The sequence below is a fragment of the Paenibacillus phytorum genome (genome assembly GCF_013141715.1).
GTDB classification, from domain to species: Bacteria; Bacillota; Bacilli; order Paenibacillales; family NBRC-103111; genus Paenibacillus_E; species Paenibacillus_E phytorum.
Window position 1 is genome coordinate 57,672 of the sequence record NZ_WHOA01000257.1, and the last position, 57,671, is coordinate 115,342.

Annotated in this window: 54 protein-coding genes, 1 pseudogene and 2 riboswitches (2 of these 57 cut by a window edge); of the genes and pseudogenes, 33 read left to right on the forward strand and 22 right to left on the reverse strand. The window is 46.7% G+C overall.

All coding sequences use genetic code 11. The features are described 5' to 3' along the window. A protein-coding gene (locus tag GC098_RS38595; protein ID WP_246359218.1) for an ATP-binding protein crosses the window boundary here: on the reverse strand, positions 1 to 1,037 show its start. The gene continues 1,816 nt to the left of window position 1, outside the view; 1,037 of the gene's 2,853 nt are visible here — the first part of the coding sequence; it begins with the start codon at positions 1,035 to 1,037; its stop codon lies beyond the left edge, outside the window. Between the two features lie 235 nt (positions 1,038 to 1,272). On the opposite strand from GC098_RS38595, the gene GC098_RS41415 reads away from it, so the two are divergent. Then, positions 1,273 to 2,460 (forward strand): EAL domain-containing protein, encoded by a 1,188-nt coding sequence (locus tag GC098_RS41415; RefSeq protein WP_171649623.1) that lies wholly within the window; start codon positions 1,273 to 1,275, stop codon positions 2,458 to 2,460. A gap of 780 nt (positions 2,461 to 3,240) precedes the next feature. Here the strand turns inward: GC098_RS41415 and GC098_RS38605 are convergent. Next, a complete protein-coding gene (locus GC098_RS38605) occupies positions 3,241 to 6,117 on the reverse strand; it encodes a DEAD/DEAH box helicase (protein ID WP_171649624.1) in 2,877 nt (958 codons plus the stop codon). Next, the gene (locus GC098_RS38610; protein ID WP_171649625.1) at positions 6,105 to 7,703 is read right to left on the reverse strand and encodes an SWIM zinc finger family protein; all 1,599 of its coding nucleotides are present in this window, start codon (positions 7,701 to 7,703) and stop codon (positions 6,105 to 6,107) included. The genes GC098_RS38605 and GC098_RS38610 overlap by 13 nt, the downstream gene beginning before the upstream one ends. Before the next feature lie 212 nt (positions 7,704 to 7,915). On the opposite strand from GC098_RS38610, the gene GC098_RS38615 reads away from it, so the two are divergent. From GC098_RS38615 to GC098_RS38625, 3 genes are read left to right on the forward strand one after another with little or no spacing between them, the layout of a single operon-like run. Beyond that, a complete protein-coding gene (locus tag GC098_RS38615; protein ID WP_171649626.1) occupies positions 7,916 to 8,209 on the forward strand; it encodes a hypothetical protein in 294 nt (97 codons plus the stop codon). A gap of 39 nt (positions 8,210 to 8,248) precedes the next feature. Continuing rightward, positions 8,249 to 10,057 carry a DNA helicase RecQ gene (gene recQ, locus GC098_RS38620; protein WP_171649627.1) on the forward strand — a complete coding sequence of 603 codons (1,809 nt, stop codon included), beginning with the start codon at positions 8,249 to 8,251 and terminating at the stop codon, positions 10,055 to 10,057. Between the two features lie 20 nt (positions 10,058 to 10,077). Further along, positions 10,078 to 10,389 carry a 4a-hydroxytetrahydrobiopterin dehydratase gene (locus tag GC098_RS38625; RefSeq protein ID WP_171649628.1) on the forward strand — a complete coding sequence of 104 codons (312 nt, stop codon included), beginning with the start codon at positions 10,078 to 10,080 and terminating at the stop codon, positions 10,387 to 10,389. Here the strand turns inward: GC098_RS38625 and GC098_RS38630 are convergent. Continuing rightward, complete coding sequence (locus GC098_RS38630) at positions 10,378 to 10,881, reverse strand: GNAT family N-acetyltransferase (RefSeq protein ID WP_376774081.1); 504 nt, start codon at positions 10,879 to 10,881, stop codon at positions 10,378 to 10,380. The two genes, GC098_RS38625 and GC098_RS38630, sit on opposite strands and share 12 nt — an antisense overlap. Before the next feature lie 48 nt (positions 10,882 to 10,929). On the opposite strand from GC098_RS38630, the gene GC098_RS38635 reads away from it, so the two are divergent. From GC098_RS38635 to GC098_RS38670, 8 genes and pseudogenes are all read left to right on the forward strand, one after another. Then, entirely contained in the window at positions 10,930 to 11,589 is a 660-nt protein-coding gene (locus tag GC098_RS38635) for a hypothetical protein (RefSeq protein ID WP_171649629.1), read from the forward strand. Positions 11,590 to 11,670: 81 nt separating this feature from the next. Then, a complete protein-coding gene (locus GC098_RS38640; RefSeq protein ID WP_171649630.1) occupies positions 11,671 to 12,144 on the forward strand; it encodes a GNAT family N-acetyltransferase in 474 nt (157 codons plus the stop codon). Positions 12,145 to 12,174: 30 nt separating this feature from the next. Next, positions 12,175 to 13,011 carry a sulfurtransferase gene (locus GC098_RS38645; RefSeq protein WP_171649631.1) on the forward strand — a complete coding sequence of 279 codons (837 nt, stop codon included), beginning with the start codon at positions 12,175 to 12,177 and terminating at the stop codon, positions 13,009 to 13,011. Positions 13,012 to 13,282: 271 nt separating this feature from the next. After that, positions 13,283 to 13,954 carry an ArsR/SmtB family transcription factor gene (locus tag GC098_RS38650; RefSeq protein ID WP_171649633.1) on the forward strand — a complete coding sequence of 224 codons (672 nt, stop codon included), beginning with the start codon at positions 13,283 to 13,285 and terminating at the stop codon, positions 13,952 to 13,954. Next, positions 13,933 to 15,237 carry an MFS transporter gene (locus GC098_RS38655; RefSeq protein ID WP_171649635.1) on the forward strand — a complete coding sequence of 435 codons (1,305 nt, stop codon included), beginning with the start codon at positions 13,933 to 13,935 and terminating at the stop codon, positions 15,235 to 15,237. Before GC098_RS38650 ends, GC098_RS38655 begins: the two co-directional genes overlap by 22 nt. Positions 15,238 to 15,286: 49 nt before the next feature. Continuing rightward, on the forward strand, positions 15,287 to 16,858 hold the full coding sequence (locus tag GC098_RS38660; protein ID WP_171649636.1) for an ABC-F family ATP-binding cassette domain-containing protein: 1,572 nt from the start codon (positions 15,287 to 15,289) through the stop codon (positions 16,856 to 16,858). Positions 16,859 to 17,101: 243 nt separating this feature from the next. After that, entirely contained in the window at positions 17,102 to 17,674 is a 573-nt protein-coding gene (locus GC098_RS38665) for a helix-turn-helix transcriptional regulator (protein ID WP_171649637.1), read from the forward strand. Further along, positions 17,658 to 18,643, forward strand: a pseudogene (locus GC098_RS38670) (BtrH N-terminal domain-containing protein). Before GC098_RS38665 ends, GC098_RS38670 begins: the two are co-directional and overlap by 17 nt. Positions 18,644 to 18,732: 89 nt before the next feature. On the opposite strand, the gene GC098_RS38675 reads toward GC098_RS38670, so the two are convergent. Next, positions 18,733 to 19,389: a DUF2306 domain-containing protein gene (locus tag GC098_RS38675; protein WP_171649639.1), complete on the reverse strand. Its 657-nt coding sequence runs from the start codon at positions 19,387 to 19,389 to the stop codon at positions 18,733 to 18,735. Positions 19,390 to 19,619: 230 nt separating this feature from the next. Here GC098_RS38675 and GC098_RS38680 point away from each other — a divergent pair, with 230 nt between their 5' ends. From GC098_RS38680 to GC098_RS38695, 4 genes are all read left to right on the forward strand, one after another. Next, on the forward strand, positions 19,620 to 20,255 hold the full coding sequence (locus GC098_RS38680) for a TetR/AcrR family transcriptional regulator (RefSeq protein ID WP_171649640.1): 636 nt from the start codon (positions 19,620 to 19,622) through the stop codon (positions 20,253 to 20,255). Between the two features lie 16 nt (positions 20,256 to 20,271). Further along, positions 20,272 to 20,781, forward strand: a complete 510-nt coding sequence (locus tag GC098_RS38685) for a DUF4188 domain-containing protein (protein WP_171649641.1) — start codon at positions 20,272 to 20,274, stop codon at positions 20,779 to 20,781. Positions 20,782 to 21,025: 244 nt separating this feature from the next. Then, entirely contained in the window at positions 21,026 to 21,580 is a 555-nt protein-coding gene (locus GC098_RS38690) for a hypothetical protein (RefSeq protein ID WP_171649642.1), read from the forward strand. Between the two features lie 3 nt (positions 21,581 to 21,583). Beyond that, the gene (locus GC098_RS38695; RefSeq protein ID WP_171649643.1) at positions 21,584 to 22,717 is read left to right on the forward strand and encodes a hypothetical protein; all 1,134 of its coding nucleotides are present in this window, start codon (positions 21,584 to 21,586) and stop codon (positions 22,715 to 22,717) included. Positions 22,718 to 22,962: 245 nt separating this feature from the next. Here GC098_RS38695 and GC098_RS38700 read toward each other — a convergent pair whose 3' ends face one another. The 3 genes from GC098_RS38700 to GC098_RS38710 form a co-directional block, all read right to left on the reverse strand. Further along, entirely contained in the window at positions 22,963 to 23,337 is a 375-nt protein-coding gene (locus GC098_RS38700; RefSeq protein ID WP_171649644.1) for a DUF3817 domain-containing protein, read from the reverse strand. Positions 23,338 to 23,340: 3 nt separating this feature from the next. Then, the gene (locus tag GC098_RS38705; protein ID WP_171649645.1) at positions 23,341 to 24,099 is read right to left on the reverse strand and encodes an exodeoxyribonuclease III; all 759 of its coding nucleotides are present in this window, start codon (positions 24,097 to 24,099) and stop codon (positions 23,341 to 23,343) included. A 704-nt stretch (positions 24,100 to 24,803) separates the two neighbouring features. Beyond that, positions 24,804 to 25,478, reverse strand: coding sequence for a putative endonuclease domain-containing protein (locus GC098_RS38710; RefSeq protein ID WP_171649646.1), 675 nt, complete (start codon positions 25,476 to 25,478; stop codon positions 24,804 to 24,806). A 217-nt stretch (positions 25,479 to 25,695) separates the two neighbouring features. Here GC098_RS38710 and cysK point away from each other — a divergent pair, with 217 nt between their 5' ends. Continuing rightward, positions 25,696 to 26,628 (forward strand): cysteine synthase A, encoded by a 933-nt coding sequence (gene cysK / locus GC098_RS38715; RefSeq protein WP_171649647.1) that lies wholly within the window; start codon positions 25,696 to 25,698, stop codon positions 26,626 to 26,628. Between the two features lie 84 nt (positions 26,629 to 26,712). On the opposite strand, the gene GC098_RS38720 is transcribed toward cysK, so the two are convergent. The 4 genes from GC098_RS38720 to GC098_RS38735 form a co-directional block, all read right to left on the reverse strand. Then, positions 26,713 to 28,248 carry an MDR family MFS transporter gene (locus GC098_RS38720; RefSeq protein ID WP_171649648.1) on the reverse strand — a complete coding sequence of 512 codons (1,536 nt, stop codon included), beginning with the start codon at positions 28,246 to 28,248 and terminating at the stop codon, positions 26,713 to 26,715. Positions 28,249 to 28,366: 118 nt separating this feature from the next. Next, positions 28,367 to 28,873, reverse strand: a complete 507-nt coding sequence (locus GC098_RS38725; protein WP_171649649.1) for a hypothetical protein — start codon at positions 28,871 to 28,873, stop codon at positions 28,367 to 28,369. Further along, positions 28,870 to 29,340: a hypothetical protein gene (locus tag GC098_RS38730; protein WP_171649650.1), complete on the reverse strand. Its 471-nt coding sequence runs from the start codon at positions 29,338 to 29,340 to the stop codon at positions 28,870 to 28,872. The genes GC098_RS38725 and GC098_RS38730 overlap by 4 nt, the downstream gene beginning before the upstream one ends. Before the next feature lie 179 nt (positions 29,341 to 29,519). Then, positions 29,520 to 30,302 (reverse strand): lipase family protein, encoded by a 783-nt coding sequence (locus tag GC098_RS38735; protein ID WP_246359219.1) that lies wholly within the window; start codon positions 30,300 to 30,302, stop codon positions 29,520 to 29,522. 147 nt (positions 30,303 to 30,449) lie between these two features. Between GC098_RS38735 and GC098_RS38740 the strand changes: the two genes are divergently transcribed. The 3 genes from GC098_RS38740 to GC098_RS38750 all read left to right on the forward strand — a co-directional run bounded on the left by GC098_RS38740 (position 30,450) and on the right by GC098_RS38750 (position 34,340). After that, positions 30,450 to 32,165 carry an ABC transporter ATP-binding protein gene (locus GC098_RS38740; RefSeq protein WP_171649651.1) on the forward strand — a complete coding sequence of 572 codons (1,716 nt, stop codon included), beginning with the start codon at positions 30,450 to 30,452 and terminating at the stop codon, positions 32,163 to 32,165. 145 nt (positions 32,166 to 32,310) lie between these two features. Then, positions 32,311 to 33,381 (forward strand): ABC transporter permease subunit, encoded by a 1,071-nt coding sequence (locus tag GC098_RS38745; RefSeq protein ID WP_171649652.1) that lies wholly within the window; start codon positions 32,311 to 32,313, stop codon positions 33,379 to 33,381. Between the two features lie 2 nt (positions 33,382 to 33,383). Then, positions 33,384 to 34,340 carry a hypothetical protein gene (locus GC098_RS38750; RefSeq protein WP_171649653.1) on the forward strand — a complete coding sequence of 319 codons (957 nt, stop codon included), beginning with the start codon at positions 33,384 to 33,386 and terminating at the stop codon, positions 34,338 to 34,340. Between the two features lie 57 nt (positions 34,341 to 34,397). Here GC098_RS38750 and GC098_RS38755 read toward each other — a convergent pair whose 3' ends face one another. Next, positions 34,398 to 34,973 (reverse strand): hypothetical protein, encoded by a 576-nt coding sequence (locus GC098_RS38755; RefSeq protein WP_171649654.1) that lies wholly within the window; start codon positions 34,971 to 34,973, stop codon positions 34,398 to 34,400. A 195-nt stretch (positions 34,974 to 35,168) separates the two neighbouring features. Here GC098_RS38755 and GC098_RS41420 point away from each other — a divergent pair, with 195 nt between their 5' ends. The 3 genes from GC098_RS41420 (at position 35,169) to GC098_RS38770 (ending at position 37,391) form a co-directional block, all read left to right on the forward strand. Further along, a complete protein-coding gene (locus GC098_RS41420) occupies positions 35,169 to 36,062 on the forward strand; it encodes a methyltransferase domain-containing protein (RefSeq protein ID WP_171649655.1) in 894 nt (297 codons plus the stop codon). Positions 36,063 to 36,152: 90 nt separating this feature from the next. Further along, on the forward strand, positions 36,153 to 36,743 hold the full coding sequence (locus GC098_RS38765; RefSeq protein WP_171649656.1) for a hypothetical protein: 591 nt from the start codon (positions 36,153 to 36,155) through the stop codon (positions 36,741 to 36,743). A 9-nt stretch (positions 36,744 to 36,752) separates the two neighbouring features. Beyond that, positions 36,753 to 37,391: a TetR/AcrR family transcriptional regulator gene (locus tag GC098_RS38770; protein WP_171649657.1), complete on the forward strand. Its 639-nt coding sequence runs from the start codon at positions 36,753 to 36,755 to the stop codon at positions 37,389 to 37,391. A gap of 63 nt (positions 37,392 to 37,454) precedes the next feature. Here GC098_RS38770 and GC098_RS38775 read toward each other — a convergent pair whose 3' ends face one another. From GC098_RS38775 to GC098_RS38800, 6 genes are all read right to left on the reverse strand, one after another. After that, on the reverse strand, positions 37,455 to 37,649 hold the full coding sequence (locus GC098_RS38775; protein ID WP_171649658.1) for a hypothetical protein: 195 nt from the start codon (positions 37,647 to 37,649) through the stop codon (positions 37,455 to 37,457). 238 nt (positions 37,650 to 37,887) lie between these two features. Continuing rightward, positions 37,888 to 38,163 (reverse strand): hypothetical protein, encoded by a 276-nt coding sequence (locus tag GC098_RS38780; protein WP_216625590.1) that lies wholly within the window; start codon positions 38,161 to 38,163, stop codon positions 37,888 to 37,890. 93 nt (positions 38,164 to 38,256) lie between these two features. Continuing rightward, positions 38,257 to 38,577 (reverse strand): quaternary ammonium compound efflux SMR transporter SugE, encoded by a 321-nt coding sequence (gene sugE / locus GC098_RS38785; protein ID WP_171649659.1) that lies wholly within the window; start codon positions 38,575 to 38,577, stop codon positions 38,257 to 38,259. 90 nt (positions 38,578 to 38,667) lie between these two features. Further along, positions 38,668 to 38,770, reverse strand: a riboswitch (guanidine-I (ykkC/yxkD leader). A 123-nt stretch (positions 38,771 to 38,893) separates the two neighbouring features. Beyond that, entirely contained in the window at positions 38,894 to 39,370 is a 477-nt protein-coding gene (locus GC098_RS38790; protein ID WP_171649660.1) for a C40 family peptidase, read from the reverse strand. 3 nt (positions 39,371 to 39,373) lie between these two features. Beyond that, positions 39,374 to 39,512: riboswitch (cyclic di-AMP (ydaO/yuaA leader) on the reverse strand. Positions 39,513 to 39,679: 167 nt separating this feature from the next. Further along, positions 39,680 to 40,498 (reverse strand): hypothetical protein, encoded by an 819-nt coding sequence (locus GC098_RS38795; protein WP_171649661.1) that lies wholly within the window; start codon positions 40,496 to 40,498, stop codon positions 39,680 to 39,682. Between the two features lie 157 nt (positions 40,499 to 40,655). Further along, on the reverse strand, positions 40,656 to 42,656 hold the full coding sequence (locus tag GC098_RS38800; protein ID WP_171649662.1) for a M1 family metallopeptidase: 2,001 nt from the start codon (positions 42,654 to 42,656) through the stop codon (positions 40,656 to 40,658). 147 nt (positions 42,657 to 42,803) lie between these two features. Between GC098_RS38800 and GC098_RS38805 the strand changes: the two genes are divergently transcribed. Continuing rightward, positions 42,804 to 43,331: a DUF4871 domain-containing protein gene (locus GC098_RS38805; protein ID WP_171649663.1), complete on the forward strand. Its 528-nt coding sequence runs from the start codon at positions 42,804 to 42,806 to the stop codon at positions 43,329 to 43,331. Between the two features lie 126 nt (positions 43,332 to 43,457). After that, positions 43,458 to 43,949, forward strand: a complete 492-nt coding sequence (locus GC098_RS38810; protein ID WP_171649664.1) for a YwhD family protein — start codon at positions 43,458 to 43,460, stop codon at positions 43,947 to 43,949. 265 nt (positions 43,950 to 44,214) lie between these two features. Here the strand turns inward: GC098_RS38810 and GC098_RS38815 are convergent, their stop codons facing one another. Then, positions 44,215 to 46,317 carry a transglycosylase domain-containing protein gene (locus GC098_RS38815; RefSeq protein WP_376774082.1) on the reverse strand — a complete coding sequence of 701 codons (2,103 nt, stop codon included), beginning with the start codon at positions 46,315 to 46,317 and terminating at the stop codon, positions 44,215 to 44,217. A 284-nt stretch (positions 46,318 to 46,601) separates the two neighbouring features. On the opposite strand from GC098_RS38815, the gene speE reads away from it, so the two are divergent. The 3 genes from speE (at position 46,602) to argS (ending at position 49,744) form a co-directional block, all read left to right on the forward strand. After that, positions 46,602 to 47,429: a polyamine aminopropyltransferase gene (gene speE / locus GC098_RS38820; protein WP_171649665.1), complete on the forward strand. Its 828-nt coding sequence runs from the start codon at positions 46,602 to 46,604 to the stop codon at positions 47,427 to 47,429. Between the two features lie 225 nt (positions 47,430 to 47,654). After that, positions 47,655 to 48,065: a YwiB family protein gene (locus GC098_RS38825; RefSeq protein WP_047682791.1), complete on the forward strand. Its 411-nt coding sequence runs from the start codon at positions 47,655 to 47,657 to the stop codon at positions 48,063 to 48,065. Positions 48,066 to 48,070: 5 nt separating this feature from the next. Continuing rightward, positions 48,071 to 49,744 carry an arginine--tRNA ligase gene (gene argS, locus GC098_RS38830; protein WP_171649666.1) on the forward strand — a complete coding sequence of 558 codons (1,674 nt, stop codon included), beginning with the start codon at positions 48,071 to 48,073 and terminating at the stop codon, positions 49,742 to 49,744. A 325-nt stretch (positions 49,745 to 50,069) separates the two neighbouring features. Here argS and GC098_RS38835 read toward each other — a convergent pair whose 3' ends face one another. Further along, on the reverse strand, positions 50,070 to 50,444 hold the full coding sequence (locus GC098_RS38835) for a hypothetical protein (protein WP_171649667.1): 375 nt from the start codon (positions 50,442 to 50,444) through the stop codon (positions 50,070 to 50,072). A gap of 13 nt (positions 50,445 to 50,457) precedes the next feature. Then, positions 50,458 to 51,618 (reverse strand): S8 family peptidase, encoded by a 1,161-nt coding sequence (locus GC098_RS38840; protein WP_171649668.1) that lies wholly within the window; start codon positions 51,616 to 51,618, stop codon positions 50,458 to 50,460. A gap of 518 nt (positions 51,619 to 52,136) precedes the next feature. Here GC098_RS38840 and rpoE point away from each other — a divergent pair. The 5 genes from rpoE to murA all read left to right on the forward strand — a co-directional run. Then, positions 52,137 to 52,718 carry a DNA-directed RNA polymerase subunit delta gene (gene rpoE, locus GC098_RS38845; protein WP_171649669.1) on the forward strand — a complete coding sequence of 194 codons (582 nt, stop codon included), beginning with the start codon at positions 52,137 to 52,139 and terminating at the stop codon, positions 52,716 to 52,718. 286 nt (positions 52,719 to 53,004) lie between these two features. Then, the gene (gene pyrG / locus GC098_RS38850; RefSeq protein ID WP_171649670.1) at positions 53,005 to 54,606 is read left to right on the forward strand and encodes a CTP synthase; all 1,602 of its coding nucleotides are present in this window, start codon (positions 53,005 to 53,007) and stop codon (positions 54,604 to 54,606) included. 157 nt (positions 54,607 to 54,763) lie between these two features. After that, complete coding sequence (locus tag GC098_RS38855) at positions 54,764 to 55,156, forward strand: response regulator (protein ID WP_029197213.1); 393 nt, start codon at positions 54,764 to 54,766, stop codon at positions 55,154 to 55,156. 129 nt (positions 55,157 to 55,285) lie between these two features. Next, a complete protein-coding gene (gene fba / locus GC098_RS38860) occupies positions 55,286 to 56,140 on the forward strand; it encodes a class II fructose-1,6-bisphosphate aldolase (protein WP_047685406.1) in 855 nt (284 codons plus the stop codon). Positions 56,141 to 56,463: 323 nt separating this feature from the next. Beyond that, a protein-coding gene (gene murA / locus GC098_RS38865) for a UDP-N-acetylglucosamine 1-carboxyvinyltransferase (RefSeq protein WP_057304515.1) crosses the window boundary here: on the forward strand, positions 56,464 to 57,671 show its 5' portion. It continues 52 nt past the right edge of the window; the window shows 1,208 of its 1,260 coding nt (coding positions 1–1,208); it begins with the start codon at positions 56,464 to 56,466; its stop codon lies off the right edge, out of view.

A 57,671-nucleotide genomic window follows, 5' to 3' on the forward strand; every position in this document is an offset into this window, starting at 1 on the left:
CCATGGACACCTTGTTCATGACCGAATACATCTCGTGTATGCACAATAGGTGTCCCTTCATCGAAAACACGCCTAGCTGGTCCAAAAAGCTCTCTCTGACTCCAATTAATATGATCCTTCGGATAACCAATGGAATGAATGACTTCATAAGATGAAGCGTCCTCTGTGTAACGTTCCATGACGACCAGAGCCGCATCCTGCGATAACGAATTGAGCAGAGCTGGCAGCGTATGTTTCAAGAAATCTTTCAGCTTCACGTAGCCTGTAAGCTTCTCCTGATAGGACGAGATGAGTTCCAAATCCCTTTCTCGTTCGGATAGCTTCGCGAGTGTGATCTGCTGTTCCTCCTGCTGGGCCATAATCTCCTCATTCTGCGTCTCCAAGCTCTCAGCCATATAGCGATACGTTTCCTCGCTTCTACGAATCTCTTCTTCGGCAAGATAGGCTCGATAGGAAATGAAAATGGACATTCCACCTGCAATTAAGGCAATAATACTGCCGACCATTGTAATCGTACGGGAGGTTTTACCTGCATTAAGGGAAGCTGTATAGGCATCTGACGTGATTTGCTCTATGGACTTCTCGATGCTTACATGAACAACTCGGTAGCGATCCATCATCGTTTTGCCGGACGCAATGCGAGCTTTCGATTCTTCTGTTTTTCCAGCACGAACCAACTCCAATTGTGTGTCGAAGAACTTCTGTAAATTATTAATAGCTGGTATGGCTTGCGTGTCCATAATGAGCTGCAAAGTGGGATACTTTTTATCGTATTGGCTGATCATGTTCAGATCAAGTTCCAGCTGCTTTTTACCAGTCGTATAGGGCTCCAGGTATTGCTCATTCCCCGATAATTCAAAACCGCGGATACCCGTTTCTTGGTTAATCAAATCTTTAAGCAGGCTGTTCGTTGTGTTGGAAATCGGAATGGAATCGTGCACGAGCGCATTGCTTTCATTTTCCATATTACGAGAGGCGATAAAGTTGGATACACTCACAAATACTAGTAAAACAACGATTAAAATAACGTATAGCATGGAGATCCGAGATCTCGTGAATGACTTCATAGCAATCGGTCACCTAGATTCTAATAGGATGAAAGGATGTACTAAAAATTCGACATGTGTCTACAAACTCCTTTTAAAAACGATCATGTTATGTTTTCTTCCATCAATGCATTGCAAGATAGGGAAATGTCGTTTAAAATATGATTCATTACACGATTGATGTTAAGTTTTAAGATCATCGAAGTTTGCTTGAGGAGGGCGCACAGTGCAGGTAAAAGACAGCAGGATTCCGCCACTACACGAAGTACGTCCATTCTTCCAACCGATACTTTCACTTCAGAGCCAAGAAATCATCGGCTACGAAACACTGGGAAGACGAATTCGGGAGAGTAGTGTCGAAAGTTTGGGGCCTTTTTTCAAAAATCCTGACATTCCCGAAGACATGCAGCTTCATATTGATCGGCATTTGAGGGAGCGGGCGATTGAACAGCTAGCTTCGGCTCAAGATGAGAGTTCCTTATTCATCAACTTAAAACCTTCATGGATCTATCAAACCTATAAGCGCACAGGTGTACTGCCGACTATCGAGCTATTAAGGAAATATCAAATAGATCCAGCGCGTATCGTGATCGAAATTACCGAAGAAGAATTCACAGGCAAGCTTCACGAGCTGACGCAAATTGTAGAATTATATCGAGAATTCGGCTGTACGATTGCCATTGACGATGTGGGCAGCGGGTTTAGCAATTTCGACCGAATCGCCAGTCTGCAACCGAAGATATTGAAGATCGATCTTAATATTTTGAAAAAAAGCGCCGTCCACGCCGGCTACAAGGCGCTAATGCAATCCTTTTCCATTCTAGCGGCTCAAATGGGGGCTTCCCTGCTTGTCGAAGGGGTGGAAACAAAGCAAGAATTGCGCAGTGCTCTTCAGATCGGAGCCAGGTATGTACAGGGCTATCTCTTCTCCAAAGCTGAACCGCAGTTGCAGCGCCGGGATGCCTTCAAGTCAATGCTGAAAGAGGAAATGAAACTCTTTGGTCAAGAAGAACTTGGGCGCTATAGCCGCCTTTTGACTATTCATCAAAGTCTAGATTTGCTTATCCATTCTACAGTCTGTATATCAACATCTGAAGAGGCAGATCGTGTCATCGAAAATATCATTAGCAACGTGTCGGAAAACTGTATACGTATGTACATATGTCGGGAGGACGGCTACCAAATCTCGTCCAACTACAGCCGCAAAGACGAAACATGGAATAAAGATGAGAGTTATCGCGGGGCAAACTGGACATGGAGACCCTATTTCATCTCCAACATCATGATGATGAACCTGCAAAAACAAGGGATCCTATCGCAAGCATACACGGACTTAGACACCTCGCATGAGATTCAGACTTATTCCTGTGCATTGGGAGAGGGCTTTTATTTGTTTGGGGATTTGATGATTTGATTTGAGAGATTTATTAAGAGATTGAGAGATTGTTTTTGAGAGAGTACGTGGCAGAGAGCTCGAATGAGAAAGTGCGTGACAGAGAGTGCGTATGAGGTAGTGCGTGAAATCGAGTGTCTTGTGAGAGGTTACCCCGGGTGGCCTTTTTTGTGTTGGAGTAAGCTCTCGGTCGATCAGACAACAGACTTAGACCCAGACCCAGAGCCAACCCCAAAGGCAAAGCCAAAGCCAGAGCCAGAGCCAAAGTCAAGGCCAAGGCCAAAGCCAAAGCCAAAGCCAAAGCCAACCCCAACCCCAACCCCAACCCCAACCCCAACCCCAACCCCAACCCCAACCCCCGAGAAATTGCTATTCCGACTAATCTAAAAACTCCGCAAACGAGCTAATATTGGCTGATTTGGCGGCAACAGGATTCTATTAGAAACAACTAATCCAAAAGTGCATCAAATGATGGGGAATTTTCATTTTTGGATGAGATGATGCATTTTGTGCATCAAATATCCGTGTTTTGATTCAAAATGGGCGGTATGTGTCGAATTTGCAGCAGTTTTTGCAGCAATACCTCTGAAAATGTGGCTACCTGCTGAAAGAGATGCACGATTTGCATCAAAGTAGGCGGAGAAGCTTTTGGTGATTAGAGGTTTGATTCGTTCATTCGAGTGGAATTTAGGCGGAAAAAATCCTGCACAAAACTATGCAGGATTCTGTCAAACGAATATGATGCGTCGTAGCGTGCCTAACCTGAACTCCGGTCCAAGCCCGGTCCCAAACCCCAGACTCCTAAGCCTCGACCCACTCGCGGCGCAACGAGAACAAATCGCGAAGCTCGTCGGTCGACAGCTCGGTGATCCAGTTCTCGCCGGAGCCGACGATTTGCTGGCTGAGGCCTAGCTTGCGCTCGATCATCTCATCGATGCGCTCCTCAAGCGTGCCCAGCGTCACGAACTTGTGCACCTGCACATGGCGCGTCTGGCCGATACGGAAGGCGCGGTCCGTCGCTTGATTCTCGACGGCGGGGTTCCACCAGCGATCGTAGTGGAACACATGATTCGCCGCCGTCAGGTTGAGCCCGATGCCGCCGGCCTTCAGCGAAAGAATGAACACATTCCGCTGCTCGTCGACCGGCTGGCTGACGTCTTGGAAGTGCGCGATCATCTCATCGCGCCCATTCTTCGGTGTTCCGCCGTGCAGGAACAGCACTTTCTCGCCTAGCTCCTGCTGCAGCACATGCTGTAGCAGATTGCCCGTCTCCACAAACTGCGTGAAAATCAAGCATTTGTCGCCCTCTTGGCGCAGCTCCTGCACCATCTCGAGCAGGCGCTCCAGCTTGTTGGAGCGTCCGCTCCATGGCGCGTGAATGCCTTCTTTGAGCAGCAAAGCAGGGTGATTACACACCTGCTTCAGCTTTGTCAGAGCGGCGAGAATGAGACCTCGCCGCTCCATGGCGGAGAGCTTATCTAGACGATCGAACATGTCTTGGATGTAGTTCTCATACAGCGAGCCCTGCTCGGCGGTAAGCGAAATGAACGTCTTCGACTCGTTCTTCTCCGGCAGATCCAGCTGAATCGCGGGATCTTTCTTCTCGCGGCGCAGCAGGAAAGGGCGGATCAGCTTCTGCACCTTGCCGATCGTCTCACTATCACGCGTCTTCTCGATCGCATTCACATAGCGGTGCGTGAATTCGCGAACCATACCCAGGTAGCCCGGGTTCGCAAAATCAAAGATCGACCACAGCTCCGTGAGCCGATTCTCGATCGGTGTTCCCGTTAACGCTATGCGATGGTAACCATCGAGTCGGCGAATAGCGGAAGCTTGCTTCGTATAAGCATTTTTTATATTTTGGGCTTCGTCCAAACAGATGGAGTTCCAGGCAATTGAGCCTAGCTCAACTTCATCCAGATGGGAAAGCGTATAGGATGTCAAAACCAAATCGACCTTGCCAACGACTTGTTCATTAAAAGCTGGTCCCTTTAATCGTTGAGGGCCATAGTGAAGATGAACCTTCAGAGACGGCGCAAAACGCTTAAGCTCCATCTGCCAGTTCCCAAGCACGGACGTCGGACATACCAAAAGGGATGGTGTGTCAGGCTTCTCGTTCTCTTTCACCGTGAGTAAATACGTAATCCACTGGATCGTCTTCCCGAGACCCATGTCATCGGCCAAACAACCGCCTAGGCCGAAACGGCGCAGGAACAACAGCCATGAGATACCGTCCACTTGATAGTGGCGCAGCGAACCTTGAAAGCTAGGCGGTGGCTGTATCGTCGGAATCGACTCTACTTGCGTAAGCTGATCGACCATGTGGCGCAGCTGTTCGTTCAGCTCTACCTCCATCTCGATGTAGCGCATCGCTTCGGGGTCATCCTCAGCCGGCAGCAGACCGCCGGCATCGCCTGCGAAGTGCAGTTCAAGCACATCGCGGAAGGAGAGGCCCTGCTTCTTCTGCACCTGCTTCATAATCTGCTCGACCTGTGCCATGAACAGCGGGTCGAGCTGAATCCAGTTGCCGCGAATCTGGATCAGCTTGCGCTTCTCCTCCAGAAGCTGCCGGAATTCCTCTTCCGTCAGCTCCAAATCCCCCACAGCCAGCTTCCAGTCGAACTGCATCAGCTGGGTCAGCCCGAACATCGTCTCCCGTCCAGAACCGACGGAAGACTTGATCTTCGCGCGCAGCTTCGGCTTCATCTTGCGGATGCGTTCCCACCAGGCCGGCAGGAACACGCTCGTTCCGGCCTCAACAAGACGCACGCTTCCCTCTGCGAGGAAGCGCCAAGCCTCTTCCTCCGTCAACGTCTGACGGAGCCCGGCACCCTCACCCGCATCCAGCCACGGCAGGATACGTACCCATTTCGCCGCGTCACGTTCTACGCGGCTGAGCTCTGGCAGCCACGCTTCCGGCAGCGGCAGCTCACCAACGACCGGCTCGCCGCTGGGCGTCACCGTGCGCAGCACCTCTGGCGCAAGCCGGTCCTGCAGCAGCACGCGCAGCTGCCAGCCCGTGCTGTGCGCCAGGTCCGGCTCCACGAGCTGCAGACAGGTACGCATCGGCGACCGGTCTTGGCGCCAACCAATAGCGACGAGCCAATCCTCCTCGTCGAGCCAGAGATCAGCACCGATCTCTCCGCGGCGCATCAAAGGGTGCGCGGCTTCGAGCTTGCGCAGATTGTCTTTCATGAGGCCGTCGGCGTCCACCCACTCGGGAATCAACGCATGAATCCAGCGTGATACAGCAGGGGATTCCAAGGCTTGCAGTTCCTCAGGAAGCTGGAGCTTCCAGCCGATCTCGCCGACTTTCCACTTTTCGTAGTCCGGCATGAAACTACCGGACGCCAGCGCCTCTCGAACAGCCGGAGCAAGACGCATCAAATCCGCACAGTCCTTATGCCAGCTAAGCTGCAAATGCTGCACAGGCTGCGGATCGCTGAAATAATCGAGCGCATCGAGCGGTAGCAGCTCGATGCCTTCCCGATTTTGCCACTCGCTGGGCTCCATGAACGTGCCGAAAAAAGAGGCGCGATGCCAGGCAAACAGCATATTTTTCAAATCAAGAGCATCCCAAATACCGCCGTTCTCGCGGGTACCCCATAGAAACAAAGAACCATTAGGTATGGAGCTAACGTGAACTGTCAGCGCGCTGGTTTCGATCATCGAATCCATTTTCCTTTCTTGAGCTCTTCTTGGAAAGCACGCAAGCGTGAGAACTTATCCGCTAATCGATATACGTAGTGCTCCCAGCGGTCGTCCTGGCCTAATTGTTTATAGATGCCGTGCAGCTTCTTAAGCAGTCGAACAGCCGTCTTATAGGAAGCTCTATTTTTCTCCAGAACAGCCCGTTCGGCCGCTTGGTGATAGAGGGGGAGGAGTAAAGCCGAATCATGCTCTTCAATCGCTTTAAGTTCCATGCCGTATAAGCTCAGCGGTGATATGCGGTTAGCTAATTGCAAGTCAACCCACTGCCGATACCGTTTCGTTTGCAATAAATATGCCGTGTAATAATAATAGGAACGAGGCAGCAGAGACTCCATCACCTGTACCCATTCGCTATCGGATTCAAGATGCTTGGTCGTATCGAGCCAGTATTGGCAAAAGGTCCGGAAATCATCGTGATTTGCAGTCGCAATCGACGCGAACAGCCAACGCAGCCAAACAAGCATGTTGTTCCACTGTTTATTGTTGTAATAATAGTTCAGGTAAAGGAAGTAATCCTTCGCGTTGGGATGAGTGAGCTGCCCAAGACGCTCAAAGGCGCTTGTCGTATCCCCCTGCATAATATCAAAATGCGCTCTTGCCGCCAGAAGCGTATCCTTTTTCCGAGCTAAGAGGTCCTTCTTCGTGAGAAGGGCGTCGAGACGCTGAATTTCCTCTTTCTGTGCCGCAGAATGATTCGTCAGTTTCCACCAAATGAAGCGATACACAAACAGCCAATCAATCGGACTATCTTTGCCCTGTAGGGCGAATTCTCCGAGCATTTTCATGGTAGATAACCAGTGTTTGGGTTCCGCCTTGAAAGAGGTATTCACATCTGTGCGTTCCACGAATTCAACGAGTTTATCCTCACAATTTTTTGCGGCAATTTTGCAACCATTCTCGTGATAATAAGACAAGTAGGAACTTTTCGTTTCTTGATAAAATTGTTCGATTTTCCGCATCATGAACAGCACGATATGGAACATATAGAGCTCGCGAGTTGAACTTCTCCAATTTGCTGCATAGCCGGGCAAGGACTCCAGTGCTGAGTCGTAGAAAGTTTCTATCGAGTGTTGATGAGAAATGGAGAATCCATGGAATTTCCCTTCAAAAAAGCGATGCCAATCTACGGGCATAGCCTCTTCCAGAGGCACGTTGGCTTGTGCAGCCGCAGCAGCTTTGCGTTCCTGTATCAAAGTTGCCCCGCGTGCGGGCTTTTTCCGTGTGTGTATTTGTTGTTTTAACTGTTGAAGCAGCAGTTCCGGACGTCCATAAGGTGCATACAAGCTAAAGAAAGTGGCACCGATATGTTTGCAAAAGCCTTCATAGGAGCAGCTGCACTCACTAGTGGCGAAATTTTCTAAATTAAGCATGGTGCTCAGTATCTTTTTGCCTGCGACGGTCGCCTGAACGTTCATGCCTTTCAGATCGACTTCGGTCACACGACCTTTGTGGTAATACTCCCAGCCCTGCTCCAGAACGACGGCGTCGAAATGAAGCGGGATTTGCTTGATTAGGTAGTTCATTCGATTTTTGGGAATCTGCAGTTTCAGCATGTGTGCTTTCCTACCCTCCGAGCGGTACATTCCTTCTTCCATAGTAACAGATTTTTCCCGAAATTGCCCATTTCCACAGTTTATGCCAAAGGGGTTTTTTTTACACATCAGAAAATAAGTTCTCATCGGGTTAATAGGTGTTAACCCTGCATTCCTGCCTATAATATGATAAAGTGAAGCTATACGAAATGCTTTTGAAGGGAGACTGTGCGATGGGCATTAAATATGGCAGAGAATATAAGGACATTGTCACTGATTTCGTGCGTGGCATTGAGATGGTTGATGGATTTTATGAACTGTTGGAAATGAATGCGGACGACTGGCAGGAGCTTGAAAAGGACGAACAGGAAGAATGCCTGCGAACGCTGGCTGACGATATTTTTTACGGATTAGGAAACGCGCCTGTGATGCATGTAGGAGCCGGATCCGTCCGCCATGATCCGAATAATCACGTGCTGAAGGTTCATGACGGGGAGAAGTTGGTTTCCGTCATCTATTTGGTATAAATAAGGCAGAAGTGTGATATAGAAAGGTGTATGGAAGTTATGTTGGATGGAGCAAGGAAGGTTTTACAACAAGTTTATGGATACCCGGAATTTCGCGAGGGCCAGAAGAATATCATTACGAATCTGCTTGAAGGTCGAGATACGCTAGGCATTATGCCGACGGGCGGAGGTAAATCGATCTGTTATCAAGTTCCTGCCATGCTTATGGAGGGAGTGACGCTGGTTATTTCACCGCTGATCTCCTTGATGAAAGACCAAGTGGATGCGCTCCATGTGCTTGGTGTTCCGGCAACTTTCATTAATAGCACGCTGGAAGCTAAAGAAGTGGAACAGCGGATGCAAGGCGCCATGCAGGGCAAATATAAACTGCTGTATATCGCGCCCGAGCGGCTGGAGTCGGAACGATTTCGTGCTCGAATGTCTGCGCTGAACCTTCCGCTAGTGGCTATTGATGAAGCGCACTGCGTGTCGCAATGGGGGCATGATTTTCGCCCGAGCTATGTGTCGATTGCTCCGTTCATTCGTGAGCTGCCTAATCGCCCGATTGTCGCAGCCTTCACAGCTACGGCTACTGCCGAAGTAACAGCCGATATTGCGAGACTGCTTGATTTGGATCAAGCGGGCATATTCGTCAATGGTTTTTCACGGGATAATCTGGAATTGACGATTCTGCGCGGTGAGAATAAGCGGGATTACATTCAGAATTATGTGAAAGAACATACGCATCAACCTGGTATTATTTATGCAGCTACGCGTAAGGATGTTGAAGAGCTATATGAAACCTTACGCAAAAAAGGCTTCGCCGCAGGGAAGTACCACGCCGGTCTAACCGATGAAGAACGCTCCTACATGCAGGAGGCGTTTCTATACGATGATATTCGCGTAATGATCGCGACGAACGCTTTCGGGATGGGTATCGATAAGTCCAACGTCCGTTATGTCATTCACTACAATATGCCGAAAAATATGGAGGCTTACTATCAGGAAGCCGGTCGCGCTGGTCGTGATGGAGAGCCGAGTGAGTGCATTCTACTGTTTAGCGCGCAGGATATTATGACACAGAAGTTTTTGATCGAGCAGAATCAGCTCTCACCGGATCGTAAAGCGAACGAGTACAAGAAGCTGCAGACCATGATCGACTTTTGCTATTCGCCAAGATGCTTGCGCAACGTCATTCTGCACTATTTTGATGAAACGAATATTAAAGATACTTGCGGCAATTGCAGTTCGTGCAAAGATGATCGCGATACGGTGGATATCACCGTCGAAGCGCAGAAGATTTTCTCCTGCATTCGAAGGATGGGAGAACGCTTCGGCATCTCGATGGTCGCCTCCGTGCTCAAAGGCTCGAAGGCGAAGAAGATTGTTGACTATCGCTTCGATCGTCTGCCGACTCATGGCATTATGCGAGATCTTCCGGAGAAGGAGATTTCTGATCTGATCAACGTGTTGATTTCAGAAGGGTTTTTGCAGCTATCGGATGGTCAATATCCGGTTGTGAGGCTGATGCAGCCCGCAGCAGAAGTGCTTCAAGGGAAGCTGCAGGTGAACCAGAAGGTACGCAAGCAGCAGGTTAAGGTTGCCGCTATTGATAACACCTTGTTCGAGCAGCTTCGCCTGCTTCGTCGGGAAATTGCCGCACGTGAGAAGGTGCCGCCATATATTATTTTCTCGGATAGCACGCTGCGTGAAATGAGTGAGATTTGTCCGACATCGGAATCCGCCATGCTGCGAATCAAAGGTGTCGGCGAAGTGAAATACCGAAACTACGGGAAGCCGTTCCTGGACCTTCTTCGCACGTATGCAGGAGAGAGCGAATTGGGTGCGGTCGCCTATGATTTTGAATAAAATCAGAGGAGTGGTGATAGGTGAAGCTTGGGAACACTGACATTGATCAGAAGCTTGAGGAGGTGACTGGCTGGACGACAGACGATCACAAATGGATTGTGCGTAAATATCGATTTACGGCATTTATGCAGGGCATAAACTTCGTGAATGAAGTCGCCAGCATAGCGGAAGACGTTAACCATCACCCCATGATCGCAATCGATTATAAGATGGTCACGCTGCGACTTACGTCCTGGCATGCAGGCGGCTTAACTGATTTGGATTTCGAATCCGCTGCTAAATTTGATCAGGCTTTTGCTTACATTATTACTGGCAGTGGATCAGCTGATTAAGTTCGGTCCGTAATATACCATGCAGTGAAAGGCAGCCATCCCTGTGGGAGTCAACTTTTCATACGTGTCTGTAATCGTAAAACCAGCTCTCTCGTACGTCCGGATCGCACGTTCGTTCCAGACGAGAACTTCTAGATCAATCTCCTGCAGGGGCGCCCGGCGCCCAGCTTCTTGAACAAGAAGCTGGACGAATTGGGTACCGATTCCGTTCCCTTTCCCGCAGAGATCCGGTCGAAGTCCTAGTCCTAAACGTGTCACCCCAACAATGGGGAAAAATTGAACGAACCCAGACAATATTCCGTTTTCATCCACCACAGCTCGATACTGCTCGGCTCGAATTTGAGGGTCAGCGAATTCTGCTTGTTCATGAAGCATAGTCTCCCAAGGAGACCAATTGTATAAATCGTATGGAGGCGAATACTTCCAAGTGCAGAGCTCCTGGCAATTCGCTTCATTTAGGGGTAAGACGCGCCATGGTAAGCTTGCATTCACCGTCATGTAATCAGTTAGCACCCTTTCTTCTATTGGCTGGAGGTTTAAATGGTTTGGTATGTTGATATACCCATTAGCACAATTACAATATTGTCCATGCTCATATTGGGATTAACCCTATTTCGAATCTCTTTGAGAACAAAATGGCCACTTGTGCTGCTTGTTTCCTTCTTTACTTCTAGTTTATTTAGTTTATTTCTTTCCCAGAAGTGGGCGGAGAGCTTGCAACCTATGCTCATTATTGTAATAGAAGCGGTCTATATTCACTATATATTTCGCTTGCGAAAGCTGCATGCGCTTATGGTTGCCTTTCTCGGATCGCTTGGCTATACGATTTATTTGGCCATTGTTCTATTTATTATGCCGCTCGTTACGCATATTTCTCTGGTTACTTATTTAGAGGGGCTTGATTCCTCTTATCGTGTTTTGAAAATGGTGGCCGCATCGCTTACGTACCTCACGGCTTTGGTTCTGGTTAAGAAACGCTTAGGATTTACCGTTCGAATCGAGTTAAGCTCGAAAAGTGCTTGGCTTCCACAGAAAAATGTCCTGCTGCATGTGTTTCTCTTGGCATTTGTACTGTTCTCACTGACTTATTATGGGGTTACGTTGAAAATAACGTCCATATTCTATTTCACAGCAGGCTTATGCCTACTATTAGGGTGGATCATTTATCTCCTGTATCGGAAGGAAATGGAAGACATTTAACCGAGGATACCTTTCATCATAAAGGCAAGATTTGGGGTACAATGAGTATATAGACTTAATAGGAATAGGAGGTCATCCTAAATGACCCAAGTTACGATTCGTGAAGCGGTAATGCAAGATATTCCGCAGTTGAAAACGTTAATGCTCGCTTATATTGTGGACTTCTATCAGTATCGACAACCCGAGGATGAGAAGTTGAACGGATTGATTCACCAACTGCTTGAGCAGAAGGAAGGTATTCAATTCGTAGCGGAGACGGAAGAGGGGACGCTGGTTGGCTTTGCGACCTTATATTTTACCTTCAGCACTTTACGTGCGTCCAAGATAGCGATTATGAACGACCTATTCGTCATCGAGGCTGAACGTGGTCAGGGTGCTGCAGCCAAACTATTTGCTGCTTGCAAAGGCTACGCCGCGAGAAATGGATATGCCAATTTAACGTGGACAACGGCCAAAGATAACTTCCGCGCCCAAGCATTTTACGATAAAATGGGTGGAGATCGCAGTGATTGGCAGACATACTCCGCTAATCCGACAAGTGGAATGGGCGATTAATCGAATGACGAAAGATGGTGGCATGAAACTGTGGAAAATATCGTAAGTCAAACTTGGCTGCTAGATCAGCTTGGCGATGCGAACATCGTGATTGCGGATTGCCGCTTTGCGCTAGGACAACCAGAATCAGGCAGACAGAATTATGAGAAAGACCATATAACAGGAGCTGTGTATGTAGACTTGGAGAAAGACCTCTCCGGTGCCAAAATGGCGCACGGTGGTCGGCATCCGCTCCCTGATCTAGGAGCCTTCTCTATCCTCGTGGGCAACCTCGGGATCGATGGTACGAAGACCGTCGTGGCTTACGACGATCAAGGCGGAGCCATGGCTTCGCGGCTATGGTGGATGCTGAAATTCCTCGGTCACTCCGAGGTATACGTATTAGATCAAGGGTATTCAGCGTGGAAAACTGCTGGCTACCCGGTTACCGATGAAGTGTCCACGGTGTTCCCGCGGACCTTCTCACCGAAGGTGCATCGCGCCATGCTTGCGAGCATGGATGAGGTCAAGGATAAGCTCGGCCGTCCAGGCACCGTGCTCGTTGACTCGCGCGAGGAGCGCCGCTACCTCGGCTTGGAAGAGCCGATCGATGCGGTGGCTGGCCACATCCCGGGCGCGCGCAGCTTCTTCTGGAAAGGCGTTCTCGGTGAGAACGGCGCTTGGTTGTCAGCTGCGGAGCAGGAACAGCACTTTGCCGCGCTGCGCGATGCCGATGAAATCATCGTCTATTGCGGCTCCGGCGTGACGGCTTGCCCGAACGTGCTGGGACTTAGTGAAGCGGGCTTTGATAATGTGAAGCTCTACAGCGGAAGCTGGAGCGATTGGATCTCGTATGAGGACAATCCGATTGCGAAGGGCGAAGAGTAAGAACTGGGAAGCCGCGTCGCACGCGGGTTTGAGGGCTGTGACAGGTTGCCGAGAGGTGGGCTGTTGCGGCCCTCTTTGCGTTTGTGGAGTAATATTCTTGATCAGAGAGCGATAATGCATCCTCTTCTGCGTTCGAGCGCACGCTTGAAACTATGTGCCGTGTGCCTGTATCTGAGTCAATGCCATATGACGATGATATTATTTCTTGACGAACAGCCTGCTCACATTTTAATATTCAATTAATGAATTGAATGTGAAAGGATGAACGATCATGGAATTTGTACCCGAGGCAACCCCTTCCGCAAAAGAATTTAAAAATGAACTGTTTCAGCAGTTAGCTCGGGTGGGGAAGTGTCTATCCAGCGACAAGCGGCTTGAAATCTTGAGCTTGCTTGCTCAGGGGCCTAAGTCGGTAGAGAAGCTGGCCCAAGTCACGGAGATGAGCGTGGCTAACGTATCCCGCCATCTGCAGGTTTTGCTCGATGCCAGGCTAGTGAAGTTCAGCAAGAAAGGTACATATGTCATCTATTCGTTGGCTGACCCTTCCATTGCCGCGTTTTTGTTTGCTTTGTGGAACATTGGCGAGAGTCAGCTTGCGGACGTCGCGCGGATTAGACAGGAATTTTTACACGAGTACGAGGATGTGCGGACGCTATCTTTGGAGGAAGCAAGGACGAAAATGGAAGCCGGAGCGATCATCCTGCTTGATGTACGACCGAGAGACGAATATGAGGCTGGCCATCTCGCGGGAGCCATCTCCATACCGATGGAGGAGTTGGAACCGTATCTTCACAATCTGCCTAGGCCCGTTGAAGTTGTGGTGTATTGCAGAGGCCCCTACTGCATCAGTTCGACGCAGGCCGTTGCCAAGTTGCAGCGTGAGGGAATCACGGCATACAAGCTGGAGGGGGGAGAGCATGAATGGCTGAAGGAAGTGAATTAATTAGAGAATACATTCATTCTCCTGAGAAACAGCAGCAGTTGTATCGGAAATCGTTGATGATCGTGATCATCGCCCAGTTATTCGGCGGAGCGGGACTCGCGGCCGGCGTCACGGTCGGAGCGCTTCTTGCTCAGGATATGCTCGGGACGGATAGCTTAGCTGGGGTTCCTGCGGCGCTATTGACGCTGGGCGCGGCCTCGTCGGCACTGTTTGTCGGACGGCTTTCTGGGCGTCTCGGCCGTCGGGTAGGCTTAACCGCAGGTTTTCTTGCAGGGGGTGTCGGCGCGATCGGAGTCGTATTCGCAGCCATTGCTAATAGCCTTCCACTGTTGTTCGTTTCGATGCTGATCTATGGAGCCGGTACGTCGACCAACCTGCAGGCGCGTTATGCGGGAACCGACTTAGCTCAGCCTAAGCAGCGTGCGAGAGCCATCAGCTTAGCCATGGTATTCACGACGTTTGGTGCGGTTGCGGGGCCGAACCTGGTGGGGGTCATGGGACGATTCGCGACTTCTGTCGGCGCCCCTGCTCTGTCGGGCCCGTTTATGCTCGCGGCGGCCGCTTTTATTCTTGCGGGTCTGGTGATGTGGGCTTTGCTCCGTCCAGATCCGTATCTCGTTGCTAAAGCGATCGCCGAAGCGCAAGAAGCGAATCCATCCAAAGCGACGGTTAATGCGAATCTCATGGCGCCAGCTGTCCGTAACCGGGGAATCATCATCGGGACGACCGTGATGGTCTTGACGCAGGTCGTGATGGTCGCCATCATGACGATGACGCCGATACATATGAAGCATCACGGACATGGGTTGAGCGCTGTTGGCATGGTGATCGGTATACATGTCGCGGCGATGTTTCTGCCTTCCTTGATAACAGGAGTTCTCGTAGACAAGGTCGGGCGAACGTTCATGTCCTGCGCAGCGGGGTTCACGCTGCTGTTGGCGGGACTGTTTGCCGCATGGGCTCCGGCCGATTCGATGGTCTGGCTCATCGTCGCTCTGGCACTGCTTGGACTCGGCTGGAACTTCGGCCTGATCAGCGGCACCGCGCAGATCATCGATGCGACTTCCCCGGCCACACGTGCCAAGACACAGGGAACCGTGGATGTCATGGTATCATTGGCGGGTGCATCGGGTGGAGCGTTGTCGGGTATGGTCGTCGCCAATTCCAGCTTCGCCGTCCTCTCTCTGGCGGGCGGGTTCCTGTCTCTGCTGCTGATCCCGGTTATGATCTGGTTGCGTAGGGATCGGTCGATAGATCAAAACGAGAAGAGATTAGCACAGTGATCTAGTGTTATAATCACGCTAGACTGACAGAGTTAGAAGGGTGATAGACATGAGTGTAATTCGTTTGGAGAACGTCACTAAGAAATATGAAGATTCCCTGATCTTTCGCGATATCTATTTTCGCGTGACCCAAGGAGAGCGTATCGGCCTAATCGGGCGGAACGGTGCCGGTAAGTCGACGGTTTTTAAGCTGATTATGGGTAAAGAAGAGCCGACGTCCGGAAAAGTGGAAATAGATCCGCAAGTTAAAGTAGGGTACTTCTCCCAATTCTCGGAAATGCGAGGAAGCCTGTCCGTTCAGCAAGAGCTGGAAATGTGCTTCGAGCAGGTTGTTCTTATCGAACGGGAGCTGCTGGAAGTTGGAGAAAAGCTGGGATTGGTCACCGAAGACGGTGAAATGGATCGGCTGTTGACGCGGCAGGCGGAGCTATTCGAACAAATGGAGCATTTGGACGGCTGGAACGTATCTGTCGAGATTAACACAGTTCTTACGAAGCTGGGATTCAATGAGAGGTCGCGCAATCAGCCTATCGATGAGTTGTCCGGAGGTTGGAGAAACCGTGCTGCGCTTGCCAAGATGCTAATCGAGCTGCCTGATGTTGTCTTGCTCGACGAACCGACGAATTACTTGGATATGGAAGGTATTACGTGGTTGGAGCAGTGGTTGTATCGCTTCAAAGGCGCTATGATTCTGGTGTCACATGACCGGCAATTTATTGACAAAGTAGTCACGCGAACGATCGAGATCGAGAACTATCATTTTCAGGAATATGAAGGGAATTACACCGACTATATCCGCAAAAAGAAGATGCGCAAGAAGGAATTGGACCGCCAGTTCGAGTGGGAGGAAGAGCTTCTTCTCATGGAGTCAGAAGCCATTGACAGCCGTGCAAGCAAGAAATCTTCAAAAGACCGTCTGTCCCGCCAATTGGCGGATAACAAAAAGCGGATAGAGCCGCACCCCGTAAATGTTCTAATCACTGATATTTATGAGAAACTGCGCTTTCCGGACAAGCTATGCGAAGTCAAGAAAATAGGGCAGACCTACGATGATCGGCTGATCTTTCAGAACGTCAGCTTCGACATTCAGAAGGAAGACCGCTTAGTCATCGTTGGTCCAAACGGAAGCGGGAAGTCCACGCTCATTAAGGTGCTTACGGGTCAGGAGAAGCCAGAATCCGGCGAGGTAATCTGGGAGAAGGGCGTAAGCTACGCTTACTTCAACCGGATGTGGGAGGAGCTCAATCCTAAGGATACCGTTAGCCACGCAGTGAATACGTACGGTTTGGGATTGGATGCCCCACGGAAAAAGGTGAACAAATTTCTAGCCATGCTGCAATTCTCGGAGATGGATCTAAGCAAATTCATCGGTAACCTATCCGGCGGACAGAAGGCCAGGGTCGCGCTAGCGAAATGCCTTCTCTCCGGTGCCGCGGTCATTATATTGGATGAGCCAACCAACCATCTGGATTTAACGAGCATTCAGGTTATGGAGCAGGCGTTGATCCATTTCCCCGGTGCCGTAATTACGGTAAGCCATGATCGGTTCTTTATTGACAAAATCGGGACGAAAATGCTGACCTTCGACCCGGAATTGGGGATAAGCGAACAGAATTTGTAGGAAAGAGATTTCTCATTTGGAAGGTGAGAAGTAAAAGATGAAAGACCGCGTCGGACGCGGGGTTAAGGGCTGTGACAGGTTGCGATGAGCGCCTGTTGCGGCCCTCTTGTGCGCTTAGCAGCGCAACCGACTAAGGAGTGAAGGTCTCCAGCATACCGAGAGGTGGGAGAAGTGCATAGCCTTGATCTTATATTACACTAGTGTTATATTACATATATGTAATATATAAAGAGGAGGTAATTAATGAGTCGTCTTTCCAACGTGGAATTTATGCTGCTGCAGATTATTTCGGAATCCAAACAAGCGTCGGGGTACCAAATCAATAAGTTGATAGAGCTTAGAGGCTACAGGGAATGGGCGAATATAGGTACTACTTCTATTTACGCCGGTTTGCAGAAGCTGAAAGACAAACAATTGATCCGATCCGAAGATTCCGGCCATAAGTCCGGCAAAGGACCTTTGCCGTCCACGTATGTCATGATGGAGGCCGGTATAGAAGCATTGAAAAATGAAATCATCATAAGCCTAACTTCCGCGCGGGAACGGGATAACCGTTTCGATCTCGGGCTCGCTGGTCTCCCTTTTATAGGGAAAAATGAAGCCGTGGAAGCTCTGCGGAAACGGCAGAGCTTTCTTGATGAGACATTGAGGAACCTAGGGCAGAAATATGAAGCGCAAGGCGGCTATCGATTGCCGTTGCATGTTAGAGCTCTTTTTCTTCACCCGATGAGCCTCATCGAGAATGAACAGACATTTGTCGCAAATCTGATCAACGAATTAACAGAGGAACTGGAGGGACATGCCCATGATGATTGAAGGTTTTACTCTTTTTCAGGGAGAACACTGCGAGACGACAGCGATGGGCAATCTCCTTCAACATGAAGGTGTTCGTCTATCCGAGCCGATGTTATTCGGTATTGGGCAAGGTTTGGGATTCATTTATTGGGATTCGAAGGGAATGGATTTCCCTTTTATTGGGGGTAGGTCGAAACCTGATGAAATGTCTGCTTGCATAGCATCTCGGCTCAATTTGAATATCAGGGCGCAAGAGACCTCATCTGTTACAAAAGCATGGCAGAACGTACAAAACTACATAGATCGGGGAATTCCTGTTGGCCTTAAATTGGATTCGTATTATTTAGATTACTTTACGAACAAAATACACTTTGCAGCCCACTATGCGGTGATATATGGCATGGATGACGAATATGCCTATATGGCAGACACAAGCCAACAAGGCGGACTAGTGACAACGAGATTGTCGAATTTGACCTTGGCAAGAAACGCAAAGGGGCCCATGAGCTCCAAAAATCGCTCCTTTACGATCGAGCAAACGGATACTCTTCCTCCGCTTGTACCCGCCATTCGTTCATCCCTTATCAACAATGCTCATGACTATTTGAATCCGCCCATCCGTAATATGGGGAATAAAGGAATCAAAAAAATGAGCAATGAAATCCTGAAGTGGCCTTCTAGAAGCAAGGATTTAGAGAAAGATTTTTGTTTGACTGCTTTATTGATGGAAAGAGCGGGGACTGGCGGCGCCTTATTTCGAAACCTGTATAGAGATTTTCTAAAAGAATGCGTTGATTTGTTCGGTGATCTAAATTAGAGCAGGCATACTTTCTGTTTGCGGAAATCGCGCCGATGTGGAGTGGTGTTTCGGCGTCCATCGACAATGCGGGAAGAACCGGAAATCAACAGGAGCTAAGACTTGCATCCGAGCTTTTGGGCGACATTGCTGAGAGAGAACGAGTAGCCATGGAGTTTTTATTGGCAATTTAACTTTACAATTGGATTCGCAACTCAGAATGAAGCAAGATGACTCCTATTCAAAGGGGTCATCTTTTTCAGGTTTATTCATGTATCCTCTACTACCGTACAAACGTCCTACTGTTCGTACGTTTCTTTTCACCAATGATAAGCTCTGCGAACAACAAATTGGGTATCCAACAAATCCAGGCGATAACGAAGAAAGTATCGTTCGTATCGGTCAGTCCCAGAAATACCGCAGCCAGCGCGGTATATATCCGTAGGGTGATTGCTGCGCAGCTAAGTGCGTAATTTCGTACCATCCAGCGGCCATGATCAGCCGTATCGCGATCGACGATGATGCTCTTTAGACTGCGGAAGAGAGTGTAAAGCCATAGAACTGACAGCGATCCAAAGCCAAGTTGCGCGAACCAACCGCCATTCGCATAAAAAGCTAAGTACAGACCGGTTATGCCCCCGATTGTAATCATTGTCGAGTACAAATAGCCAATCAAACGATGAATGTTCGGTGCATGATGGCGAAGCTTCTTGATAAACTGAAGCCAGCCTATAGCAAGTGCTATTCCAGCCGAGATGGCATGCGCCCAGAGGATGTTGTACCACAAATCGGGCAAACTGCCTTTTCCCGTTACGAGCGGCTGCTTATGGAGATGGTCAGGCGTTCCATACATGACCAAAGCATAAGCTCCAATTGCCAAAGCTAAAAAAGCCAATAGTCCAAATGCCCAAGCGCGAATCGTACTTCGTCGTACTCCCATTATTCATCCCTCACATTCGGTCTTTTTTATCGTTGAGTTGATTCTATCATCAAGGCGACCACTTCCAAAAGCGACTTCAGACGGAGTGATGACCCCACCCAAAGTCGGGGATGGAGCTGCCGTGAAGACCTTCTTAGGGAGCATTTGTATAAACCGCTTCACCTTGACAAAATAACTTAACGCGTGTTAAGTTATTTACTAAAGTTAACTATGGTTATGGGAGATAACTCATGGATCGGTCAGCTATTTCTTTAAGGGAATTAAAAAAGGCAAGAACCAAGGTGGCATTGTATGAAGCCAGTTTGTCACTAATAGGTGACAAGATGTTTCGAGACATGATGCTCGATGATATTTGCCGGAAAGCGGAAATATCCCGGGTTACGTTCTTTAAGTTTTTTCAAAAAAAGGAAGATTTGCTCATTTATTTTATGCGTGTTTGGTTAACGGAACGTATCATTGAGATCGAAACGGAGGGTAAACGCGGCTTCTCGGTTATCCAGCATGTGCTCCATAAAGTGGCGGAAGAGGCCGAGGAAAGAGCGGGATTGATGCCAAGTTTGATATCTTTTCTGGCAGAAATGAACATGCATCCTTGCATGCCGGAACTCAGCGAAGCGGAGGTTCATTTGCTGTTCCCTGGTCATGAAGAAGTTGGCGCGCAGACACCTGACATGTATAAACTGTTTCATCGTTGCATGACCGAGGCGGATACGGATGGAAAGCTAAGAAAAGAATTTACGGTGGAAACAGCGGTAAAGGTGTTGTTTACGGTGTTTTACGGAGCATTTTTGACCGCTCAACTATATGGTTCTAAGGATATTAAGGGCTTTTATAACACCCATCTACAATTGCTTGAAAATAGGTAAAAGGAGCGATGAATGCATGAGTAAAGTAATTCCGGGCAGGTTTACGGCGCAGATGGATGGTTCTTTCGTTGTCTTTATCATTGGTATGAGAGTGAATAAATTATGGGCTCTACATAAGTGGCTGCCTGTGGCCAAGGCCATGAATCCGATGCTTCAGGAATTGTATCGCAACCCTGAATTAGGTTTTGTAGATGCCAGTTTTCATCTCTCTTGGCGAGGCGTGACCCTTATCCAGTATTGGAAAACTTTCGAGCAATTAGAACACTATGCTAGACATGGTGCAACCCATTTAGAAGCGTGGCGTAATTTTAATAAAAAGGTTGGTACGGGCGGCGTGGTTGGGATCTACCATGAAACCTATCTGATTCCTGAAGGAAATTACGAATGTGTGTATAACAACATGCCTATCTCTGGACTTGCAAAGGCTGGACGTCACGTCCCTGCTGTCGGTAAACGAGAAACGGCAAGCAGAAGGCTGGGGCGGGATGGAGAGCCTGCTGTTCCAACGCCTTCTAATCCGGCATAAGTGATTGCAGTGTGGATGAGTGGAGGCCGCGATAATCCCAATAGGTAATTTTTAAGGACTGAAATAGGTTGCCTTCGGGTAGGCTGTTGCAGTTCTTTTTGTTATGGAGGAATGCTTCATATGTTGTAGTCAGGGGATATTCCCCTCTCTAGTAAAATTTTGTAGAATCTTGACCTAATTTGTCATCCAAATATGCTAGAATAATAGAAATGCATGGAAATAATAGACAGAGGGGCTTCATTTTATGAAAAGCAAAAGTGGTATATTTGTTATTGGTTGTCTAGGCTTTATCGGGATATTCGTATTAATTGCAATTATTAGTGCAGCTATGATTTGGAGTCATCGAAATACGGCTATTGCTCTTGATGAGCAAATTAAATCGCAGCATGTCGCGAACAAATCGAATTACGATAATATGTGGAAACGATTTAAAGAAATGGCACAAGTGACAGATATGCAAGCGGATGATATCAAAAAAGTGTATACCGATCTGATTGCCGGTCGTTACAATGATACGCAGGTGCTTTTCAAAATTGTTCAGGAACAAAATCCTCAAATGAGTAAAGACGTGTACAACAAGCTCCAGAACGAAATTTCCGCCGGACGCACGGAGTTTGACCGTAATCAGAAGAAAATTGCAGATCTGGTCCGTGAATATAATACGCATATTCGAAAACATATCGTTATGAATGCTATATTCCATTTTCAAACGATGGATGCAGAAAAGTTCATCATTACGTCCGATCGAACGACCGATGCTTATCAAACAGGCAAAGATAATGAAGTGAAGTTGAGGTAGCGGATGGTTTATTGGGCAGCGTTCTTTCTTGTTCTGATTGTCGGATTCGCAATAGAGCTCATGATGGGCCGAAGGTGGGGACGGTTCGTGGGTGTCACGATTATCGCTGTGATCCTATTCGGCGGCGTGATTGGCATAGACTACTACTTCCGCACCATGGATAGAGAGGTTTGGTCGGGTACAGTTACCGGGTGGGAACATAAAGAGGAATGGGATGAGTGGATTCCGGGCAAGGAAGAATGCACAACGGATAGCAACGGTCGTAAGAACTGCACCAAGGAGCGCGGGCATTGGGAGCACCACGAGGCGAAAAACAAAATTAAAACCTCAGACGATGGTTGGATACCTGTGAGCGAATCCCTGGATAGGAAAACTCGCTTTAACGACCGGTATCCGAACACAACGACGGAGCTTTCCAAACATTTTCCGCTCGGTACGCCCTCGGCCTCTAAGCATACTTACACCAATAAGGTGAAAGGATCCTATAGTCTTTTTAAGCATAGCGAGATTGATCCGAAAGATTACCCAGATCTACCAAGCTATCCGGGTTATGTGACGAATTATATCAAGGTTGATCGAATTGTCGGTCATGTTCCGAATCAAGACAATGCATTGGATGTTCTTGCTGCTTGGAATTCAAAGCTGAATAAAGATGTGCCAGATCCAGACCAACCTGGGAAGACCAAGTCATGGAAACAAGTAAACCTCATCTTTGTTAACGTCGGCGTAGATAAGCCAAAAGAATACGGCTATGCTCTTCAAGATAATTGGCAAAACGGCAATAAGAACGATTTCATTGTTAGCTTCAGCCCAGCACCGGATGGAACCATGAAGTGGGCTTATGCATTCTCTTGGAGCGAGGTCGATATACTGAAGCTTGAGGTTCAAGATTATATGGGGGAGCAGAGCCTAACTAAGGATTTTGTCCCGATTATTGATCATGTCGCTCAAATGGTGGCTGATAAGTTTGAGCGCAAGCACTTCGCGGAATTTAATTATTTGCAGTACGAACTAAGTAATATTTCGACCATCATTATTTGGGTTCTCGAGCTGCTCCTGCTTAGCATATATGGCTATAAATCCGTTAGATCTTACATTCGCAGTCGAAATTCACATCATAATACTTATGAGTATTAGCTACATCGTGTACAAGTGGATTTAGTACGAGGATAACCCAGGTGCGAATCGTGAGGAGAAAAGGCCGTCAGCCATTATGGGGCGCGGGTTTGCGGGCTGTGAGAGTTTGCCTTTGGGCAGGCTGCTGCAGCCTTTTTTTGTTTTGCAAGAGCGTCGAATATCAAGGCTTTCTGAATAGAAAAAGAACCCCATAGAGGGGTTCAAAGAAGTGCTGTGATGAATAAAGCGGCTTGAACATCGTCCGTCTAAGTCCTCTTTTTCGGGTTGATGGGGCGACCCTTCTTTAGCTCTAACTCCTCGTTATGGATCATACGATCTTGCTTGATGAAGAGGAACGGGATGAAAATACAGCCAATAATTAGGAGTGCTCGGTTCATGTTCCAACGTCTATTCACAAAAGCGTGAACCGCCGTTAAGATGTAAAGTACGAACATCACGCCGTGAAACATACCACCGACAGAAACGAGTTGAGGCTGGTCCAAGAAGTATTTAAACGGCATGGCTATAAATAGTAGGAAAAGATAGGATATACCTTCAATATAGCTTGTTAGACGCAAACGCCCTAAGGTAGAGGTTAGTATAATAATCGCTCCAATCTCGTTTTCAACGTTTGAATTCATTTATCAGGTCAAATCGAGCTCCAATACGACAGGACAATGATCGCTGCCCAATATATCGCAGTCGATTTTTGCATCAGTGATCTTAGGACCTAGTCTCGTAGAAGCAAGGAAATAGTCGATTCTCCATCCCACATTCCGCGCTCTTACGCCTGGCATATTAGACCACCACGAGTAGACATCTGTCCGATCTGGGTAGAGATGTCGGAACGTATCAATAAATCCTGCATCCAACAATTCCGTCATTTTGCCGCGTTCCTGAGGGGTAAAACCCGAATTATTGAGATTCCCTTTCGCATTCTTGATATCAATTTCATGGTGAGCAACATTCAAATCGCCGCAAACGATAACTGGCTTTTGGGCGTCCAATTGCAAGAGGTAGCTTCGAAAGCGATCTTCCCACTCCACACGGTAATCCAGTCTAGAGAGATCACGTTTCGCATTGGGTGTATAGACGGTCACAAGGTAGAAATTGTCGAACTCCAACGTGAGTATCCGACCCTCAGGCTCTTCGTTCTCCTCCATACCATATCTCACCGAGAGAGGTTGAATTCTTGTAAAAACGGCGGTGCCGGAATACCCTTTTTTAACCGCATAATTCCAATATTGTGTATAGGCTTCGCCCAGTTCTAGGTTAATTTGCCCTTCCTGCAGCTTCGTCTCTTGAAGACAGAATATATCTGCCTCCGTTTGCCCGAAATAATCAACAAACCCTTTATTTACACATGCTCTCAACCCATTAACGTTCCAGGATACAAGTTTCATCTTCATCTTTTCCCCTTGCTGCTTACAGTCATATATAATTCAGTGTACCATAAGTTCGTCCTTGTCGGCGATTTATGAAGATATGGGGGATTTTCTATTCTCACTACTCACTACATACTCATACTCATACCCAAACTCATACCCAAACTCATACCCAAACTCATACCCATACCCATACCCATACCCATACACACTCACGCTTATATACTCTTGCACACTATTACTTACAACTCTTACTATCTCAAATCAACTCCCACATCTCCCACATCTCCTTCCATTCGCTCCTCCACTTCCACCATTGGATTAAATACAACAGAAATTTGATTCCTATACGAAATCAGCCATTTGATTGGACAAAATCCAATCAAATGCTCAGAAATCGAGGTTTTGAGTCAAGTTCAGACGATTCCATTGGAAATATCCAATGTAGCAGCCCATCCCGCTCTCAATTTTGGAAAAACACTGTATTTAATCCAATGGAATGAGGACTGGGAAGAAGATTTGTATGAGGAAGCGTAGGATGAAGATGTGTTTGAAGAAGTGAGAAATCTAGATGTGTAAGAGAAAATGGGGATATAGGTTGGTATGAGAATCATTGAAATCAGAAAGCAGGGAATGGGCGAGAAGCAGGACTATGAGAATGTAAAGAATGAAAGTGGGAGATGAAATGGTATCTGAAATCGGATATGCCAAGTCACTCCTCCCTATATGTGCTCCAACGAACCCTCTTTCAGTTCATAAAAACGAATGTCCTTCCCTCTAGCGATAGGAGACAGGCATCCCTTCTCCACCAGGGAGCGCAGCCACTTGCGAGCTGTTCGAAAATCAACGTCCAGATGGTCGGTGACATCTTTTGGACGAATCCACCTTTTTAGCCTCCAAGCTAAACGCAGCACTTCTTTTTCCATAACAGCGGCTGAAATAGCGGCTGAATTCGTTGTTCCATTTCGGATCATGCAAGGTCCGATGACCATTTGCAGGAGCATCCGGCATACCTCGGGACGATTCTGTATATCATCGAAGGAGAAATGCATCATTTTCCACCCCATTGCGGTTAGAAACGTTTCTCGGTTCAGCGAGTAACTAAACTTCTCGCGATCCATATCTTTGACATGACTCTGGAAACCGTCACATTCAATACCAAAACGACCAAAGGGAGTTATGTAAGCGAAATCGATAAATTGGGACTTGCGATTCCAATCATAGATTTCATACTCCGGATGCAAGTGGTCGAGATGACCAAACAGAGGATACCAGACATTCTGGAGAAAAAGCTTTTCTGCGTATAAATGTCCCCTAATGAGACGCCCCTTTCTTTCACCACTTCTGAGAGCAGCATGATGATCAATGAATGCTTGATATGCAGTTTCAAATTCCAAATGCTCAAACCTCCCATGAAAAAAAAAACGCCCTTCGCCAAAAGGCTAAAGGACGTTCTTCGTCTACGATTATTATACCAAATAAGCATAATATAAGAAAATAGCATACCTATCTATCAGCATTATTGATTTATTTTTTCACTCGCATGCATGATATACTGTATTTATCCGATTAAGTTCATAGGTTTAATATTTAAATAGAAGGCGAGGTTTTCTTATGACGAAAATTTATAGCAATTTGACAGAGTTAATCGGTAATACGCCGCTGCTTGAGCTCTGGAATTATAATAATCGGCATGGACTTGATGCCAAGGTTGTCGCGAAGTTGGAGTATTTTAACCCGGCTGGTAGTGTAAAAGATCGTATCGGATTCGCTATGATTAAAGAGGCTGAAAAATCCGGTAAGATCAATAAAGAAACTGTCATTATTGAGCCCACCAGCGGAAACACAGGAATCGCTCTTGCTTTTGCGGCGGCTGCACTAGGGTATCGGTTAATCATTATTTTGCCTGATTCTTTTAGTATTGAACGTAGGAAATTATTAAAGGCCCTGGGTGCAGAACTCGTTCTCACGCCATCCTCTGAAGGCATGTTAGGCGCAATTAAAAAAGCAGAGGAATTAGCTGCAAAGATGCCAAACTCATTTATACCGCAGCAATTTAGCAATCCAGCGAATCCGGAGATTCACAGAAACACCACTGCCGAAGAAATATGGAAGGATACAGACGGTAAAGTCGATATTTTCATTGCGGGAGTTGGTACGGGAGGGACAATCACGGGTGTAGGTGAGATACTGAAACAGAGAAATCCATCTGTCCAAGTGATAGCCGTGGAGCCATCCGATTCACCCGTTTTGTCAGGTGGCAGTCGTGGCGTTCATCATATTCAGGGTATCGGTGCCGGGTTTGTTCCAGATAATTTCCACAGTTCAATTGTAGATGAAATATTTACTGTGACCAATGAAGATGCTGTAACGACGGCACGTGAACTGGCCAAAACAGAAGGTCTGCTGGTCGGCGTTTCATCCGGCGCGGCAGCTTACGCAGCAAGAGAAATTGCTAAACGACCTGAGAATAAAGGGAAGACCATCGTTGTTATCCTGCCAGATACCGGTGAGCGGTATTTGTCTACGAATCTATTTGATGAGTGATAGGTTAAAACGCAAAAGAAAGACCAGGAATCCGCGGTGGATCTCTGGTCTTTCTGTGTTACACGGTTTATACGGAAACTGCCCTTAATGCGTTGCGGCAACGAACGTTTCTTTATCCGTTTCTATCACGAGCTTCTCTTTGCTCATGGCAAAAGCGGCAGCTAAAGCGAGTACGGCAGGGATAAGTCCCCATGCAAATGTGGCCACGATGGAGGAGGAGAGTCCTTCTGATATTTTCCCAAGTACTTGCTCCGGAATTTGAGTGCGAGTCGCCGGATCAAGCAGAGCATGCGGATCCTTAAAGTCTAGACCCTGCGGCATCGCGGATTGGCCGCTCCCCGTGAAGGCATCCGATAAATGCCGGGTTAACGAATGGCTTTGAATAATACCGAAGATGGTGATTCCGATCGTCATGCCGAGTGAGCGAAGGAAATTCAGTGTAGAGCTCGCTGCCCCTCGTTGACTGGCAGGTACGGAATGTATAGCAGCGTTACTTAGCACAGAGAATGAAGCGCCGATTCCTAAGCCGACTAATATCATATAGGCAGTGATAAGCAAACGCGATGAATCTGGCGTCAACGTAGTCAGCAGTGCCATACCTGCCACAAGCATAATGAGGGTGGAGATCAGGATGGCTCGATATGAAAATTTACTAATGAGGAAACCGCCTGCGGTAGCTGTAACAACAGTGCCGAGCATCATAGGCAAAAGTACGAGCCCTGAGTTCGTTGCGCTTCCTCCGAGAACACCTTGAATGAAGATCGGAATATAGACAGACGCCGTAATGAAGGCTGCTCCACTTAACATCGCGATCGCATTGCTTGCCGAATAGAGGCGATTCCGAAACATCCGGAAGGAGATTATAGGTTCCTCTGCCCGCGTCTCCACATAGAGGAAAAAAACAGTAAGAAGAGCAAATCCAGTAAATAAGCTAATGATCTGAGCGGAGTTCCACGCGAATTGTTTACCGCCAAGCTCCATGGCGAACATTAGGCAGACGATGGCACCTACAAGCGAGAATGCGCCGGCCCAGTCGATACGCTGCTTAGTATGCTGGAGGGATTCCTTATAGAAGATGGCAATCATCAGGAAGGCAATCAGTCCAAGTGGTAAGTTAATATAGAAAATCCATTCCCATTTAATATAGTCGGTCATGTAAGCGCCAAGGAGCGGCCCGAAGATGCTGGACATACCGAAAACTGCTCCAAACAATCCCATTAGCTTGCCTCTGCTTTCCGGTTTAACCGCATCGAACATGATTGTGAAAGCGATGGGTACCAAAGCACCGCCGCCAATGCCTTGTATGGCCCGGTATAAGCTTAACTGCACGATCGAGGTGGCTGTTCCACAAAGAGCGGATCCAAGCATAAACACCAGGATACCAAAGATGAAAAACCGCTTGCGCCCATACATATCCGATAGTTTACCGAAAATTGGCATCCCTGCCATTTCAGCGACCATGTAAGCCGAAGTTACCCAAACGAATTTATCGAGTCCTCCGAGGTCTGCGATAATGGAGCCCATAGCTGTCGCGACGATGGTATTGTCCATCGAGGCCATTAGAATGGCTAGCAGTAATCCGGCTAAAACAATACCGGTTTGATTGGTTGATTTCGTCATATGATCATTTCCCTTCTTCAATCATTGATTTGTATAAACCGATTATAAACAAACAACCCTGACAAGAGTCTGTCAGGGTTGAAACCATATGAGGAAAAGAATTTCCTCTAGAAGTCGTCTATGAAATCGTCTTACGCTCCGGAAAGAAAATTCGGTAAAGCAGTAAATGAATAGTTTGCAAAAATAAATAGATTGGTATGGAATAAGTGAGCTGATACCCATGTTTGTAATGAAAAATACCAACGAGTACGCTAAGCCACTCGACACCTATGCCCATAGACGTCCAAAGTAAGATGTAGGGTATCGTGTAAAAATCACGCACACCCCATTTTTTGTAAAAATAAATAAATATATAACCAAATGGTGCATACATCGTATAGGAGAAAATATCAAACAGCTGATAACGGGATTCGTCACCTACATCGTACAAATCAAAGGGGGGGACAGCGATGGTGTGATCAAACATGAGACCAAAAACGACCCCAATCAATAAATTAAACAAGCTCTGTGTTAAGGTAAACATTTTTGGCAATATCCAAATCGCGAGGGTCCCTACGACAATCATCGCAATGACGAACCATTCATTTCCGTTAAATCGATTATCGTAAATGGTTATGTCGTTCATAGAGTCTTCTCCCTTTGCATCAGATGAATTAATAAGCGGCCAAACCAATAAGTTATAATCATTAGTGAGATGATTAGTAGGCACTCATAGAAGATATTCCATCTCTCATAGGTTACCGCACCATTCAATCTTAGGAATTGGCCTGTGCATAAGATAAAAGAGAACGTATACAGAGAAATGCCTATTTTTGTACTGCGTTTCACTGTGGTCAGGTAGACATTGGCAAAAGTGAGAAGTGTTAATGAAAAGGTGAAGTCCCTATGTAAAATCATCGAAAGGAATTCCGGAACCTTTTTGCTGAGATGGAAAACTTCTAAAGTGTCACTTAAAATCGTTAATTTGTTAATGTCCACGATAGCTAAGAGCATGTAAAGCAGCACGTTCGTAATGACAGACAACTTATTGGGCAGGAAGGCGAATATGTGGATACTAAACCAAACAAAAATCAGGCAAATGACGAGTATCAAGGCAGGGCTCCTTTGCGACAAAATAATCGAATAGCGTAAGTAGATGCAAATAAGTATCGTCTCCTATTTTTACCTTTATTGAGTTGTTTAAACCCTCCTCTCAGACAACTGATCTCTAAGTAACAAAATAAAGATTGCCTCCTACCCGGCCTTTCTGGTCAGGTGGTTGGCAATCTTTTTCAGTTTGGACAAAATCCCGGAGTCTGGGCGTATAACTGTTGCGTGAAGCGGGGATCCAGCTTGGCAAGTTCAGCGAAATAGTTGCTTATAGCGTGATTAGCGGAGACGGAGCCCCCTTGAAAAGTTAATTCAACCCCCTTTTTCACATGTATATAGTGGTAAACCTTATCTGTTCGAGGAGATGTATAGATGAAGGGCGGAAGTAAGGGGACTAAGTCGTAGGTATTATAAATCCGATAGTGAGGCCCGGTCCTGCGGTTGAAAAGACTAGCGAATGCCTGATTTCCAACACGAGGTGAGGCATAAGTATACACGGAAGGATTTCTAAATTTAGTGTTTGTGGAAATATCGGCGGCGCATAAAGCAGCGAGTGCTCCACCAAGACTGTGTCCTGTGATGTACAGCGTTTTCTCCGTTGAAAGTTTGTTTAGCGCTGTCACAATCGATTTGCGGGCTGAACGGTAGATGTCAAGAAACCCTTCGTGTACGAGGCACTGCTCTTTTGTGTAAGGAAACTGGATTTGCCTGGCAATGGCATCGGAGATCCAATCGGATGTCGTATGCGTGCCTCGAAATACGATGACAATTTGAGCGTCGGATTCGGCAATAAAGCCGAAAAACTCTTTTTCACTCAGGATGGAAGTTGCCTTAAAGGAAGAAACCATCCGGTAATTGTTTGGCATAATAACGCTTTCGGGACCATTTTCAAGTAGGATATAGCTTTGGCTGCACATAGCTGCTAGGAAGATTGCCGTCCGTGTATCTAATGAGTTGCTGAGCATAGTCCATTCCTCCATACACACAGGATGCCTTCTCCTATATATATGAAAATAGTGGACAGCTGTCCTCCGACAATCGCCTATTTTCTAGGAGACTTCCAGCTCGCAGATCCTATCAGGTATAATAGGCGAAGGAAGGTGGAGATAAATGTGTTAAAACGCTTTTTTTCGTATTATCGGCCTTATAAGCACTTATTTATTTTGGATTTTACCTGTGCGGTCGTGGCTGGACTTCTAGAACTAGGTTTCCCACTTGCTGTTAATCAGGTCGTCGATAAATTGCTTCCTGCCGGGAATTGGACTTGGATTCTTTGGGCTTGCGCCGGTTTGCTTGCAGTCTATGGACTCAACACGGTGCTGAATTTCATAGTCACATATTGGGGACATAAGCTAGGGATTAATATCGAAACGGATATGCGGAAAAAGATGTTCGATCATCTGCAGAAGCTCTCATTTCGGTTTTATGACAATAACAAAACGGGTCAATTGATGTCTCGTATGGCAAACGATTTACTAGAAATTGGTGAAGTTGCGCATCATGGCCCAGAGGACTTGTTCATTGCGGTAATGACGCTGATCGGTGCACTCCTGCTTATGCTTCATATTAATATGAAGTTGGCGCTCCTCACCTTCGTTATTGTCCCATTTCTGCTATGGATAGCAGTGTATTTTAATCAAAAAATGACGAAGACGTTCCGTCGAATGATGGGCGACCTTGCCGATATTAACGCAAGAGTAGAAGACAATATTGGTGGGATTCGTGTTGTTCAAGCTTTCGCAAATGAGTCCTATGAGAAGAAGCTGTTTGAGGATAACAATGGACGGTTCCGGTTGACGAAGCTGCTTTCCTATAAAATCATGGCGTGGAATGTTTCGCTGAGTTACATTTTGATGCGTCTGGTAACGGTTTTCGTCCTTATTTGCGGCACATGGTTCGTGATTGATAAGCAGATTTCTTATGGAGAATTTATTGCTTTCGTTCTCTTAACGAACGTTTTTCTAGGGCCCATTCAGAAAATCAATAATGTCATTGAGAGCTACCCCAAGGGAATTGCCGGCTTTAAACGGTATGTTGAAGTCATTGATACGGAGCCTGAGGTAGCTGATCTGCCGAATGCCGTGAAGGTTAGTCATCTCGATGGTCAAATTACGTTCGACTCGGTGTCATTCGGCTACGGGGAAGAAGCCCGTGTATTGAATGATATCAGCTTATCTATTCGAGCTGGAGAAACCGTTGCTTTCGTAGGTCCATCGGGCGCAGGGAAGACCACGATCTGCAGCTTGCTGCCCCGATTCTACGATGTGAGTGCGGGCAGCATTTCCATTGATGGCCTCGATATTCGCAGCATCCAGCTGGAGTCGCTGCGCCGTCAGATCGGCATCGTGCAGCAGGATGTGTTCCTGTTCTCCGGCACCTTGCGGGAGAACATCGCGTACGGCAAACTTGGCGCGACGGATGAGGAGATCTGGGAAGCTGCGCGGCGCGCGCAGCTGGTGGGTTATATCCAGACGCAGCCGAAGGGGCTGGATACGGTTGTTGGTGAGCGCGGCGTCAAGCTCTCGGGCGGACAGAAGCAGCGCCTCGCGATCGCGCGGATGTTCTTGAAGAATCCGCCGATTCTCATCCTCGATGAGGCGACGTCGGCACTCGACACGGAGACAGAGGCGGCGATTCAGCAGTCATTGGCCGAGCTGTCGCGTGGCCGTACGACGCTAGTCATTGCCCACCGGCTGGCGACGATCAAGAATGCCGATCGTATCGTCGTCGTGACGGAGCAAGGCATTACCGAGCAGGGCGGACATGAGGAGCTCATTGCTGTGGGCGGTGTGTACAGCCGCTTACACCAAGCGCAGTTCAGCTCTTGATCCCGGGCTGCAGCAAGCTAGCTTAGGCTAGTTCGCTGCATCCTCTTTTTATTCCCAAAGATAGGATAGAACTTCCAAATGAATCGTGATAAACTATGAAAATGGTTATCTACCAACGGTGAATAATAGAACGAGGTGACGATAGTTGAAATCGATATTTCGGTGGTTGTTGCTTGGGTTGTTTACACTCGTGTGCATCTTCTTTCTGAGCAATATCCGTAACGCCTTCTTATCTATGCAGCCGGATCAGATTCGGGTCGCAATAGGTCCAGACACAAGCATCCAGAAAATAAGTGAGCAGTTGCCTGGCAGTCAAGTACTAAATGAAAAAGCAGGCTTATTGTCTGTTCCTTATGGAAAGTCTTGGGACTATATCGGAAAGACACTGTCGATCAAAGGCATATTTCGTGCGACCGCTGTTCCACTGGAGCATCCCATTATTTCCTGGCGTTATTACGGCTTTTCGATAAAAGAGCAAATTAAAGGTTTCGCGCATGGTGATTTTGGCAAATTCCGCAGTCCTTTCAATAGGAAAGAGGTGGCTGTTGTTGGGGAGCTCCCCAACATGCTTCTTCGGACATGCACTTATTTCATTCCTGGTTTACTGCTCGCGATTGTGCTAAGTGTGCTATTTGCGATGACAGCATCCATGTTCCGCCGATTAGGTGCCTTGATGGATGGAATGCATGGCTTGCTTGTTGGCTTGCCTGATTTTTTCTTAATCGTTCTCATCCAATTGGGGGCGGTCTATGCGACGAAATATTTGGGACACTTTGTACTGCTCATTGTTCAAGTCGGTGATAAGACGCCTTTCCTCATTCCGTTTCTCACGATCGCGCTGATTCCCTCGGTCACCATTTACGGCACACTTCGCATCGCGATCGCGCGTGAGCTGGGACAGGATTATGTCGTTACCGCACTAGCAAAAGGGTTAACCCGCAGAGAGGTGCTCATCTCTCACGTTATGCGAAATGTAATGGCTGATTTGCTGGCGATCTTGCCCAAAGCGACCACACTGGCACTGGCCAGTATGGCTGTTGCAGAAGCCATCTGCGGAATCTCCGGTTTGGGTGGATTTATCGTCTCCCCAGCATTACAGAGTGTCTCCTCCATGTCGGCTATCTGTATGGCACTTGCGCTAGTTGCTATGGCTTTTCATGTATTCTACGCATTGCTTCGCAAGAAGTTTATTGTTCGGACAGGGGAGGTGGTTTAACGATGATGAAACGCTCATCAACTGCTTACTACTGTTCGATTGCACTCATTGTGCTCATCCTGCTTGTGATGATATTCGGCACATGGCTGAAACCACACGGGATTACACCGGATGATAAGATTAATATGATCCAATATCAAGAAGACGGTAAAACCAGATACAGCATTCCGCCATACGCGCCGAACAGCACCTTCCTGCTGGGCACCGATCATAGGGGCTTTGATGTGCTGAGTTTATTGTTGAATGGGTTGAAGTATACATTAGGCACGGCGCTAGCGTTGACCTTGTTTCGCTTTGTTTTTGCCCTCCCATGGGGATTTTGGAGCGGGAGCACGGGCAAAGGAGGGGGCATTCTTCGCTCCATGCAGTGGGTCGTTTCCTCTATGCCTGCGTTTGTATTCTTGTTCCCGCCTTTAGCAGGCATGTACTTTGGGCTGCGGCTTGATCAGGGGTTGAAGGCAGACCCGCATTACCAGCTGTTGTTCTCGGTTACTTTTGTTAGTCTAGTCACATTCATTGGGATATTCCCATTAGCCCATCAGATAGCAGATCGGACACGTTATTATAATGAACGACTATTTATTGAAGCATCACGTTTGATGGGTGGATCTGTGTTCCATCGAACGATGCGACATTTGGTTCCCTGTATGAGAAATGAAATGTTGTTCATCTTCCTTAGCGAGTTCATGCAGGTGCTCTTCTTGTTAGGGCAGTTGGCTGTATTTAATATTGTACTTGGCGGGGTTGAGACAATTGGTGATAGCGATGCGGGCTATTCCATCGCCATCACAACATCGGGTGAATGGTTATCGCTAATCGCCTATGGCTCAAGGTACATTAGACTGCATCCATGGATTATACTGAGTGCAGGAACCAGCTTCGCAGGACTATTCCTAGCGCTGCAGTTTTTCTTGAATCAGCTCAAACGCCGCTACGGCAGTGAACGTCAATTAATGTGAAGTAAAAAAAAGGTCGAGGTTCCATCCCGAGGATGGCTCCCGACCTTTTTCTATGAATTATCTTAAAGAGCTGAGTTGGATGTCCAATCTAGCAGCCACGCCTGCAGGCGCTGCATCACTACGAGGTCCTCCAAAGTTAAAAGCGATGATGACGATGTCATTACGGCCCTGTCTCAAAAACCGACGTATGTTGAAGGTACGACCAGTGTTGTAGAAGGGAGGGGTGTTCTGAGGCGCATCATAGACCAGCGGCACACCGTTGATGATCACAACAGCGTAATTGTCGACCGACAAGAAGAGGGATGCGGCGAGAATAGCTCTCCGCTGCGAGAGCGAGAATCGTGTCGAAATGACGGCATTCTCAGCGCTCAGATTGCCGGAGTACCACACATAGTTGGCGTTAGTAACCGGTACCCATGCTGGATTACGAGGAATGATCTGGGCATTGAACCAAGAGTTATCGGTTCCGATCGAGATGATACGCTGGCTCAGGAAGCGGCCTGCTCCCAATCTGTTGTGTTTCTTCAATTGGGCATGGTACATCAGCAGCGCTTTCGTTTTTGGTAAGCCTGAACATCTAGGTAGTCTAACAATTTTAGTTGGTCTCCCTGCGATACGTTGTTTCTTAATCATCTAACCATCTCCTATCAAGTTATGAATATACTTACAAAGTATTTTATGTTTGATAGAGAGATTTGCGAGGGTTAATAGCTGATAGAGTTCTAAAAAGGTAGCTTAATTTCCACTTACCATATAAAACGTAAATTAAATGTTACAGTGACATATAATATATGTTAAAATGATGAAAATCATGAGGGGGATACCTACGTGGATGACAAAAATGATAAAACCAAAAGACTCTCTGTTTACTTACCGGAGAAAGTAAAGTCGGATCTGGAGCAAATGGCCGACGAAACGGGTCTGTCGATGACACAGTTAATTGTGATGGCCACGCATGGCTTGCTAGCCAACTACTCCGCACAGGGTGGCGCTATTTTCGCTGATTTATTGGCAGCCAGACAACGAATTCTCCACGAAGTGAAGGATAAGCATCAGCTTTTAAACGAAGAAAAAGTGAAAATGCAAGAATACTACGGTGCCCGAGCGGAGGAGTATGAACGGATTTACCATCGGGAGGACGCTGAGTTCCAACAAGAGCTTGGTCTCTTAAGCGAAATGGTGAAGAAGCAGGTGGAAGGTCGCAACGTTCTTGAGGTAGCCTGTGGGACCGGGTACTGGACCGAAATTGCTGCGAGTACGGCTAAGCACATTGTAGGTGTTGATATTCGTCCTGAAGTGCTGCAAATTGCTAAGTCGAAGCCTTTGCCAGCCTCAAATGCAGCATTTGTTCAGGGGGATGCGTACCAGCTCTCCGAAGTGACAGGGGCTTTCGACTTTGGTCTTGCTAACTTCTGGTTTTCGCATATTCCGAAGAATCGGATCGAGCCATTTCTGCAGAGTTTCCACCAACGTTTAGGCACAGGTGCTCGCGTCTTTATCGCCGATAATGTTTACGTACCCGGGAGAGGCGGAGAGCTGATAACAAATGAACATAGTGAGGATACCTACAAAAGACGCGAGTTGGCTGACGGATCCATGCATGAAATTATCAAAAACTACTACTCATATGAGGAACTGAACGACATTTTTAAGCCTTTATCTCAGCATTTGCGAATATTTGTGGGAAGCAGCTTCTGGTATGTCAGTTACACAGTTGCTTGAAATAGAAATGGATAGGTAAAATATCCCTTGACCAAATATGTTACTTAAGTTACATTTGTTATTAGAGTAACGTATTTGGAGGGGTTAACAATGAACATTTTTTCGAAAATATGCAATTGGTTTATGGCAACATCAACTTGGATTCAAGCATTAACATGGTTTGTTGCCTCACAAATCGTGTATTTTACTATGTTGTTTGTGACCATTCCAGCCATTCAGAATAAGGCAAATGGCATGAAAATATTTGACTTAATGACTACGGGTTATTCGCCGCAATACGTTACTTCTTTCCTTGAGGCCATTGGGGAGACGGGGCGGAAGTTATACTTAACGAATCAAATGCCATTGGATCTTATCTATCCAAGTTTAATGGCCATTACTGGCGCACTGTTCATTGCTTTATTTTCAAAAAAAATCAACCATCGTTTAGGTGTTATCCTGTTTATCCCTATTTTCGGAGCCATTTTTGACTATTTTGAAAATATTATGGTAGCCGTGATGCTGCTTTCCTTTCCTAATATCCCAAAACCGATCGCCATGTTTGCTAGTCTATTTACGGTTTTGAAAACTATTCTTGATACTTTATACTTAGTGTTACTAGTGGTCTTGTTCGTTCTATTTCTATACAAAATTGTACGTGGAAAAAGGAAAGTTGAAGGCGGGAGTCCAAACTCTAAGTAAGGTGGTCAAATGGATAATAATCTTCCTTTAAGAGAACGAAAAAAATATCAGACGATGTTAAGTATTCTAGATGAGTTTTTACTTTCGCTTGAAAGTCATCATTTTGATGAAATCCATATTGAAGATGTATGTAATCGGGTAAGTATTTCGAAGGTCACTTTTTTTAGGTACTTTACTTCCAAAGAGGAAGTTCTCGACTATTTTGTGCTGCGATGGTGTTATCAAAGAAGTGTTGAGATAGATAAGGGAACCTATTTCGGCATGGATGGCATACGCCAAGTTTTTAGAACTGCAGCAGAAATACCTCATGCTAAGAAAATTTTGATTGCCATCATTCAATACTATTCTAAATTAAAAGCTGAACCAACGAAAAAGGAACTCAGTGAATATGAGCGTTATATTATCTCGCAAAACTCAATAGAAGGAATTCATATTCAAATTCTTCCTTTAGAAGCCTTGTTTCATTTCTATTTATCGCAAATAGAGAACTTGTCGGAAGCGAAGATATTGCTCTTTTCGCGTCAGTTGGTAGCGCTTTTCTATGGGATTCCATTTCAGGTTCATATTCAAATGTTGGAATCTCAGACATTGCTAAAAGCATATATGGATAGTGTAGACAGTTTATTGGTAGCAATTACTTTCCATTAGGCCAACAAAAAAAGCTTAGTCAAGGCCCGCGGCTGCTTTCTGACTAAGCTTTTTTCCATATTATTATTTATTATTTTCATTTTCATTTTGTCGTCTTTTGATTACGTTATTCACTAAGTTTTGAGTTGCGTCTTGTGTGGATCCAGTTACGTTTTCAATGGCGTTTTGTACATAGTTCGTTGCGGATTGAACCCCGTTTTTAAAGATACTCGTTTTGTTAACATCAACGTTATTCGGGTTACTCGTATTTTTTGACATCGTCCATTCCTCCAATGATATTCTAGAGAGACTGTCGTTTGATTAATTATGCTTTCTCACAACTGGTACGCATAACTTCTACAACATCGTTCAACTGCGAATAGGGATTCACTCATCCAGCAACCTCAACCTAGCATATATGACGATTGATCCCGATTTAAGACACCTGCATGTAGAGCAAGATTGGTTGAATGAATCGACGATCTCCTAGATGTAATAGTTGAACTCTCGTTTTACCTTACCTATTGATCTCATCGTCTTCCGTAGTCTCGTTTAGCTCCTGCTCGGCATCCATCTCAGCGGCGGCATCGAAGACATTCTCTTTCGGCACCTGAGTTATATCTTCCTTTTGCTGCACCCAGTAACCAACGTTACGGTACCAATATTGAAACGAGTCGTCCAATTGCTGCTCTCGATTGCGATCCTCGTTAACATCGGAGTCAACTTCTAACCCCTCCACGAGAAATCCGTCTTCACGATTCTGTTTTCGATTGATATCATCAGGTGTATTCACGTTGAATTTCCCTCCTTAACATTCTTATCATAACGCCCCTCCATCCTTGTAAGGATTAATCTGCATAGATAGGGAACGATTTATACAAAATCCCTAATGTCCAGAAGTAAATTTAAGGCCGAGAACGCCAACTAAGATCAGAATCATGAACAAGATCCTTGTTAAACTAATAGGTTCATCGAGAAAAAGGGTGCCGATTATAATCGCCCCTACAGCGCCTATTCCGGTCCAAGCCGCGTATGCTGTGCCAATGGGAAGAGTTTTAGTTGCCACTGCAAGAAAATAGAAACTTACAATCATACCTGCGATCGTGACGATGGAAGGAACTAAACGTGTAAAACCATTCGAAAATTTCAACGAGATCGCCCATAGTACCTCAAATACACCTGCAATAACGAGATATAACCATGCCATGATGAATCACTCCTCTTAAATTTCTTATACGTACCTATTATGCCGCAAAAAAAGAAAAAGCCTGGAAGTTATATCGCTCTAAAGCGATATGACTCCCGGGCTTTTTCCCCTCCGTGACCACAGCGTATTCGCTGCGTGTTTCCCCTCGGACCAGTCTGACGATGAACGCCACGGAACCCTAGAAAACAATATGCCGTTATTATAGAACGGCTAACATACGATGTCAAGTTACAAGATTTGTAAATGAATAAAAGCCCTGAAAGCTGCTCTTTTGAGCGGGGCTTGTCCGGGCTTTATTCATGAATCGTGCAAGAATTTACTTGGATTCAGCAGTTAGTTGATTGTAGATATCATCCCACAGAACTCGTCTGGCTGATACATACCGCTTCGCGTAATAAGATTGGCTAAGTTTGCTTTTCACTATACCTTCATCGGAAGCAGAGTGAATGAATTCACCGTTTCCAAGATAGATACCAACGTGAGAAATACCATTGCCGCCACTTGTGTCAAAGAACACAAGATCGCCTTTACGAAGATCTTTTTTGTCAACCCAGTAACCTTCTTTATTTTGAGATGATGAGCTATGAGGAAGATCAATGCCGAATTTGTCGAAAACGTATGCGGTGAAGCCAGAGCAATCAAAGCCCTTTGTGGTCGTTCCCGCCGTTCTGTACGGAATTCCGAGCAATCCGTCAACCGTTTCATCCAAAGTGGATTGGGCCGCTGACACGCTTCCTAAACCGATACTCAAAAACAAAACAAGGCTAAAAACAAGAGCAACAATCTTTTTCAACTGCTTGTCTCCTTCCGGTGCCTACGAGGTTAGCTGGAGGGTTCGGTTGAAGGTTCCCTATGATCCCTGTCTGGCAAGATCAATTCACCCGGTGTGGTTCCCCCGTTTCTCCAAAAAATGGAGAATTCGGCATGAAATATTTGGTTTTTTGATGCTAGTCCTTTTAATTCGTCATAAACATTTAAAATCCTCCTTTTCTATGAGTCTTCTAATTAAAATATGCAAGTTTGATAGGGAAATAGACAAAAAAAAGCCCCTTTTTGCAAGGGGGGGGAGAAAATGTGCTAATTTCAGCTTAATTATATGTACTTAACTGTCCATTTTGGCAGATAGAAGCTGATATTGGGAAGTTATGGCCCACATTTGGATGAAAATGTGGAAAAGCGGGAAGAGCTGATAAATGATTAGCGCTACCAGACCTGCCCATATGTATGTTGCAGTGACAGTGACCCCTGCCAATAGTCCCGAGGCGATTAGGAGGATAAGTGCAAGCCCGATAATAGGAAGCAAAGAGCGAACGAAAGTGATGACGGTGGACAAAATGCCAAGTTTGGCAGCAATCGCGAACTGCACGTACATAAAAAGAAGATGTAAGAGAAAGCCATAGACGAGCATGCCGAGAAGCCAAGGCAGTAATTGGAGGGCCGCTTGCTCATATGATGTGGTATGTGCGAATTGTTTTTGCGCTTTAGGAAACAGCCATATGAGCGGCAGCAAGGAAAGCGAGATTCGAACGACATATGCGATTAGGAATGGGAGCATCAGCTCCTTGATGCCTCGGAAAAAGCGATAGCCGGCATTTTGCTGGGAATGGGTCAGCGAGTAGTAGACGCCGCTATTCAATATTGGCGTGAGCAGCATGCGAACAACAAGTAGAGCAGCCAGCCACCAAAGGTAGGGATGGCTAAGATCGGTTTTGACAAGTTGGAACTGTCCTTCAGCTAGAAATAGCTGCAGCGCTTGCTTCGGCTGCTCGCCACCAGGATAGCGGTGCATGAGAGGGACGAGAACACCCTGTACAAGCTTATACAGCAGGATGCCCCAGCCCATCTGATACAGGAACAAGACGATCGTGGCGAAAGGTTGCCGTAAAGCCGCCCTCAAGCCAGACTTGATATAAGTTGCCACAGTTGTCCCTCCTAAGAGTTTTCCGTAGGAAAACTTACTTCGTAAGCATATGCACTTGAGTTTTGCTTTAGCAAAACTGGCATCGTAAGCATAACCTGAGTTTTCCGTAGGAAAACTTACTTCGTAAGCATATGCACTAGAGTTTTGATTTAGCCGCTTACCAGGCGACCCAGCCGAATATGGCTTGCAGGAATTGAATGAGACCGAGATTTAGGCGGATTTTCCACTTGGTATTCACTTGCGTTTGCATAAAATTATTAATATGTTTATTTTCCAGCACGAGCGAGTAATTAGGATCAATTCGAACCCAGTCTACAGGAGTCTTGTGGGTTAGTTTGAATTCGATACTGCTTTCTTTCCCGTCCCATGTTTTATCAAGCACTGTGCCGTCAGAGAAATGGAACTGGATCGGCACCTCTGGCGAATTGCCGCCTCGTTTGGAGATGAGAACGGCACTTTCGTAGGACTCTGCCCCTTTGCTGCCCACGGATTTGACACGAATGCTTTCAACGGTGTAATCCATCATCATGGCGCCGTATACATATTGATTAAAGAAATCATCCCACTTCGTTTTGGTCACTTCTTCGACAACGTTCTGAAAGTCCTTTGTAGAAGGGTGTTTAAATTCCCAACGTTGGAAATAAGTGCGCATAATGCGGTCCATCGTTTTACTGCCAACCTGCTTCTCAATGGCTTTAAGCACGAGCTTGCCTCGTGTGTACACATTCTCTGCGTATTGATCATGTCCCGTATAAGCCCACGAGTTCTGTTGTAGAGTATGTGGAGATGTAATAAAGCTTGATTCGACAGGTAAATTAGGGGACACCCCGTACTCCGCTTCCATGACTTTATCCTCTGCATAGGAGGTAAAACCCTCATCCAGCCAAGCTTCTTCGAATTCATTGCTCGCTACGAGTCCATAGAAGAACTGATGTCCAATCTCGTGAACAACGACACGTTCTAGCTCTAGATCTGGTTTCTTGTCGCTAGCATCCCACGACGTTACCAAAGTCGGATATTCCATACCGCCCACACCGTTGCCTCCTGGGGGAGGTACGACAATCGAAAGGGTTGAATAAGGATACGATCCGTACCATTGACTGTAGCGGGAAAGTGCCTTTTTGGCAGCGTACATATAGCGGTCCTTCAAGTCTTGATGATTGGGATCGAGATAGAGCTTGATCTTGACCCCGGGTATTTGTGCGGTCGAGTAGGGTTCTTCCACATAAACGAAATGAGGCGATGCCGACCAAGCGAAGTCATGCACATCATCCGCATAAAATTGGTACGTCTTCATTCCGTTGTCGGTTACAGCAGGCTTAACCGGGAAACCGGTAGCTGCTACGATGTAGTTCGCCGGCACTTGAATTTTCACGTCATACATCCCGAAATCGGCATAAAATTCCGAATTTCCATGGTATTGGTGGAGATTCCACCCTGGCTCTGTACGTCCTCTTGTTCCAACCCTTTCATAGGCAGCAACTTTAGGGAACCATTGTCCGGCCATGACGAAGTCATCCACATAGCCCATTCTTGCGAAGGCGGCAGGCAGCTTGACGAGGAATTCCGTCTTGATCGTAACTTTCTCCCCGGCTCCTACAGGCTTAGGCAGCGGGATTTTGAGCAGCGTGTGATCGTCCTTGTTGCCGTCATCGGGCTGCACGAACGCCATGCGCATACTGAGATCCTCTCCGTCAACCGTTTTCACAGAAAGCAACTTCATACTGCCACTGCTGTCAGCCTTGGCTTCATCTTCACGCAGCTTACCACCTGACTCGCGCATAAACGTCGTTTTCTTTGAGGCGAACGCATTGGGATACAGATGGAGGTAAAGCTCTTGCACAGGGACGGTTCCCGGATTTTCCCAAGTCAACGTTTGCTGCCCATTAAGCTGCCTCGTTTCGGGTGTGTAAGCAACGCTCATGTGATACTCCGCAATACGATAGCTAAGAGCTGCTGGCGCTTGCTTCTCTAATGGCTTGCCGCTATCTGCAGGCTGCATGTCCGGCGCCGGAGCAGACTTTTCATCCTTAGAGACGACTGGAACGGCTAATTTACTTGCAGATGGGAGCAAATTTTCAGACAGCAGGACAGCGCCTGCTGCAAGGAGCATGACAACGAACCATTGAACCTTGCGGTTTTTGAATAGAACACTCATGATATCCACCCCGCCTAAACAAGCATCTACAGCATGTATATGTAGACAACCTAGGGAATATTTCTGAGCTTGGAAAAGAATTGTTAGAAGGAGGGGAACGAAGTGGCTAATCAATGAGTCTATAAGGTATAAGGGGTGTGGAAATCGATGAATAAATTTCGAAAAGTGATCATTGTTTTGAGCTGCTTCGTTGGTCTGATTGTTCTCATGACTGTGCTTTCTCAATTTTCTTGGTTTCCTAAAGCGGTTAATGTACAGTCTCCGGAACAGGTTACGCCGGCAGTGGAGCTAGATAAGGCCAAGGTAAGCCCACTTTTTCAAAGTGGTACCTATCATTTGCAGGGTGAAAAAGGGAAGGTCGGCCTCCTGAGTCCAGGTGGTTATAAGGTCAATACGCCTAATAAGTATATGTGGCACATATGGAAGCAGGACGAGCCTCTGACAGGGAAGAAATTCCGCGTTGAAGCAGTGAGTGTTGCGACTGGAGAGAAACGGCAGGTTCTACTGCAGGATAATGCTTTAGTCGGGGAAATGAATTGGCCGGGAGCGGGACCGATAAATGGAGCGGATACGGGGTTCCCTGTGCTGATGAGGTTTGATGACTCGGGATTGTGGCGTTTGGATGCTTTTATAGATGAAAGAGCCGTCGGTAGTATCACGGTGGAAGTGAAGTAGTAAGAGACAGTAACGAGTAACCGTCCTCCCACACTAACAGCAACCAGCCCTTGTTCTGGAGGATGACTTTAGCTACAATGAGAGCAAAGCGTCATTTTAACATTATGAAGACTGGAAGGTGCCCTAATGGAAGCGGATAAAAAGAAGCTGGCCTTAAATATAGTAAGTTCCAAAGTGAACCATAAAGGATTCGGTGCCGGAGCGATCGATCTAAGCAACGTATCTGGTATCATTATTGACGGAGATGAAGCCTACCTGGATGAAGGTACACTTCATGCCAAAAGTAAGATCGAAAAAGGCATTAAATTCTCAGTAAACAAAGAAGATGTACCCAATGGCCGTAAAGCTTGGATTGTTTGGGTGGCAGTAGACCGTACCGAAGAAGGAGCCTACTACGCTGGAATGACAGCTTGCGAAATGCTAATTGACACAGAAGCTCGCAGAGGGTGGAAAATTCTAGCCGAGCACGTGAACAAGATGGATGCTGCAATGAAGCGTAAATTCATCTTCGACGGCTTGGATGACAAGGAGCGGGCGCTGCTCAAAAATCAGCTAATCGCACACAACGAGGAATGGTGGAATCGCTCGGATAAAGCATTGAAAGATGCACTTTCCTAAGCGATCAAACGCATAAATCGAGATTATGAACATTATGTGTCATCCATTGTTACGTTTGGGTGAACCGAGTATACTAGACCCTAGTGTATGTTACCTCATATACTAGGACAGCAAAAAGGCAGACTAAGACGCGCTTAGTTCTGCCTTTTTGTGTAGATAAGAAAGTATAAGTTTTATACTTTTGCTTCGCATCTACCTTGACAAACGCGCTCGTCCCAGAAGGACGACGGAGTCGTTTATCCTTGGTTCTCTGGAAACAGGTGGATTAGTCGTTCCACCAGCGTTTGATATCATTCCACCAAGAGCCGTTCTGACCTTTGGGAGTGCCCTTTGGATCATCGTTCGAAGCTGGCTTCGCAGGTTTGCCTGTGCAGAAAGTTGTCGGCTCCGTGCCAACCAAGAAAGCCTCCATGTGTGAGTTCGGACAGTCCTCATTGGACAGCTTGCCGCTCACCGGATCAATATAGACACTGGTTACCCCTTCGGGAATCGGGAAAAGCTTAGGCGGTATCGCCTCTAACGTTTGTTCCGTGAATTCTGCGAAAATGGGAGAAGCCAAATGAGACTCAACCGTCGAAATATCCCTACTCTTGTCATAGCCGACCCATACAGCAGTTGCGAGCTCCGGTGTGAAGCCAACCAACCACGCATCGGTGTCGGTCGTACCGGTTTTGCCGGCTATCGGACGCTTAATCGTACTGGCTACGCGGTTACCGGTTCCGCCCTCTTCGAACACGCTCTCCATCAGATTCGTCATTACATATGCGACAGCCGGATCAAGTACAGGCTCCGCTTTCGGGCTCGCTTCATATAAGATTTGACCGTTCGCATCCTCAATACGCACAATCGCCGTCGTCTCCTGATGAACGCCTTGATTCGCAATCGTACCGAACGCTGATGCCATTTCGAGAGGGCTTACGGGGAAGGACCCCAGAGCCAGTGACGGCAGCGGCTTCATCGGAGATGCAATGCCCAGCTTGCGGGCCAGTTCGATAACCTTCGCAGGACCGACATCCAGAATCGTATGCACCGCATAGATGTTGTCCGACTTCGAAATCGCCTGCCGCATATCAATATTTACATTGGCATACTGATCATTGAAGTTTCTGGGTGTGTACCGTTGACGGCCTTCATCGTAGGTGAACACCGTCGGCTCACTTTTTACCTGCGACACAGGTGTATAGCCATTTTGCAGAGCGACCATATAAACAATGGGTTTAAAAGAGGAGCCCGGCTGTCTCGTATTCGAGAGTGCGCGGTTGAACTGATTCTCGGAATAGTCGCGACCGCCGACCATTGCTTTAATTTCTCCCGTCCTTGGGTCGATTGCCACGAGGGCGGCTTGAAGGTCTGTTTTACCCGTCAGTTGTTTCGTAATCACGCTCTCGGCAATCTGCTGAGCATTTTTATCCAGTGTTGTGAAGATGCGAATGCCGCCCTGATCGAACTGTTCCTCCGGTATGCCCAGCTTATCCGTTGCCAGTGCGCGCACATAATCCCGGAAGTAGGGGGCTGCGGCGGGCTTCTTCTTCGTAAGCGGCTGAATCGTCAGCTTCTCTTTGCCTGCGGCGTCAGCGGCGCTTTGTGTAATGAAGCCACTTCGCACCATCGTCTGCAGCACCACCTTTTGCCGATCCATCGCATTCTTCAGATCATAATACGGCGAGTAGTAGCGAGGCCCTTTAGGGACACCAGCGATCATCGCGCTTTCCGCCAACGTTAATTCACTGGCATGCTTGCCGAAGAAAAGCTCGGAAGCCGTTTCAATCCCATACGTCGAATGACCGTAATAGATCTGATTCAAATAATTCGTCAGAATTTCATCCTTCGTCAACTGCATTTCCATTTGGACAGCGAACACGGTTTCTTTGATTTTACGCGACCAAGTCCGGTCATGATTTAAATATAAATTTCGAGCTAATTGCTGAGTTATCGTTCCTGCACCTTGTACCTTAGCCATGGCTTGTACATTGACAACAGCGGCCCTGGCAACGGCCTTCACATCCACGCCGAAATGATCATAGAAATGCTGATCCTCCACAGCGAGCGTTGCTTTAATGAGATAAGGCGATATTTCGCCCAGTGAGACGACCTGCCGATTTTGCCCAGAATAAAAGGTGTCGATCAGTTCGCCATGTGTATCGTACATTTGGGAGGTTTGCAGCATTTTGGTGACGGGCAGTGTTTGAGCACGCAAATAGACGAGACAGCCAGCGGCCACGATGAGGAGCAGAACGCAGGAAGTGAATAGGAATGAGAACATTTTCTTGATACGACGCATCCAGCGCATTGACGCAGGTACCTCTTTCTCCCTAGGTGCTTGTGGTGTGCCTGTGGATGGCTGACGATGGTTCTCGTTCTCGGACATCTCTTCTTACCTCCTTTCTCCATGCTCTAAGGCATTACTATCCAGTATGGAAAAGCATGGCAGTCCGTATTCAACGAATTGTAAATATTTTTTATTAAATGCTCAAAAAACCTAGGAAAATATTGCATTTTGGGGGTAATGAACTATAATACAATTTGTGCGTATGAGGTGACTGGAAATTACAACACTGCTTCGCATGACTTTTTGGGCTGGTGGAACACTGTTAGAGACAACGAATGTTAGGATTTATTCATCCAAATATAGCAGCGAAAGAAGGTATAAACATGGAACTGTGGTATACAGAGAAACAAACCGATAGCTTCGGCATTACAGCAAAAGTAAAAGAGACATACGTTAGAGAACAAACGGACTTCCAAGACCTTTCGATGATCGAAACCGAAGAATGGGGAACAATGCTTACCCTGGACGGTATGGTTATGACAACAGTTAGAGACGAATTCGTCTATCATGAAATGGTTGCGCACCCTGCGCTTGTTACCCACCCGAACCCAGAGTACGTGCTTGTAGTAGGCGGCGGCGACGGCGGAGTAATTCGTGAAATCATGAAGCACCCGAAAGTGAAAAAGGCTGTTCTTGTTGATATCGACGGCAAAGTAATTGAGTACTCCAAAAAGTACCTGCCAACCATTGCCGGCGAACTGGACAACCCACGTGTAGAAGTTATTGTTAACGATGGCTACATGCACATTCACGATCACAAAAACACCTACGACGTTATCATGGTCGATTCCACTGAACCTGTTGGTCCAGCTGTTGAGCTGTTCTCCAAAGGCTTCTACCAAGGTATCTTTGATGCGTTAAAAGAAGACGGTATCTTCGTTGCACAAACGGATAACCCTTGGTTCAAAGCAGACCTGATCCAAACGGTTAACCGTGATGTCAAAGAAATCTTCCCAATCGTACGTGTGTACAGCGCGAACATTCCTACGTACCCTAGCGGTCTCTGGACCTTCACAATGGGCAGCAAAAAGCACGATCCACTGCAAGTTGAGGAATCAGCAATCCCAGAATTCCCAACGAAGTACTACACACCACGCCTACATAGAGCGGCATTTGTACTGCCTAAATTTGTTGAAGACCTGATTAAATAATGAAATTGAACCGCCGGTTGTTTCTGTGCTTGTCACGGGAACGCTGGCGGTTTTTGTTTTGGTGGCTTGTGTTGTACACAAATCGACACGACGATAACCCTGCTATGTACGCTGATCTCCCGTAATACATTGAATTTAGCGAACCTTTCATATAAACTAATACCTAACTTGCCTTATCTGACATAAGGTGCAAACAGGTACTGCAGAATAGGAGAATGACGGACCATGACGGCTAAGCAACGCGTGCGGATCCGAATTGAAAGTCGAAGCGGGAGCGAGACAACCGTGCAGAAAGCACGAGGGGATCTTTATCGTAAAGGCAATCACACGTACATCCGCTATGAAGAAGAGCCGAACGAACTTGGACGAACAGTGACGCTCATTAAGCTGGAAGATAATCAAATACGAATCGTCCGCCAAGGAGACGTGCAAGCAGAGCAAACATTTCTACCCGGCGAGAAGAGGATTGGCTTTTATCAAACACCTCAAGGTAGATTGGAACTCGAAATCGAAACACATGAGCTAACCTCGGAAGCCGTACATGGCATTGGTATTACAAGGTGGAGCTATGATTTATATGCATCAGGCACTCATGCGGGAACATACAGGATTAAGTTGTTAATTCAGGAGGAGTAAGACGAATGGATGTACTAAACGAAGTCAAAGCCATAGTTAAACAAGCCATTATAGAAGCAGTTACAGCTGCAGGCATCGTGGACGCGGCGCAAATACCGGAGATTATTCTAGAAGTCCCGAAAGAGAAGACGCATGGGGATTTCGCAACGAATATCGCGATGCAGCTGACCCGAATTGCTAAGCAGAACCCAAGACAAATTGCCGAGCAAATTATCGCTAACCTGCAAAAGGATAAAGCCAATATCGCAGAAGCGGAAATTGCGGGTCCTGGTTTTATTAATTTTAAAATGAACAAAGTGTACCTATATCCCGTTATCGCTAATGTGCTGAATCAAGGTGAGCGGTACGGTGCGACGAACGTCGGTCAAGGGCTTAAAGTGCAAGTGGAATTCGTAAGTGCGAATCCAACGGGTTCTTTGCATTTGGGACATGCTCGTGGAGCGGCAGTGGGGGATGTGCTGTGCAACGTGCTTGATCTGGCTGGATATGACGTATCCCGAGAGTATTACATCAATGATGCTGGTAACCAAGTGGTCAATTTGGCCAAATCGATCGAAGCCCGCTATCTGCAGGCGCTCGGACAAGAAGCAGAGATGCCGGAAGACGGGTACTTTGGTGAAGATATCAAAGGCTTTGCCGCGGATCTTGCTGCTGAAGAGGGAGAGCGCCTTCTCAGCTTGCCAGAAGATGAGCGTCGTGCCTATTTCCGTACCTATGGTTTGAAAAAAGAACTCGACAAAATCAAACGCGATTTGGGTCGCTTTGGTGTTCATTTCGACAATTGGTTCTCCGAAACGTCGATTTATGAAAATAACCTCATTCCACCCGTTCTCCAAGAGCTGCGGGATAATGGACACATATATGAAGAAGAAGGCGCGACTTGGCTAAATACAACACCACTGGGTGACGACAAGAATCGCGTTCTGATTAAGAATGACGGGTCCTTTACTTACCTTACTCCCGATATTGCCTACCATCGCAATAAATTTGGGCGCGGCTTTGAGCGTTTGATTAATATTTGGGGCGCGGATCATCATGGCTACATCCCACGGATGAAAGCAGCTATGACAGCGCTTGGTTTTGAATCGGATCGCCTCGTTGTGCTAATTGCCCAAATGGTGAGCCTTTTCCAAAATGGGGAAAAGGTAAAAATGTCCAAACGGACTGGCAAAGCAGTCACGATGGAGGATCTCATGGACGAAGTCGGCGTAGACCCGATTCGTTATTTCTTCGCGATGCGCAGCATGGACTCGCATTTGGACTTTGACATGGACTTGGCGGTTTCTCAGTCAAATGAGAACCCTGTGTTCTATGTGCAGTACGCACATGCACGGATTTGCAGCATCTTCCGTCAAGCGGAAGAGCAGAATATCCAGGTGCTGCCGCTGGAGCAGGTAGACCTTAGCCAACTTACGTCGGAAGCTGAGTTCGACTTGCTGCGCAAGATGGGCGAGCTTCCGGAGGAAATCGCCATTGCGGCCGATCAATATGCGCCGCATCGGCTTATCCGCTATGTCTATGAACTGGCAAGCCAGTTCCATAGCTATTACAGAGGCCACTATGTCATCACGGATGATGCGGCCTTGACCCAGGCACGCCTCGCTTTGCTCGGCGCGCTTCGCATTACCTTAGCCAACACGCTTCGCGTAGTTGGCGTATCCGCCCCAGAGCGGATGTAACATCCGCTCCACAAAACCGAAGGGACGATCCCCATGTCTACGCAGACATGAGAGATCGTCCCTTTTTTAATACCAGAAGTATAAGTCAGGTGGACTTAACTTGTGGTGCATCTACTTTGACAAACGTTTCGCACCACGAAGACGGTTATCCTGCCATTTTAAAGTGTGAGATCTTTACGGTGTAATGCAATCCTAGCGCATTTTTTTAGTTAGGACCTTTATTCCTGGCATGCGAGTGGGATTGTTGTAAAACGTACAACAATTTCCCTTGTATTTCGCTTCAAGCAGAGAAATGTTGTATTCCGTGCAACAAAATAGCAGTATTTCATCCAAATTGGCCATTTCTGGGCGAAAATGTTGTATTTTGTGCAATATTCGCAGGAATATCGGAGATTAACCTGACTAAAGTTGTACTTTGTACAACTTCTACACCAACCGCCAAAAGCGCCGGCAGGTTCCGCCTATCGCTCTTGCTTCCGCGGTTGCCTTGCCTGTGCTCACTCATCCGCGATTGCACGGCTCCGTCCTTCGCTCTGGCAGTTGCTCTCGCTCTGTGCTCTCTCGCTCTGAGCTCTCGCTCTGAGCTCTCGCTCTGTGCTCTCTCGCTCTGAGCTCTCGCTCTGTGCTCTCTCGCTCTGAGCTCTCGCTCTTGCTCTCTCATTCGCTCTTCGCTTTCGCCCCTGCTCCAACCACAGCCCAAGCATCCACCCGCCTCAGCCCTGCCGCGCCGCCCGGATCGCCTGCCGTGCGTTCAAATACCCGGGCTTCCAACGCGTAGTCCCTCGCTTGTTAAGGCCAATCGCGCAGCGGCGCAGCGCACTTTTAATCTGCAGCGGCGACATCGGCTTGATCGATAACATCAAGGCGATGACGCCGCTGACATGGGCAGTGGCCATCGAAGTGCCACTTAGCTCGTTGTATTTGCCGTTAAGCCAGGACGAGTAGACCCGTTCGCCTGGTGCGTAGATATCAATTTGCTTCCCTCGGTTGCTGAAGGGAGCGATTTTGCCTAACCGAGTTGTGGCTCCAACGGAGACGACCTGGGGGAAACGGGCGGGGTAATCGACCGATTTCTTTTTGCCGTCATTGCCAGATGAAGCTACGATGACTTTACCTCTGTAATACGCGTTCATGACAGCTTGCTCGAGAGAACGGTTGTATGATTTCATACCGAAACTCATATTGATAATATCGAGGTCGTTATGAACGCACCAATCGATACCGGCAATAATGTCCGAGACATAAGCGCTTCCAGCGTGGTCAAATGCTTTAACCGGATGAACGATGGCTCTTGGAGCAACACCGACAATCCCAGAATGGCGGCCAGCTGCCGCGATGGTTCCGGCGATATGTGTGCCATGTCCATTGTCATCATAGGGCAGCATGCTGCGGTTTAATAAATTGATGCCCCGTGAGATCGAATTGCGTAAGTCAGGATGATTGTAATCGATTCCGGTATCGATGACCCCGATCCGAATGTTCTGACCTACCGATTTGTTCCAGACTTCAGGTGCGCCTACTTGATCGATGCCCCAAGGTATCGTGTGATAGCCCGATATATTGCTTGATCGTCTGGAGGTAGTTTTGTTGCCCATCGCTTGATGAACAGTTATCTTGGTATCCTCTACGATGTTCGGCGCACCGGGGATACCTCTGAGCTTGGTATCGGGACGAAGCGTGCAGGAGAAGGCGTGAATGATACTAAGATCGCGGACCTTGGAAAGATTTACGAACTGAGACTTCATCCGTTTCAGTGCTGATTTGCATGCGTAGTAGTCCCTAGCCGATGAGAAATGGATGAGATGCTTCTTGCCAGAATGCTTGGTGAGACCGATTTCCTCATGAAGCAAATGAAGAAAGGTGGCTATATCCATCGTGCCATCCCCCCATGACAGCTTAGAATCGAATCTCCCCTATCATATGTACAGGTCACCCCGTATGACCGTGTCATTGTCTCTACAGAAATAAATGGGTGCGAAGCCGTGTCAGATGCGTAGGTTTTACATAGGATAAATAGAGAGGCGCGGGCAGGAGTGTCTCTTTCTCAGGTAGTGGAAACGGCTGTGATTCATTCACACCGCTTCCTTAGGATACAGTCGCAAGCGGAGGGGGACCTTCGCTTGTATTCATTTTAGGGGGAACGCTTTCTTCCCTGCGAAGGGGTGTAAAGGCATCTGCTCGAAAGGTTTCTAAGCTGAAACGAAAGTATAAATTTTAACTCTTGCTCCGCATCAAACTTGACTAACAAGTCCGTCCTCAGGACGATGGAAATAGTTTATCATTTGGGATAGTTGCATTTTTAGAAAAAATAGGTTTTACTTAATGAAGATATTGGATAAGGTAGATAGAAGAACTGAAGAAGACGATCACGATCGAAAAGGATGTGCCTTAGATGAGTAGCGAATACACACTCAAAATCACCACAGAGCAAGCGCGCGAAATGCCCATGGTGGATTTGGCGTTTGAATTACTGAAGTCGGCGAATACGCCGTTTTACTATCGTGACCTGATGGCTGAAATTGCTAAAATAAAAGGGCTGTCCGAGCAGCATGTTATGCAAGTGATTGCCCAACTATATACGGAAATCAACATCGATGGACGTTTTGCTTGCGTGGGTACGAACCTATGGGGTTTGAAACGCTGGTATCCTGTCGAGAAATCAGACGATGCGGTTGGTAACGCGAAGCGTCCAAGAATCATTAACGACGAAGATGACGATCTGGATGAAGACATCTACGCAGAAGAAGAAGATACATACGCAGAAGAAGATGAGTACGATACATTTGGTACCGAAACCGAAGAGGAAGAAGCGGAAGAGGATACTGAATTCTTCGAAGATGAAGAGATCGAAGAGGATCTTGGTGAAGCGGGTATTGAAGAAACAGACGAAGATAGTGAAGACGATTTAGATGAGGATTCCGATGAGGAAGACGAAGAAGACGATTTGGATGAAGAGGCTGAAGACGACAAATAACTTGTCTTGACAGCCCCTATCTGTTCAGAGTAAACTATTGCATGGGCTTTAAAAGAATCTTAACATTTCGCTCAAGCGTTCAAAAAGTGCCCCGTCACTACGGGTGTCACTTTTTTTGTTTTTTTTGTGTTTTTTTTGTGTTTTTTCACTTTATTTTCATGAAAAGCCTTATTTAGCAGAAGCTAATGCTTACAAAGTCATTCTTCTGGCAAAAGATAAGCTTATGCCTTACGACGTAAGTTTCTTATATTACAAAACCATACTAAAACTCTAGGAGGCGTACATAGTGACAAAATACATTTTCGTTACGGGAGGCGTAGTTTCATCCCTTGGCAAAGGAATTACAGCAGCGTCCTTAGGGAGATTGCTCAAAAACAGAGGTTTGAAAGTTACCATTCAAAAGTTTGACCCGTACATTAACGTGGATCCGGGAACTATGAGTCCTTACCAGCACGGTGAAGTGTTCGTAACCGACGATGGGGCAGAAACGGATTTGGACTTAGGTCATTATGAGCGTTTTATTGATATTAACCTTTCCAAAAGTTCCAACGTAACCTCAGGTAAAGTATACTCCTCCGTCATTACCAAAGAGCGTAGAGGCGAATATCTGGGTGGTACGGTACAAGTTATCCCGCACATTACGAATGAAATCAAAGAACGTGTGATTCGCGCTGGTCGTGAAGCTGGGTCCGATGTCGTAATTACCGAAATTGGTGGTACGGTAGGAGATATCGAAAGCTTGCCGTTCCTGGAAGCTATTCGTCAAATGAAAAATGATATTGGCCGCGAGAATGTCATGTATATTCACGTTACGCTGATTCCTTATATTAAAGCAGCTGGTGAAGTGAAAACGAAACCTACACAGCATAGTGTAAAAGAACTACGTGGTCTAGGGATTCAGCCTCACGTTATCGTTTGCCGTACGGAGCATTCCCTAACGGAAGATATGAAACGTAAGTTAGCTTTATTCTGTGATATCGATCCTGCAGCTGTTATTGAGTGTAAGGATGCAGAAACTTTATACGAAGTTCCGATGATGCTTCGCGAGCAAGGGCTTGACGATTATGTGGTTAATCACCTGAAACTACGGACAAACGAGCCGGACATGAAGGAATGGGAAAGCCTTGTTCGTAAAGTTAAATCATTGACGAAGAAGACAGAAATTGCGATCGTTGGGAAATACGTTGCGCTGCATGACGCTTACCTAAGTATTGTTGAAGCACTAGGTCATGCCGGCATCGATAATGACTCCGAAATTAATATCCGTTGGGTGAATGCAGAAGAAATTTTTGAGCATAATGTCCATCAGCTTCTTTCAGGTGTTCAAGGTATTCTTGTACCTGGTGGATTCGGTGATCGCGGTATTGAAGGTAAAGTGGAAGCGATCCGCTATGCCCGTGAAAAGGAAATTCCGTTCTTTGGGATTTGTTTGGGTATGCAAGTTGCTGTCATTGAATATGCCCGTTCCGTTACAGGCTTGGATGGTGCGAACAGCTCTGAGATTAATCCTACAACAGCTTATCCGGTTATCGATCTACTGCCAGAGCAGAAGGATATCGAGAATTTAGGCGGTACAATGCGTCTTGGTTTATATCCTTGTAAGGTTGTTCCGGGCTCTCTTGCTGAACAGTGTTACAATGATGAGCTTATCTATGAGAGACATCGTCACCGGTATGAGTTTAACAATGAATACCGCGAATTGATTGAATCTGCTGGTTTGCGCATTTCCGGTACGTCACCGGACGGTCGTTTGGTTGAGATGGTCGAGCTTCCAGGTCACCCTTGGTTCCTTGCTGTTCAATTCCATCCGGAATTTACATCGCGTCCGAATCGTCCGCAGCCGCTTTTCCGTGAATTCGTGAAAGCCGCTCAGTTGATCGCTCGTTAATTCTTGCTATAACGGTTGTCCCTCCAGATAACCAACTTATTTGTAAAACTTTTCAATTAGTTTTGTCCCTCAGAAGGAAATCGAAAATGAATAGCGAATAACTTTAGAAACATATACATGGGAGTTTGTTATTCGTTTTCGGGAGGGAAATAGGCTGATGAAGAAAAAGGTATTGATTGTCGACGATCAAAATGGAATTCGCGTACTACTCATGGAGGTATTTAGTAACGAAGGGTACGATACCTATCAGGCTTCGAATGGCAAGTTGGCCTTGGAAATCGTGAAAAATTCTTCGCCTGATCTTATACTACTGGATATGAAAATTCCTGGTATGGATGGTCTGGATATTTTGAAACATGTTAAAGCCATTGATGCATCAATCAAAGTCATTATGATGACAGCTTATGGCGAGCTCGATATGATTAAAGAAGCAACGGATTTGGGTGCGATTATGCACTTTACGAAGCCTTTTGATATTGATGAATTACGTATGGCGGTTAATATGCAGCTTAATAATGAATCAAGCAGCGGTTTTGCAGTGGGATCCTAGTCATAGGGTCTTTTTTGTTGCCAAAAACCGAGGGCTTGGTTATCATTTGAAAATTTATGTGCTATAATAACTCAGGTATGACAAAGAGCGGTATGCGCATCTACTATAGGTTCTAGGAGGAAGAGAAACATGGCATTGGTTTCAATGAATGAATTTTTACCTAAAGCAAAAGCGAACAAATTCGCGGTGGGTCAATTTAATATGAACAACCTTGAATTCGCTCAAGCGATTGTGGAAGCTGCAATCGAATTAAAATCCCCGTTCATTTATGGTGTCAGCGAAGGCGCACTGAAATATATGGGTATCGAGTTTACAGTAGCAATTGCTGAAGCTGCAGCTAAAAAATCCGGTCTGCCGATCGCTTTACACTTAGATCATGGCAGTTCCTTTGAAGTAGCAATGAAATGTATCCGTGCAGGATTCAGCTCCGTGATGTTCGATGGTTCCCACTATTCTTTCGAAGAAAACATTCGTTTGACGAAAGAAGTCGTAAAAGCAGCTCGTGCAATGGGCGTATCCGTTGAGGGTGAGCTTGGAACAATTGGCGGCGTTGAGGACGACATCTCTGTTGATGAAGAGCACGCTAACCTTGCAAAACCAGAAGAAGCTATCCGTTTCTACGAAGAAACAGGTGTTGACTGTCTGGCTATCGCTGTAGGTACTGCACATGGTATGTACGCAGGCGAGCCTAACATTCACTTTGATATTATCGAAGCGGTTTCCAAAGCGATTCCAGTTCCTGTTGTTCTTCATGGTGGATCCGGCGTTCCTGACGAAATGATTCGTAAATCTATTGCGGCAGGCGTTGGCAAAATCAACGTTAACACAGAGAACCAAGTGGCTTGTACAGAAAATATCCGCGCAGCTCTGGCTAAAGATGCTAAAATTTATGATCCTCGTAAATATCTCACCCCAGCACGTAACGCTATGATCGAAGTAGTAAAATCCAAAATTCAATTGTTCGGAAGCAGCAACCAAGCTTAATTCCAATTGTATAGACAGGGTAGGAAATGCGGTAAGGCACAGACGGAGGATAGACGAAAGAATGTCGTCCGTCTGTGTCATTACGAGCGTTTCCTTCTTGTATTTTTTTGCGCTATGTTCTCCGTGAGAACCGTAGCTGTTTTATTTTGTGAAGGATTGCTTTTTTCGTATGTCGTTGTAAGACAGTATGAATTTTATATTATCGCTTACTAAGAATTTTATTTTTTTGGTGAAGTTTGTGTTGGGGTAGGTTGTATTGGTTGTTTTAATTGTTTTGATTTACTACTTAGTAAGTAGGCACCTGGTTTAGGGGGAGAATCATGTTGGAAAAATTAATGGTGGTCGGGGGACGTCCACTACGGGGAACAGTTCAAATTAGCGGGGCTAAGAATAGTGCAGTTGCACTCATTCCAGCCGCTGTACTTGCTGAAACATCGGTTACTTTGGATAATCTGCCTCATCTGAGTGATGTGGCTATATATACAGAAATTTTGACGGATTTAGGGGCTACTATTGACTGGAACGAAGATCGGATGACGATCGACCCAAGTCGGATGAAATCACTTCCTATGCCGAATGGCAAAGTAAAGAAGCTTAGAGCATCCTACTATTTAATGGGAGCGCTGCTCGGAAGATTTGGAGAGGCGACGATTGGTCTGCCAGGTGGTTGTAACTTCGAACCGCGTCCGATTGATTTGCACATAAAAGGTTTTGAAGCTTTAGGTGCCGAGGTTAGCAATGAAAATGGCGCTTTAAAGATACGTGCCAAAGAGCTGCGCGGTGCCAAAATATACTTAGATATGGCGAGTGTTGGAGCGACTATTAACATCATGCTGGCCGCCTCACGCGCTAAGGGCGTTACGATTATCGAAAATGCGGCCAAAGAGCCTGAAATCATAGATGTGGCAACACTTTTGAACTCGATGGGTGCCAAAATTAAGGGCGCTGGAACAGAGACTATTCGTATCGAAGGCGTAACTGAGATGCATGGTTGCCGCCATTCCATTATTCCTGATCGTATTCAAGCAGGTACGTATATGATTGCTGCAGCAGCTACACGCGGCGATGTGACCGTCGACAATGTCATTCCTAAACATATGGAGGCTTTGACGGCAAAGCTTCAGGAAATGGGCGTTCATATTTATGAGATGGATGAGTCGATTCGTGTTGTGGGTCAGCCTGAATACGAAAGTGTCGACGTGAAAGCATTAATTTACCCAGGGTTTGCAACGGATCTACAATCTCCGATGGCGAGCTTACTTTGCCAAGCTAAAGGAGTTAGTATATTAACGGACCACGTTTATAGTAATCGTTTCAAGCATATTCCTGAGCTTGTGCGTATGGGAGCAAAGATGAAAGTCGAAGGACGCTCAGCCATTATTGAGGGTTCACAACTCAGTTCTGCCAAAGTGAGAGCAACGGACTTGAGAGCAGGAGCTTCTCTTGTGCTTGCGGGCCTTAGTGTAAGAACAGGTGGCATCACAGAAGTATCCGGGGTTGAGTTTATTGATCGTGGTTATGAGAACTTGGT

Excerpts from the sequence above, each read along its gene's own strand:
- GC098_RS38605 (WP_171649624.1), bottom strand. The coding sequence starts at position 6,117 with ATGGATTCGATGATCGAAACCAGCGCGCTGACAGTTCACGTTAGCTCC.
- GC098_RS38610 (WP_171649625.1), bottom strand. The coding sequence starts at position 7,703 with ATGCTGAAACTGCAGATTCCCAAAAATCGAATGAACTACCTAATCAAG.
- GC098_RS38615 (WP_171649626.1), top strand. The coding sequence starts at position 7,916 with ATGGGCATTAAATATGGCAGAGAATATAAGGACATTGTCACTGATTTC.
- recQ (WP_171649627.1), top strand. The coding sequence starts at position 8,249 with ATGTTGGATGGAGCAAGGAAGGTTTTACAACAAGTTTATGGATACCCG.
- GC098_RS38635 (WP_171649629.1), top strand. The coding sequence starts at position 10,930 with ATGGTTTGGTATGTTGATATACCCATTAGCACAATTACAATATTGTCC.
- GC098_RS38640 (WP_171649630.1), top strand. The coding sequence starts at position 11,671 with ATGACCCAAGTTACGATTCGTGAAGCGGTAATGCAAGATATTCCGCAG.
- GC098_RS38650 (WP_171649633.1), top strand. The coding sequence starts at position 13,283 with ATGGAATTTGTACCCGAGGCAACCCCTTCCGCAAAAGAATTTAAAAAT.
- GC098_RS38655 (WP_171649635.1), top strand. The coding sequence starts at position 13,933 with ATGGCTGAAGGAAGTGAATTAATTAGAGAATACATTCATTCTCCTGAG.
- GC098_RS38660 (WP_171649636.1), top strand. The coding sequence starts at position 15,287 with ATGAGTGTAATTCGTTTGGAGAACGTCACTAAGAAATATGAAGATTCC.
- GC098_RS38665 (WP_171649637.1), top strand. The coding sequence starts at position 17,102 with ATGAGTCGTCTTTCCAACGTGGAATTTATGCTGCTGCAGATTATTTCG.
- GC098_RS38675 (WP_171649639.1), bottom strand. The coding sequence starts at position 19,389 with ATGGGAGTACGACGAAGTACGATTCGCGCTTGGGCATTTGGACTATTG.
- GC098_RS38680 (WP_171649640.1), top strand. The coding sequence starts at position 19,620 with ATGGATCGGTCAGCTATTTCTTTAAGGGAATTAAAAAAGGCAAGAACC.
- GC098_RS38685 (WP_171649641.1), top strand. The coding sequence starts at position 20,272 with ATGAGTAAAGTAATTCCGGGCAGGTTTACGGCGCAGATGGATGGTTCT.
- GC098_RS38690 (WP_171649642.1), top strand. The coding sequence starts at position 21,026 with ATGAAAAGCAAAAGTGGTATATTTGTTATTGGTTGTCTAGGCTTTATC.
- GC098_RS38695 (WP_171649643.1), top strand. The coding sequence starts at position 21,584 with ATGGTTTATTGGGCAGCGTTCTTTCTTGTTCTGATTGTCGGATTCGCA.
- GC098_RS38700 (WP_171649644.1), bottom strand. The coding sequence starts at position 23,337 with ATGAATTCAAACGTTGAAAACGAGATTGGAGCGATTATTATACTAACC.
- GC098_RS38705 (WP_171649645.1), bottom strand. The coding sequence starts at position 24,099 with ATGAAACTTGTATCCTGGAACGTTAATGGGTTGAGAGCATGTGTAAAT.
- cysK (WP_171649647.1), top strand. The coding sequence starts at position 25,696 with ATGACGAAAATTTATAGCAATTTGACAGAGTTAATCGGTAATACGCCG.
- GC098_RS38720 (WP_171649648.1), bottom strand. The coding sequence starts at position 28,248 with ATGACGAAATCAACCAATCAAACCGGTATTGTTTTAGCCGGATTACTG.
- GC098_RS38725 (WP_171649649.1), bottom strand. The coding sequence starts at position 28,873 with ATGAACGACATAACCATTTACGATAATCGATTTAACGGAAATGAATGG.
- GC098_RS38735 (WP_246359219.1), bottom strand. The coding sequence starts at position 30,302 with ATGCTCAGCAACTCATTAGATACACGGACGGCAATCTTCCTAGCAGCT.
- GC098_RS38750 (WP_171649653.1), top strand. The coding sequence starts at position 33,384 with ATGATGAAACGCTCATCAACTGCTTACTACTGTTCGATTGCACTCATT.
- GC098_RS38755 (WP_171649654.1), bottom strand. The coding sequence starts at position 34,973 with ATGATTAAGAAACAACGTATCGCAGGGAGACCAACTAAAATTGTTAGA.
- GC098_RS38765 (WP_171649656.1), top strand. The coding sequence starts at position 36,153 with ATGAACATTTTTTCGAAAATATGCAATTGGTTTATGGCAACATCAACT.
- GC098_RS38770 (WP_171649657.1), top strand. The coding sequence starts at position 36,753 with ATGGATAATAATCTTCCTTTAAGAGAACGAAAAAAATATCAGACGATG.
- GC098_RS38775 (WP_171649658.1), bottom strand. The coding sequence starts at position 37,649 with ATGTCAAAAAATACGAGTAACCCGAATAACGTTGATGTTAACAAAACG.
- sugE (WP_171649659.1), bottom strand. The coding sequence starts at position 38,577 with ATGGCATGGTTATATCTCGTTATTGCAGGTGTATTTGAGGTACTATGG.
- GC098_RS38800 (WP_171649662.1), bottom strand. The coding sequence starts at position 42,656 with ATGAGTGTTCTATTCAAAAACCGCAAGGTTCAATGGTTCGTTGTCATG.
- GC098_RS38805 (WP_171649663.1), top strand. The coding sequence starts at position 42,804 with ATGAATAAATTTCGAAAAGTGATCATTGTTTTGAGCTGCTTCGTTGGT.
- GC098_RS38810 (WP_171649664.1), top strand. The coding sequence starts at position 43,458 with ATGGAAGCGGATAAAAAGAAGCTGGCCTTAAATATAGTAAGTTCCAAA.
- GC098_RS38815 (WP_376774082.1), bottom strand. The coding sequence starts at position 46,317 with ATGTCCGAGAACGAGAACCATCGTCAGCCATCCACAGGCACACCACAA.
- speE (WP_171649665.1), top strand. The coding sequence starts at position 46,602 with ATGGAACTGTGGTATACAGAGAAACAAACCGATAGCTTCGGCATTACA.
- GC098_RS38825 (WP_047682791.1), top strand. The coding sequence starts at position 47,655 with ATGACGGCTAAGCAACGCGTGCGGATCCGAATTGAAAGTCGAAGCGGG.
- argS (WP_171649666.1), top strand. The coding sequence starts at position 48,071 with ATGGATGTACTAAACGAAGTCAAAGCCATAGTTAAACAAGCCATTATA.
- GC098_RS38840 (WP_171649668.1), bottom strand. The coding sequence starts at position 51,618 with ATGGATATAGCCACCTTTCTTCATTTGCTTCATGAGGAAATCGGTCTC.
- rpoE (WP_171649669.1), top strand. The coding sequence starts at position 52,137 with ATGAGTAGCGAATACACACTCAAAATCACCACAGAGCAAGCGCGCGAA.
- GC098_RS38855 (WP_029197213.1), top strand. The coding sequence starts at position 54,764 with ATGAAGAAAAAGGTATTGATTGTCGACGATCAAAATGGAATTCGCGTA.
- fba (WP_047685406.1), top strand. The coding sequence starts at position 55,286 with ATGGCATTGGTTTCAATGAATGAATTTTTACCTAAAGCAAAAGCGAAC.